Source organism: Paractinoplanes ferrugineus (genome assembly GCF_016862195.1).
Classification (GTDB): domain Bacteria; phylum Actinomycetota; class Actinomycetes; order Mycobacteriales; family Micromonosporaceae; genus Actinoplanes; species Actinoplanes ferrugineus.
In genome coordinates this window covers 1-55,158 of sequence record NZ_BOMM01000065.1, presented here as the reverse complement: position 1 = coordinate 55,158, position 55,158 = coordinate 1, and the positions used below count along the sequence as shown (strand labels likewise).

Genomic DNA, 55,158 nt, shown 5'->3' with positions numbered 1-55,158 from the left:
CGGCGAACGACGGCCAGCGGCCACGGGCGATCAGGTGGCCGATCGCGAAACTGCCGGCGGCCACCGCCGCTCCCGCGGTGAACAGCGGGAGCGACAGCAGCGTCACGACTATGCCGAGCAGGGCCAGGTCAGCGGCCAGGCGCAGCGAGTCGCGCCAGTCGTGTGGCATCAGCTCATCCCTTCAGGCCACTGGTGTTGATGCCCTCGACGAGCAGCCGCTGGAAGGCGACGAAGAAGAGGAACACCGGGACCAGCGACAGCAGGCTCATGGCGAACATCGGGCCGACCGAACTCTCGCTCGTCGAGTCGATGAACAGGGTCAACGCCACCGGAGCGGTGTAGTCCTTGAGGTCGGACAGGTACACCAGTTGCCGGAAGAAGTCGTTCCAGGTCCAGATGAACGAGAAGATCGCCGTGGTGACCAGCGCCGGGCGGCTCAGTGGGAGCACGACGTGCCTGAACACGCCGTACGGGGAGGCGCCGTCGATCACGGCGGCCTCGTCCAGTTCCCGGGGGATGCCGCGCATGAACTGGACCATGAGGAACACGAAGAACGCCTCGGTGGCCAGAAAATGCGGCACGAGCAGCGGCAGGTACGGGAATTCGCCGCCGACCCAGCCGAGGGTCCGGAACAGGATGTACTGCGGGATGATCAGCACGTGCCCGGGAAGCAGCAGGGTGCCGATCATGATGGCGAACCAGACGCCCCGCCCCCGGAACCGCAGCCGGCCCAGGGCGTAGGCGGCCAGCAGGCAGGACAGCGTGTTGCCGATGACGGTCAGGATGGCGACCATCGCGCTGTTGACGAAGAACCGGCCGAACAGTACGTCGAACTTGTGCCAGCCCTCGGTGAAGTTGCCCGGCGTGAACTCCGTCGGGATCAGCCCGATGTTGCTGGTGATCTCGGTCGGCGACTTGAAGGATGTGCCGATCATCCAGAACAGCGGGTAGAGCACGACCGCCACGATCACGACGAGCGCCAGGAGACGCAGCTTCGAGCGCATCACTTCTCCTCGGAATCGGAGTAGTGGACCCAGAACCGGCCGGTGCTGAACAGCACGACCGTGATCGCGCCGACCACCAGCAGGAAGACCCAGGCCATCGCGGACGCGTAACCCATGTTCAGTTCGACGAAGCCGGCGTTGTAGAGGCGCAGCGTGTACATCAGGGTGGAGTCGACCGGGCCGCCGGTGCCGTTGCTGAGGACGAACGCCGAGGTGAAGCCCTGGAAGCCGTGGATGGTCTCCAGGACCAAATTGAAGAAGATGACCGGGGACAGCATCGGCAGCGTGATGTGGGCGAACTTGCGCCAAGCGCTGGCGCCGTCCACGGACGCGGCCTCGTACAGCTCGATCGGCACCTGTTTCAAACCGGCCAGGAAGATCACCATCGGCGCCCCGAACTGCCAGATGGCCAGCAGCATGAGGGTGGGCAGCGCCCAGGTCGGGTCGTTGACCCAGGCCTGGCCCTTGATGCCGAACAGGGACAGGAACGAGTTGACCGCGCCGTCGGCGTTGAACATGCTGCGCCACACGATGGCCACCGCGACGCTGCCGCCGAGCAGCGACGGCAGGTAGAACAGGCCGCGGAAGGCGGAGATGCCCCGCATGGCCTTGTTGAGCAGCATCGCCACACCCAGCGCGGCGGCGAGCTTGAGCGGCACCGCGACCAGCGCGAAGGTCACCGTGACCCGGACCGCGTGCCAGTACTGCGGGTCGGCGGTGAACATCCGCCGGTAGTTCTCCAGGCCGACCCAGTTGGACTCGGTGACCGGGATGAGCGGGCTGTAGTCGGTGAAGCTGAGGTACAGCGAGATCAGCATCGGGATCGCGGTGATTCCCAGCAGGCCGAGCAGCCACGGGGAGAGGAAGACGTACCCGGCCAGGTCCTCTCGGCCCCGCCGGCGGGCCACCCGGCCCCGCCGATGGGCGGCGGGAACCGGGGGCACGGGCGCGGTCGGACGGACCGGCATCTGAGCCATTGTCACGAGATGGTCCCTAACTCTGCCCGATGGCCGCCTTGGCGGCGGTGACGAACGCGGTGGCGCCCGCCTCGGGGGTCGAGCGGCCGAAGGTCACCTCTTCCGCGATCCGGACAAGTTCGGTCTTCACCTTGCTGTGACCCTTGGGCGGGACGGCCGGCGAGGTCGGCCCGAACTTGGTGCCGAGCTCGTTCTGCACCTCGATGGTCTGCTTCATGCTCGCGTCGGTGACGCCCGCGGCGACCTGCTTGCGCACGTCCAGGTTGGGCGGCAGGCCCCGGTCGGTGCCCAGGATCTTGCCGGCCTCGGGGTCGTTGGCGAGGAAGTTGACCACGTCGATCGCGGCGTCCTTCTTCTTGGTGCCCCTGAAGATGGAGAAGTACATCGAGGCGCGCGCCCACTGGGCACTCGGGTCACCGGGGTAGGCGACGACGCCGAGCTCGCTCTTGGTGTTCTTCTTCAGTTCGGGCATCTGGTTGACCCAGACCCACGACGTGTCCGCCTTGCCGGTCACCACCAGCTGCTTGCTGACGCTGGAGTCGTTGCCCTCGTGGATGACGTCCGGTGTCGGGGTGGCCCCGGCCGCGCGGGCGTCCTTCCACATCTGGAACCACTTGGTGATGTCGGCCTCGTCGAACGCGATCTTGTTGTCCTTGTAGAGGTCCTTGCCGTTCTGCCGGAGGTAGACCCAGAGGGCCTGATAGACGGCGCTCGCGTCCTGGGTGCCGGGAACCTTCGCGGTCTTCGACACGGCGGTCGCCCACTTGATGAAGTCTTCCCAGCTCATGCCGGTGGTCGGGGCGGGCAGCCGGAACTTGTCGAGCAGCGTCTTGTCGAAGACCAGGCCCTGGGTGTTCTCGCCCATGGCGACGCCGGCCAGCTTCCCGTCGACCTTGCCGTACTCGACGAGGCTCTTCGGGAACTTGGTGGTGTCGATCTTGCCGCCGTCCGCCGCCGACTGGAGGTCCAGGGTGACGCCGCGCTGCGCGTACTCGGCTATGTAGTTGTCGTCGATCTGGAAGATGTCGGGGGCGTTGCCGCCGGCGGTGAGGGTGGCCAGCTTGTCGAAGTAGCCCTGGTTGGCCTGCCAGGTCTTCTTGAACGTCACGTTCGGGTGCTTCTGGGTGTAGAGGTTGAGCGCCTGCTCGGTCAGTTCGGCGCGTTTGTCGGCACCCCACCAGAAGATGGAGAGCTCGACCTTGTCGCTGCTGCCACCGCCCTTGTCGTCGTCGCCGCCACAGGCACCGGCCCCGAGGATCAGGGGCAGCGCTACGGCGGCGGCGAGCAGGCGGCGGCGGGTTGTGCGGGGCGCCGGAGTAGGTTGATCGGGCGTGGCGCTCCTCGGGAAGGGAACCATGTCGTGCGACTCCTTTTTAGGAGGCGACACCTCCGGGGACGGTCACGCCGCCCGGGTCCGCAGGGCTGTGCGGACCCGGGCCCGGCCCCGTCGAGTCGCGAATGACCAACTCGGTCTGCAGGTGTAGGTGTGCGGTGGAACGACGGTCGTCGCCATGCGCGAGGAGCATGTCGACGGCCGCCCGACCCGCGGCGGCGGTGGGTGTCGCTACCGTGGTCAGCTTCGGACGGGTGAGCCGGCTGAGCATGATGTCGTCGATGCCGATGACGCTGACGTCCTCGGGGACGCGGGCCCCCGCGGAGAGCAGCCCCTCGATGAGGCCGATCGCCATCAGGTCGTTGTAGGCGAGCACGGCGGTGGCCCCGGCCCGCAGCACCTCCTCGGCGACGGTCAGGCCGCCGGTCTCGGTGGGCGGGTTGGGCCCGATGACGGTGAGCTCGGCATGGCCGGCTCGGGCCGTCGCGGTCGCGGAACGCCGGATCTCCCGGCTGGTCCATGAGCCACGCGGCCCGCTGAGAAGTGCGATCTCGCGGTGCCCCCGGGCGGTGAGGTGCTCGATGGCGAGCCGCGCGCCCTGGGCGACATCCATGACCACTGCCGGGATGCCGGTGATCTGCCGGTTGACCACGACGAGCGGCACCTCGCGGCTGAGCTGCTCGATGAGCGTGTTGCTCATCCGCGGACTGCACAGCAGGACGCCGTCGACCTGTTTGGCCAGGGCCCGCACCACCTCTTCCTCGACCGCCGGGTCCTCGTTGGTGTCGGCGACGAAGATGTGGTGGTCGTGCTTGCGGGCCTGGCTCTCGGCGGCCTTGATGAGCGGGGGGAAGAACGGGTTGGCGATGTCCGCCACGATCAGCCCGATGTTGTACGTGCGGCCGGTGATCAGCGCCCGGGCCGCCCGGTTGGGCCGGTAACCCAACTGCTCGGCGCAGGCCAGCACGCGACTGCGGGTGTTCGGGTTGACCAGGTGCGGCGCCGAGAACGTGCGCGACACCGTGGAGATGTGCACGCCGGACGCCCGAGCGACGTCGCGAATGGTGACGGACACGCTCCGGCCTCCCCGGTGGACGATCGAGCTGGACCGAGCCCATGTGGCAGCGGTCACTTGCAGCCACAATTAATGCAAGCGGTTGCACAACTGTCAATGTCGTTGTGTTGCATAAAGATTGCGAACGGGCGCTTGAAACGCTCTCTTAATCGGGCAAATACGGACGATAATTGCCAGAGCCGTTGACGCCATTGCATCGATCCGCCTAACTTCGCTGCAAACCTTTGTTGCCCGCCGGCCACTGGCCGGCGCCGGTCCGGGAGGGCTCCATGCCACGAGAACGCCGCCGCATCGCGCTCGTCGGTGCCGGCGCCCGCGCTGAGATGTTCGTCCGCGCGATCACCGAGGACCACGCGGACACCACCACGCTGGTGGCGCTGGCCGACGTCAACCAGGCCCGGATGGACGCGCACAACCGCTGGCTCGGAGCGGCCGCGGTGCCCACCTACGAGGCGAGCCGGCTGGCCGACCTGATCAAGGCCGAACGCGTCGACGAGGTGATCGTCACCAGCATGGACAGCACCCACGCCGAGCACCTGATCACCGCCCTCGACGCCGGTTGCGACGTGATCACCGAGAAACCGATGACGGTCGACGCCGAGAGCGCCCGGCGCATCCTCGAGGCCCAGCGCAGGTCCGGCCGGAAGGTGCAGGTCTCGTTCAACTACCGGTACAACCCGGTGCACGAGATGGTGCGCACGCTGCTGGCCGGCGGCGAGATCGGCGAGGTCGGCTCGGTGCACTTCGAGTGGCTGCTCGACATCCGGCACGGCGCCGACTACTTCCGGCGCTGGCACCGTGACAAAGCCAACTCCGGGGGGCTGCTCGTGCACAAGTCCGGTCACCACTTCGACCTGGTCAACTGGTGGCTGGGGGCGGAACCGGCGGAGGTGTACGCGTCCGGCCGGCTCTTCTTCTACGGTGATAACGGGCGGCGTTTCGGGTATGCGCGGGACTACGACCGGGCCCACGGCAGTGCGCAGGCCAGGGACGACCCGTTCGCGCTCGACCTGGCGGCCAACCCCCGGCTCAAGGAGCTCTATCTCGATGCCGAGGGCGAGGACGGCTACCTGCGCGACCGCAACGTCTTCGCACCCGGCGTGACGATCGAGGACGACCTGTCGGTGCTCGTCCGTTACGACACGGGGGCGCGAATGACCTACCACCTCACCGCGTACGCGCCGTGGGAGGGCTACCGGCTCATGGTCAACGGCAGCCGGGGACGGCTGGAGCTCGAGGTGGTCGAGTCCGACCACGTCAGCCCGGCCGCGGCCGGCGAGCTCAAGGGCGCGTCCGTGCACGGCGTCACCGAGGCCGTCGAGCAGGGCGGCGTCACCCTGACGATCCGGCCGTTCTGGGCCCCGCCGTACAAGGTCGAACTCCAGCCGCACAGCCGGGCCGGGCACGGCGGGGCCGACCGCCGCATGACCGCCGTCCTGCTCGGCGGGCACACCGACCCGATGAACCGTTCCGCGACCGCCCGCGACGGCGCCCTGGCGCTGCTCACCGGCCTGGCCGCCAACCGCTCCCTGCAGACCGCCGAGCCGGTACGGGTCTCCGACCTGCTCGACCTGAACTGATTACCGAGGTGACCGTGTCCGAACCGACGTTCGCCATCGACCGGCGTCAGGCCGGCATCGCCCGCGAGCTCTTCGAAGCCGTGCGCGACATGCCGCTGCTCTCGCCGCATGGCCATGTCGATCCCCGCCTGCTCGCCGACGACGACCCGTTCCCCGATCCGGCCCGGCTGCTGATCGTGCCCGACCACTACGTCACCCGGATGCTGCTCAGCCAGGGCATCCCGCCGTCCCGGCTCGGGGTGCCGCGGCGCGACGGCGGCGAGGTGGAGAGCGACCCCCGGGCGATCTGGCGGCTGCTCGCGGAGAACTGGCACCTGTTCCGCGGCACCCCGTCGCGGCTGTGGCTGGAGCAGACGTTCCGCACCGTGTTCGGGGTCGAGACGCCGCTCCGCCGGGAGACCGCCGACGAGGTGTACGACGCCATCGCGGCCCGACTGGCCGAGCCCGGCTTCCGGCCGCGGGCGCTGTTCGAGCGGTTCGGCATCGAGGTGCTGGCCACCACCGAATCGCCCACCGACGACCTCGCCCAGCACGCGAAGCTGGCCGCGGACGGCTGGGGCGGCCCGGACGGCCGGGTGATCTCCACGTTCCGGCCGGACAACGTGGTCGACATGGACCGCGAGGACTGGCGCGACGAGATCGGCAAGCTCGGCGCGATCTCCGGGTCAGATGTCGAGACCTATGCCGGATATATCGAGGCGCTCCGGAAAAGGCGGGAAGCGTTCATCGCCGCCGGCACCACCTGCACCGACCATGGTCACCCGACGGCCCGGACACTCAAGCTGACGCCGGCCGAGGCCGCCGCCGTCTACCAGCGCGGGCTCCAGGGCAACGCCACCAGGGAGGACGCCGAGACGTTCCGCGCGCACATGCTGGTCGAGTTCGCCCGGATGTCCCTCGACGACGGCCTGGTCCTGCAGATCCACCCGGGCGCGAACCGCGACCACAACCGCAAGCTCTATGCCTCGCACGGCAAGGACGTAGGGGGCGATATTCCCCAGGCGACCGATTATGTCCATGCGCTGCGGCCGCTTCTCGACGAGTTCGGCATGGAGTCGCGGCTGCACATCGTGGTCTACACGCTCGACGAGTACACCTTCAGCCGCGAGTTGGCCCCGCTCGCGGGCGGTTATCCCGCGATGTTCCTGGGCGCGCCGTGGTGGTTCCTCGACACGCCGGACGCGATGCGCCGGTTCCGGGAGGCGGTCACCGACGCGGCCGGCTTCTACAACACCGCCGGGTTCGTCGACGACACCCGCGCGTTCTGCTCGATCCCGGTGCGGCACAGCGTCGCCCGCCGCTCCGACGCCGCCTACCTCGCGTCGCTCGTCGCGCAGGACCGACTGCCGATGGACGAGGCCGCCGAGACCATGGCCGACCTCGCCTATCACCTGCCGAAGCGCATCTTCAAGCTCGACGGGAACACCAAATGACCAAGATCAACAGCCTCCGGGTCCATGACGTACGCTTCCCGACCGCGGCCACCGGCGACGGATCCGACTCGATAAACAAGGGCGACTACTCCGCCACCTACGTCGAGCTGACCACCGACGGCCCGCACACCGGCACCGGGTTCACCTTCACCAACGGCCGCGGCAACGAGATCACCTGCGCGGCCGTCCGGGCCCTCGCCCACCACGTCGAGGGCCGGAGCCTGGCCGACTGTTTCAGCGTCGACTTCGTGCGCGATCTCACCGCCGACGTGCAGCTGCGCTGGCTCGGCCCGGAGAAGGGCGCCCTGCACATGGCCACCGGCGCGATCGTCAACGCCGTCTGGGACCTGCGGGCCAAGGTCGAGGGCAAGCCGATGTGGCGGCTGCTGGCCGAGATGCCGACCGCCGAGCTGATCGCCTGCGTCGACTTCCGGCACATCGACGACGCCCTCACCCCGGACGAGGCCGCCGCCATCCTCGACAAGGGTCGCGACGGCCTCGCCGACCGGCTCGCGGCGATCAGCGAGGACGGCTTCCCGTCGTACACCACGAGCGTGGGGTGGCTCGGGTACCCCGACGAGAAGGTGCGGGCGCTGACCCGCGAGGCGTACGCGCAGGGCTGGCGGGCCATGAAGATGAAGGTCGGCGGCCCGATCGAGGACGACGTCCGGCGGGCCGGGATCATCCGCGCGGAGATCGGGCCGGACGCGCTGCTGATGATGGACGCCAACCAGATCTGGGGGGTCGGCGAGGCCATCGACAACATGGCCCGGCTGGCCGATTTCGATCCCTACTGGATCGAGGAGCCCACCCACCCCGACGACATCCTCGGGCACGCCCGCATCCAGCAGGCGGTCGCGCCGGTGCGGGTCGCCACCGGCGAGGTCGCCGCCAACCGGGTCATCTTCAAGCAGCTGCTGCAGGCCGACGCCATCCGGGTGATGCAGGTCGACGCGTGCCGGGTGGCCGGGGTGCCCGAGGTGCTCGCCGAGCTGCTGCTGGCGGCCAGGTTCGGGGTGCCGGTCTGCCCGCACTCCGGCGGGGTCGGCCTGTGCGAGCTGGTCCAGCACGTGGCCATCTTCGACTACCTGCGGGTCGGCACGTCCCTCGACGGCCGCATGGTCGAATACGTCGATCACCTGCACGAGCACTTCACCGACCCGGTACGGACCAACAACGGCCGCTACCTCGTGCCGCAAGCGCCCGGCTACAGCTCGGACCTGCGGGCCGAGTCGATCGCCGAGTACTCCTTCCCGCAGGGGCCGGTGTGGCGATGAGCGACCGCCTGGGGCTGGCCACCCTCGGCCGCGTCCCCGCGGCCGCCCGCCCGCGCATCACCCCCGGCGCGGCCGGGGCCGGCATCGTCCACCTCGGCGTGGGTGCCTTCTTCCGGGCCCACCAGGCCGTCTTCACCGAGGACGCGATGGCCGCGGCCGGCGGCGACTGGGGCATCGTGGGCGTCGGCCCCCGCTCGGCCACCGTCGTCGACCAGCTCCGGGCCCAGGACGGCCTGTTCAGCGTCACCACCCTCGGGGCGGGCGAGCGGTCCACCCGGGTGGTCGCCGCTCTCGCCGGACTGCGCCACGCCGCCGCCGACCCGGCCGCCGTGGTGGCGCTGATCGCGGAACCGAACATCAAGATCGTCACCCTCTGCGTGACCGAGAAGGGTTACCACCTCGACCCGGCCACCGGCCGGCTGCTGCTCGACGACGAGCTGCGCGGTGACCTCGAGACCGATCGCGATCCGCGCACCGTCCCCGGCCTGCTGATCCGTGGCCTGGCCGCTCGCCGCCGCGCTGACGGCGGGCCGATCGCCCTGGTGAGCTGCGACAACCTGCCGGCCAACGGCCACCGGCTGGGCGGGCTGATCGGCTCGCTGGCGACCGCGACCGGGCACACCGACTGGGTACGCGACAACGTGACGTTCCCCGGCACCATGGTCGACCGGATCGTCCCGGCCAGCACCGCCGAGACCCTGGCCGTCGCCGCCGAGCAGCTCGGCGTGCGTGACGAGGCGGGCGTGCACGGTGAGCCGTACATGCAGTGGGTCATCGAGGACAACTTCCCGGCCGGGCGCCCGGCCTGGGACCGGGCCGGGGCGGTGATGACCGACGACCCGCGGCCGTGGGAGCGGCTCAAGCTGCGCGCTCTCAACGGGGTGCACTCGGCCGTCGCCTACCTCGGGGCGGTCGCCGGCCAGGAGACGATCTTCGAGGCGCTCGCCGTGCCCGGCATGCGCGACGCGATGGTGCGGTTCCTCGCCGAGGACATCGCGCCCAGCTTCGACCCGCCCGCCGGCATCACCACTGTCGAGTACGGCGAGCAGGTGCTGCGCCGCTTCGCCAACCCGGCCATCGGGCACCGCACCGTGCAGGTCGCGATGGACGGATCGCAGAAACTGCCGCAGCGGGTCCTGCACACCATCCTCGACCGGCGCCGGGCCGGCGGCACCCCGCGCTGGGGCGCCCTGGTGGTGGCCGCGTGGATGCGGTTCGCCCGGGGCACCACCGACGACGGCCGGCCGCTGCCCCTCGACGACCCGCTGGCCGACCGCATCCGGCAGCGGCTCGCCGCCGCCGAACCCACCCCGGCCGGCACGGTCGACGCGCTGCTCGGTCTCGACACGATCTTCTCGCCGGAACTGGCCGCCGACGAGACGATCCGTCAGCTGCTCGTCGAATGGCTGACCGACCTGGACAAACACGGCGTGGAAGCGACCCTGGCAGGTGTTCGGTGACGGACGTGGCGCTCATCGGGGCGAACGGCCACGGGCGGTGGCACCGGCGGCACATCGGCGAGCTGGCGGCGGCGGGTCGCGTACGCCTCGGGGCGCTCTCCGACATCCGGCCGCTCGAGCCGGACCCGCCCGTACCCGCCGGGGTCCGGACCTTCACCGACCACCGCGACCTGCTCGCCGAGACCGCCCCCGACGTGGTCGTGATCTGCACCCCGCCGCACACCCACCTGCCGATCGCCCTCGACGCGATCGCCGCCGGCTGTGATCTGCTGCTCGAGAAACCGCCGGTGGCGTCGGTGGCCGCGCACCGCACCCTGACCGCCGCGCTCAGCTCGGCCGGCCGCTCCTGCCAGGTCGGGTTCCAGGCCCTCGGCTCGGTGGCGTGGCAGCGGTTCCGCGACGCCCTGCCCGGCCTCGGCACCATCGACGGGATCACCGCGACCGCGTCCTGGCAGCGCGACGACCTCTACTACGCGCGTGCGCCGTGGGCCGGCAAACGCGTCGTCGGCGGCCGGGCGGTCGTCGACGGCGCCCTGGTCAACCCGCTGGCCCACGCGGTCATGCAGGCCCTGGCCGGCGCCCGCGCGCTCGGTGCCGGACAGCCCCGCCAGCTCGTCGCCGAACGCTACCGGGTGCGCCCGATCGAGGTGGAGGACACCGCGTTCGCCCGGATCACCTTCGACAGCGGCCTCCAGGTGATGATCGCCGTCACCCTGGCCGGCGAGGAGTTCGTCGCCGGCGAGATCGGCGCGCGGGGGTCGACCGGCTCGGCGCTGCTCGAATACCCGACCGACCGGCTCGCGCTGCCCGGCCACGAGCTCATCGAGGTGCCGGGGCGCACCGACCTGCTGACCAACCTGCTCGATCACCGCGAGCACGGCACGCCCCTGCTGGTTCCGCTCGAGGACACCGCCGACTTCACCGTCGTCCTCGAGGCCCTGACCGCGCCCGACGCACCCGGACCGCACCTGCTCGACGACGGCGTGGTCGTCATCGAAGGACCGAAAAGGACCATCCCCGGCATCAACGCCCTGCTCCGCAAGGCCGTCGAGACGCTCGCCCTGCCGTCCGAGTCGGGCGTGCCGTGGGCGGTCCGCCCCTTCACCCAGCGACTGCCGGTGACCTAGCCGTTCTGCTCCGAGCGGCAAGAGTGGCCCGCCCGGCGCGAGGTCGCCGGGCGGACGCCGCGAGGTAGTCCCCGGCCGGATCGGCGCCGCACGGCCCGGCGCGGGCGCCGGACCGGTAAGCCCTCGACAGCGGCGCGCCGAGTCCCGCGCCGTCCGCCCCGGCCGGTTGATCATCAGGTGCGCGGAAAGTGGTCAGGACCGGGGCCGATCCGCGCGCAGGGCCTCGGTTATCTCGGGACGGGTCAGGGCGCCGTCGGCGATCAGGACCCGGATCGTCCGGGTCAGGGGCTCGGCCGGCTTGATCGCGAGCGGGTCGGTGAAGGCCAGCGCGGCGCACACGCCGACGTACTCGGTGGTGCGGACGAACCAGCGGTCGGCGTCGGCCAGGCCGCGGAACACCAGGGTGTAGCGGTTGTCGGCGACCAGGGCCAGCCACGGGTCGGCGGAGCCGTGCGGGTGGCCGGTGGACTCGGCGAACGCCACCGCGGGGGTGGACGGGGCGCGCCAGAAGAAGCCGCCGTAACCGGCGTCGCCGGGGCGGCCGTGGGTGGCCGGGCTGCCCAGGGTGACTTCGGCCGAGGCCGGGGTGCTCAACGCGTACGCGAAGGAAAGCTCCCAGCCACGCGGCGCGGCAGTGGCCGTCATCTCGCGTCGCTCGCGCAGCAGCGGGGTGCCGTCCTGGGCCAGCCAGCTCAGGGTCTCGCGGAAGCCGCCGGGGATCGGCTCGGACGTCCGGTGCTGGATGCGGCCGTGGTCGTCGAGCCAGACATAACCCTGGTCGCGGACGTAGGTGCGGCCGCCCCACAGGTTGTGACCGTCGACATCGGACATCGTCAGGGACGCGCCCAGGTGCCACGGGTGGTCGTGGCAGAGGGCGTCGGTGACCGTTATGCCGGAGAGTGTGCGCACCGGATGCAGGTAGGGGCGCGGGGCCAGCCGGATGTCGAGGTCGGGCTCCTCCACGTACGTCGCCACGGGCACCCCCGCCACGTCGAGGGTGGTCATCGCACCGCCGCCCGGTAACCGGCGTACGCCTCGGCGAGAACCTCGGCGCCGGGGCGTGCCCAGACCTCCTCGTGGAAGACCTCCACCTCGATCCAGCCCTGGTAGCCGGCGTTGCGGACGGCGGTCGCGAACCGGCGCATGTCGATCGAGCCGGTACCGGGCAGGCCGCGGCCGAGCAGCACGCCCGCGGGCAGCGGAGTGATCCAGTCGGCCAGTTGGAAGGAGGCGATGCGGCCCTGCCGGCCGGCCTCCTCGATGCCCCGCCAGACCTGGTCGTCCCACCACAGGTGGTAGGTGTCGATCACCACGCCGACCGCGTCGGCCGGATGCGGAGCGGCGATCGCGAGAGCCTGGCCGAGCGTGGCGACCACGCACCGGTCGGCGGCGAACATCGGGTGCAGAGCTTCGATCGCGAGGCGTACGCCCGCCGCCCGCGCGTCCGGGACCAGGGCACCGATCGCGTCGGCGACATGCCGGCGGGCGCCGTCGAGGTCGCGTGACCGGCCCGGCAGACCACCGCTCACCAGCACCAGGGTGTCGGTGCCGAGCGTCGCCGCCTCGTCGATGGCGCGCCGGTTGTCGTCGTACCAGTCCTGTTCGTGGAAGAAGCCGCCGCGGCACAGCGACGAGACCGCGAGGCCGGCGTCGCGCACCAGCGCCGCCGCCTTGTCGAGGCCGTAGGCGGCGACCTCCTCGCGCCACAGCCCGACCGCCGGCACACCGGCCCGGACGCACCCGGCCACCAGCTCCTCGAGGGGCCAGTGCTTGGTGGTGGCCTGGTTGAGCGAGAACCGGTTCATCGGTCCAGTCCCACCGTGGTCAGCCAGGCGGCGGCCCGCGCGGCGGCCAGGTCGGCGTCGGGGAGGATGCCGGCGTCGTCGGCCAGGCGCATCAGGGTCAGCAGGTGCCGCGGGGAACGACCGGCCTGGGCGCCGCCGACCATGGTGAGGTGGTCCTGATGGCCGGCCAGCCAGTTGAGGAAGACGATGCCGGTCTTGTAGTGGTAGGTCGGCGCGGCGAACAGGTGCCTTGCCAGCGGCAGCGTCCCGGCCATGATCCGGTCGTACTCCGCGATGTCGTTCGCGTCCAACGCACGCAGCGCGGCCGCGGCGGGTGGGGCGATCACCGCGAGGACGCCCAGCAGGGCGTGCGAGAAGCCCGACGAGTCGCCCTTGATCAGGGCCGGGTAGTTGAAGTCGTCACCCGTGTACATCCGGACGCCGGCGGGCAGAGCCGCGCGCATGGCGATCTCACGGGACGCGTCCAGAAGGGACATCTTGATGCCGTCGACCTTGGCCGGCTGCGCGGCGATGATGTCGAGCACCACGTCGTCGCCGCCCCAGTAACCGGCGAGCAGCGGATCGAACGCCTCCCCCAGCCAGTGCAGCAACACCGGCCCGTCGGCCTGCGCCAGCAGCTCGCCGTAGACCTCCCGGTAGTCGTCGGCGTCCCGGGCCGCCGCGGCGAGATGCCGCGAACACATGAGCACCGGCTGGGCGCCGGCTTCCTGCACATCGGCCAGCTGCTCGGCGTACGCCTTCCGGATCTCGTCGATCGTCGCGGGCCCGGCCGGGAGCTGGTCGGTGGCGACGCCGGCGACGATCGGGCCGCTCGCCTCGGCGGCGCTGCGACGGATCAGTTCGCGGGTCGCCGCGTAGTCCAGGCCCGCCCCGCGCTGGGCGGTGTCCATCGCCTCGGCCACCCCGAAGCCGTGCGACCACAGGTGATGGCGGAACCGCAGGGTCGCGTCCCAGTCGAGGGCCGCCGGTGCGCCGGGGATGTTCTCGGCGTGCTGATCGGCGGTGACGGGGGCGGCGGCGTACGCGATCCGGCTCTGGAACCCGCCCTTCGGTTCGGCGAAGGAGGCGCCGTGTCCACTGAAGTTCATCGGTCGAGTTCCGGGATCTCGAGGCGGCGGCCCTCCCGCGACGACCGCAGGCCGAGCTCCGCCACCTGCACGCCGCGGGCGCCCGCCCAGAGGTCGCCCGCGTAGGGCTCGTCCTCGGCGACGTAGCGCAGGAACTGCTCCCACTGGGCGCGGAATCCGTTGGGGAAGGTGTCGTTGTCCGGCACCTCCTGCCACTGCTCGCGGAAGCGCTGGGTGGTCGGGACGTCCGGGTCCCAGACCGGCTTGGGCGTGGCCGCGCGCGGCTGGATCCGGCAGTGGTGCAGGCCGGCGACCGCGCTGCCCTGGGTGCCGTCCACCTGGAACTCGACGAGCTCCTCGCGGTTGACCCGCACCGCCCACGACGAGTTGATCTGGGCGATGATGCCGCCGTCGAGCTCGAAGATCCCGTACGCGGCGTCGTCGGCGGTGGCGTCGTAGGCCGCACCCTCCTCGTCCCACCGCTTCTCGATGTGGGTCGCCGCCCGGGCCGTCACCGTGCGCACCGGGCCGAAGAGCTGCTCGAGGACGTAGTGCCAGTGCGGGAACATGTCGAGGACGATGCCTCCGCCGTCGGCCGCCCGGTAGTTCCAGCTCGGCCGTTGCGCCGCCTGCCAGTCGCCCTCGAAGACCCAGTAGCCGAACTCGCCGCGGACGCTGAGCACCTGCCCGAAGAAGCCGGACCGGACCAGCCGGGCCAGCTTGCGCAGACCGGGCAGATAGAGCTTGTCCTGCACCACACCGTGCTTCACGCCGGCCGCGTCGGCGAGGCGGGCCAGGTCGATCGCCTGTTCCAGGGTCTCCGCGACCGGCTTCTCGGTATAGATGTGCTTACCCGCGTCGATCGCCATCTGCAGCGCCTTGACCCGCGCCGAGGTGACCTGGGCGTCGAAGTAGACCTGCACGTCGGGCCGGGCGAGGGCGGCGGGCAGGTCGGTGGTCCAGTCGGTGAGGCCGTGCCGCTCGGCGATGTCGCGCAGCTTGGCCTCGCTGCGGCCGACCAGCACCGGCTCGGGCCAGAGCACCGACCCGTCACTCAGCGGCAGGCCGCCGTCCTGGCGGATGGCGAGAACCGAGCGGAGCAGGTGCTGACGCAGCCCCATCCGTCCGGTGACGCCGTTGAGCACGATTCCGATATTTGTCCGGCCCATCGTTGGCGGTCCTCCCACAAACCCCTAGGTAAGCGCTTTCCTAGACCGTAATGGGCGTGCCACCACCCAGGCAAGACCGGCGCCGGTATCCTCCCCGGTCATGGCCACCTTGGCGGATGTCGCACGTCATGCGGGAGTCTCGACCGCGACCGCATCGAGAATCATCAACGGCAGCCCGAAACCGGTGGCGGACGCGTTGCGTACCCGCGTCCTGGCCGCGGTGGCCGAACTCAAGTATGTGCCGAACGCCCACGCCCAGATGCTGGCCAGGTCCCACCGCTCGGCCGTCGGCGTGATCGTCCACGATGTGTCCGACCCGTACTTCGCCGAGATCACCCGAGGCCTCCAGCGGGTGGCCACCGCCGACGGCCGCCTCGTGATCATCTGCAACAGCTTCCGCGAACCCGACCGCGAACTCGAGTACATCGACCTCCTGCACGCCCACCAGGTGGCCGCCATCGTGATCGCCGGTTCCGGCTACCTCGACCCCGCCACCGCCGCCCGGCTCGACGACCGCCTCCGGGCCTTCGAGGCCACCGGCGGCCGGATCGCCGTGATCGGCCGCCACGAGCACACCGGCGACGCCGTGCTCCCCGACAACGAGCAGGGCGGTTACCTGGCCGGTTCGCACCTGCTCGAACTGGGCCACACCGAGATCGCCGTGCTCACCGGCCCCACCCCGTTGACGACCACCTTCGACCGCCTCAAGGGCCTGCAACGCGCAGCCCGTAAATTCGGCGCCCGCATCCCCGCCGCCCGCATCCACGCCGCCGACTTCACCCGCGACGGCGGCGAAGCGGTGGCCGCCCAGCTCCTGGCCGAACACCCGTCCGTGACAGCGATCGCCGCCCTGAACGACTCGATGGCCGTCGGCACCCTGGCCGCCCTGCGCGCCACCCCCGACCGCCGGGTCGCCGTGATCGGCTTCGACGACATGCCGATCGCCCGCGACGTGACACCCGCCCTGACCTCGGTCCGACTCCCCCTGACCGAACTCGGCGAACGGGCGATGACCCTCGCCTTGGGCACGGCCGGCGACGCTCCGCGCGTGGAACGGGTCAAGGTCGAGCTGATCGTCCGGCAAAGCACCTGGCCACGCTGACCCGGCACCGACACCCGACGTTCCGCCGGCACCCACTACGCCCCGGAGGCGAGGCCCGGCGAGGCCCTTTTCCTTGGGAATGGGGCCTCGCAGTGCTCCGGAGACCCCCTTTTCCAGGAAATGCGCCGGTCGGGTCCGGCACTGTCGGGCAAGAACGGCTTCGTGCGTCAGCACACCAACCGCACGATTCCCGGTACGCCGCCCCACCCGCCGATCAAGCCCCCGACCGGCAGACCGACCGCGCGCCGCCTTCGGACCGACCCCGCCCGGCCGGTGGGCCGACTCGTCCGGCCGACAAACCGACCCCGCCCGGCCGGCGGACGGGAAGGGATTTCCGGGCCGGCGGCATTGACGCATGGCGATGGATACCCCTAACGTGCGCAGGAAAGGGCTTTCCTTAGGAGTTTCGATGCGCCGTCGAAGGTTTCTCGAACTAGCCGGCGGCGGGGCTGCCGGTGCCGTGTTCACTGCCACCGTCGTCTCGCCCGCCCAGGCCGCTCCCGCTCGGGCGACTCCCGCGCCGTTCGCGACCGTCGCGGCCGACGGCAGCGGGGATTTCGCCTCGATCCAGGCCGCGGTCGACGCGGTTCCGGACGGGAACACCGAGCCCCGCACGATCGCCGTCAAACCTGGCACCTATCTGGGACAGGTGAAGATACCGTCGTCCAAGCCGTTCATCACGATCAGCGGACTCGGGCACTCCGCCGACGCCGTGGTGATCGCCGACGACCGGGCCAACGGGACGCCGAAGCCCGACGGCAGCGGCACCTGGGGCACGTCCGGGAGCGCGTCGGTGACCGTCGACGGGGCCGGCTTCCGGGCCCGCAACCTCACCTTCGCCAACCTGTTCGACGAGGCGGGCCACCCGGAGATCACCTCCCGGCAGGCGGTCGCCGTTCTCACCCGCGCCGACAAGCTCGTCTTCGACCGGGTGCGGTTCCTCGCCAACCAGGACACGCTCTATGTCAACAGCAGCGCCGCCGGGGTGGTCGCCCGCTCGTACTTCCGCAGCTGCTACGTCGAGGGCGACGTCGATTTCATCTTCGGGCGCGGCACCGCCGTCTTCGACGGCTGCCGGATCCACTCGCTCGATCGAGGAACGAGCCCCAACGGGTACGTGACCGCGCCGAGCACCGACCTCACCAATCCGTACGGGCTGCTGTTCAGCCGGTGCATGCTCACCTCGGACGCACCGGCCGGGACCGTCTACCTCGGACGGCCGTGGCATCCCAGCAACGACCCGAACGCGGTCGGCCAGACGATCGTGCGGGACTCCTGGATCGGGTCGCACGTCGGAGCCGCCGCGTGGTCGGACTTCGGGACGTGGCCGTGGGTGGACGCCCGCTTCGGCGAGCACCACAACCGGGGCCCGGGTGCCGTCGTCTCCGCCGACCGGCCGCAACTGACCGCCGAGGAGGCTCGCGCCTACACTGTCGCCGCATTCCTGCGTGGGTCGGACGGCTGGCGACCGCAGTCCCGCCGGTAATAGGCAACAAAGCTTGAGGTCTTTCGAGGAGTAATAGTCGTACAAGTTTTACATCTTTCAGCCGAACGGGTGGTGGCCGCCGGCGCGCACTGATTCCACACTGGCCGGGTGATGACTCAGACACCGGTCCGGCCGTCCCCGCGGCGGCCGGGCTTCCGGCCGCCGGCGGACTCCCCCGCGACGGCGGTGCTCGCGACCACGAGGGTCGAGGCGAAGGTCGCGGTGGACAGCGAGTGCGAGTCTGATTACAGCCCGTGCGTTCCGATCGCCGGTGATGTCGCCTGCGCGGACGGAAGCGGCAACGGACCGGTGGACGTGGCGGTACCGGTGACGGAGGTGGCTGTCGTGAACGTGTGGAACGACGAACCGGAGAACCCGTCGATGACGGACGTCCGCCTGTTCCTCGACGACTACCCGGAGACGTTCGAGCACGGCAAGCTGCCCTCGCTGGTCTGGAACGACGAGCAGGGCTGGCGCAACGACCGCCCGTCGCGGTTCGTCAGCGCGCTGCGCAACGCCCTGCGCCGCGTTTGAGCCGTTGCGCCGTTCGGGCATGCTGATCTCACCTATCGGTGGGAGGCGAAGTGCACGCACAGGACTACATATCGGCGATCATCTTCGGTGCGCTGATCGGCGTGGTGGCCCGGATCCTGCTGCCGGGCCGTCAGCAGATCGGCATCATCCTGACGGTGCTGATCGGCATGGGTGCGGCGGTGGCCGGCACCTGGGCGGCGGACCGCTGGGACTGGCACAGCACGCACACCTTCGAGGTCACCGGCCGCAGTTTCGACTGGCTGGTGGTGGGCGTGCAGGTGGGCATCGCGGTGGTCGGGGTCGCCCTGGCCGCGTTGCTGGTCAAGGCGTTCTCCACCGACCGCGTCCGCGATTAGCCGCGGATCCATTCGAGGGCCGCGACGGCGGTGGCCGGCAGGACCGAGATGTGGCCTTCGCCCTCGGCCGGGCGCAGGGCCGAGCCGGGGATGCGCGCAGCCAGCCACGAGCCGTGGGCGGCCGGGACGACCAGGTCGGCGGTGCCGTGCACGAGCAGGGCGCGGGCGGTGATGGTGGCCGGGTCGAAGCCCCACGGGTTCACATAGCTGAGGTCGTCGTCGATCAGCGGACCGGGGCCCGCCGCCATGGCCGGTCCCACCACGCTGCCGAACCAGCCCCACTCCCCGTCGAGGGCCGCCCAGTCGGCCGGCTGGAAGTCGGGGGCGGTGTCGCCGGCCGCCTTCTCGTGAGCCTCCTTCGCCTCGCGACCGGCGGCGGCCGCTCGCAGGGTGGCCTCGCCGGCCGGGCCCATGCCGCCGAACCAGTCGAGCCCGGCCGCGTCGAACGGGGCCGGTGACGAGACCACCGCGGCCGCCGTGACCCGGTCGGGCAGCAGGCTTGCGCAGGCCAGCGCGCACGGGCCGCCGCCCGAGTGGCTCATCACCGCGAACCGGCCCACGCCGAGCGCGTCGGCCACGGCAGCCGCGTCGGCGGCGGCGGACGCCACGTCCCGGCCCTGGTGTGGGGTCGAGCCACCGTAGCCGGGGCGGTCGTAGCCGATGAACCGGATGCCGAGGTGGTCGGCCGCGGCGAACAGGGGCGCGGGCGGCGAACCGATGTTCGGGGTGCCGTGATGCCACATGACGACCAGGTCGCCGGCGCCGCGGGAGTAGGTGTGCAGCGTCCGGCCGTCAGCCGCCCGGACGTCGGTCTCGGTCACCATCCCCGCAGCCTACGGCGGGCGGGGCCGGCACCGGGGGGACGGCCGGGCGCGTTCCGACAATGATCCGCCCGGCAGCCGATGGGCGGCCGGGCGGACCCCCGATGGGTCATCTGGTCGGCGACGGGCTGGTCAGCGGGAAGCCGGGAACGGGCTTGGTCTTGCCGCCGGTGGGGGCGACGGCGAACCACTTGCCGTTCACGCCCTGCCCGTTGATGTCGCCGGTCTTCTTGTCGCCGGCGAAGTAGTAGACCGGCCAGCCGTTGATCGTCACCTGGCAATGGCCGTCGGCGCGTTCGACGTACCCGATGATTTTCGGGTCGAGGCCGGCGGGGAAGATCTTGCCCGGGGATTTGATGAGCAGCGGGGGCCAGGCGGTCGCGCATTCGCCGTTACAGGTCGACTTCGGCGGTTTCGCATCGTCGTTGTCGAAACGGTAGAGCGTGCGGCCGGCACCGTCGCTCACATAGGTGCCGATCTGCTCGTTCTCGGTCGCGTTCAGCTCGACGATATTGCTGCCCTTGGTCTTGTCGGCATCGGGCTCGATGTCCTTGTCGGACGGGCCGCTGAAGATCTTCACCCATTTCTGGGTCTTCGCGACCGTGGGTTTCACGATTTCGTTCTCGGCTTTCTGCGCCCCCACCCCGGCGAGCCCACCAGGCCCGGACGCGGACGGCGGGGCGTCGACGGTGCGGGTCTCGGCCACCGGGAGCCGCGCGGCGATACTGTCGCTCGGCGTTTCCGACTGGCTGCCGCAGGCCGTCAGGAAGGTCAGTCCGCCGAGTGCCACCACTACCATTGTCGTCCTGAGTGTCGTCATGACTGCCTCCCCTTCGCTGGTGTCATCCACACGACGGCAAGGCCGGAGCGGTTCACCCCGCGTGCCACTTTCCCAAGATCTTTGATCCAGCCGGGCGACCTGCACGTATCACTGGTAGCCGCAGCACAGTACGTTCGTCGATATCGGACCGGATTCGGCGCCGCCAAGTGCCGCGGAAAAAGAGAGACGCGATGCCGTCGAACAGGAGCAGACCCCGCCGGGAGGTGGCTGATGAGGCACTGGTCAGATCGTTGTTCCAGGAGCACGGACGAGCCATGCTCGCCTACGCGACGCAACTGACCCGCGACCGGGCCGCCGCCGAGGACGTCGTCCAGGAGGCGCTGGTGCGGGCGTGGCGACATCCCGACAGCCTGGACAGCGGCAAGGGATCGGTGCGCGGCTGGCTGCTCACGGTCGTCCGCAACATCGTGCTGGATCAGATCCGGGCGCGAAATCGCCGGCCGCCGGAGGTACGCGAGTCACCCCCGGACGCGGCGACCGTCGACGATCACGCCGATCGGGTGATCAATTCGATGGTGGTGGTCGACGCGCTCAGCACGCTCTCCGACGAGCACCGGGCCGTACTCGAGCAGGTCTACCTGCGCGGCAGCTCGGTCAGCGAGGCAGCCGAGGCGCTCGGCATCCCGCCGGGAACGGTCAAATCCCGGTCCTACTACGCATTGCGGGCCCTACGCGAGGCCGGCGGCAGAGAACGGTTGGCATCATGAGCACGCCCGAGAGCACGAACCCGACCAACGACCACGTCGACATGGCCGGCTACCTGATGGAGATGCTCACCCCCGGCGAGAAGCGCCGCGCGGACGGTCATCTGACGAGTTGCGCCGACTGCCGCGACGAGATCGAGTCGCTGCGGGAATGGTCGAGCGCGCTGCGCGACATCCCCGACGAGATGTTGCTCGACGGCCCGCCCGAGGACGCCGACCTGCTGCTGCAGCGCACGCTGCGCCAGGTCCGGCAGGAGTCGAACGGCGGCCGCACCCGCCGCTTCGCCGTGCTGGCGACGGCCGCGGCGGCGATCGTCGTGGTCGCGGTGGGCGGCGGGGTCCTTCTCGGCCGGGGTACGGCTCCGTCCGGTACGCCGCAGGCCCAGGCGACCACCACCTCGTCGGTCCCGGCCGGCACCCGGGTCCTGGCGGCGGTCGACCCGCAGACCGGCGCCCGGCTGAACGCGACCGTGACACCCGCGGCCGGCTGGGTGCGGGTGAGCGCCACCGTGGCCGGCGTCCCCGCCGGCGAGCGCTGCCGCCTCGAGGTCGTCGGCAAGGACGGCGAGCCGGTCCTGGCCGGCAGCTGGCTGGTGTCGGCCGCCGGCGAGACCAACGGCACCCCGCTCAGCGGCAGCGCCCTGATCGACCCGGCTCAGGTGGCCGCCGTCCGGGTCGTCAACATGGCCGGAAAGCAGTACGTCGCCGCCGTCGTCTGAGCGTGCAGAATCGACCTACCTGAATGAGAGAGGTCGATCATGAATCGCATCAGTCGTCGTCTGGCCGTGCTCCTCGCGGTGGTGCTCGTCGTCGTCGGGGCCGCCGCGGGGGCGTCCGCGGCCACCGCCCTGCACTTCGGCTTCAAGAAGGTCCGCAGCGGCCTGCCCAGCGGCATCGCACACTTCCAACTGACAAGCACCGACGTGCGGGCCGGCCGCCCCATCCCGGCCCGCTTCTGGGGCTGCGACGACGCCGGACTGTCGCCCCAGCTGTCCTGGCGGGGTGCCCCGGCCGGCACGAAGAGCTTCGCCGTGCAGCTCTTCGACCCGGACGCGCCGACCGGCAGCGGCTTCTGGCACTGGACCGCCTGGGACCTCCCGGCGTCGACGACGTCCCTGCCCACCGCCGCCGTGCTTCCGGCCGGCGCGGTGAACGGCAGGAACGACGGTGGCGGCGTCGGCTACACCGGCCCGTGCCCGCCCGCCGGCGACATCACCCACCACTACGTCTTCACGGTGGTGGCGCTGAGCGTCCCGAGCCTCGAACTGCCCGCCGACACCTCGGCCGCGGTCGTCGGTTTCGTGGTCGGGCACAACGCGCTCGGCTCGGCGACGTTCACGGCGACGGCCCAGCAGTAGAGGCCGCGGCGGCGGACTCGAGCTAGGCGAAGGCGGTCAGGGCGTGGGCCAGGATGTCCTTCGCCGCCAGGACGTCGCACTCGGCCATCTGCAGTGGCCCGCCCGTCTCGGTCAGGCGGGCGGTCTCGGCGGTGCCCGCGTAATAGGGGGCGAACCCCAGCTCGCGGATCAGCCGGGTCGCGGTGCGGCGGGCCACCGGCTCGTCGGTGCAGACGAACTCGGCCAGGAGCGGGTCGTGGCCGCGCCGGCGGGCGAGCACGCTTGCCGGGAGGGTGTTGAAGGCCTTAGCCCAGTGCGCCTCGGGCGCCCACTCCATGAGCGTCTCCAGGCCGCTGCGGCCGTCGGGCGTCGCCTCGCCGGGGTTGGTGGCGTCGATGACCACCTTGCCGGCGAGGGCGCCGTTGGTCAGTTCGATCGCCTCGTGGGCCGACTCCCACGGCGGGGCGAAGAGCACCGCCTCGGCGTAGGTGGCGGCGTCCTCCACCGGCATGGCCAGCACGTGGTCGCCCAGGCGGCCGGCCATGTCGAGCAGCTCTTGCGGGTGCCGCGAGGCGATGGCCACGTCGTGGCCGCTCTGCGCGCACCATTCGGCCAGGGTCGCGCCGAGCTGTCCTGCTCCGATGACGCCGATGTGCATGGCCTCATCGTGCCGATTCGCCCACCCGCCGGGTGGGCGAATCGGGAAATACCGACTAACGGCCCAGGTGCCGGATTCCGGCACCCGCGGCGACGACGGCGGGGACCAGCGCGGTGGGGTCAACCCGAGCACGCAGTACGGGTGTCCAGCCGGCGTCCGCGGCGAGGTCGGGGTCGTAGGCCGCGTTGTAGGCGGCCACCAGGTCGACCGGGACCGGGCGGCGGCCGGAGACCTGTACGAGCGAGCCGAGGACCGTGGCCTTCGTACCCTTCCAATAGTGCAGGATGTCGGCGGCCGGGACGTCCGCGCTGAGCTTGAAGTAGTTGTTCTCGGCGTAGATCGACGACTCGAAGCCGACGCCGAGCGAGTACTGGTAGCCCTCGTCGGTCGCCACGTACAGGTTGTCGTAGACGTCGACCTGACCGAACCGCACTCGCGGCGCCCGCTGGAACACATTGTTGAAGCGGTTGTGGTGCACCGTCACCCGCAGCTTGCCGACGTCGACGCCGGGCGTGTCGGTCGAGCCGATGAGCATCGTCTTGTCGTGGTCGTAGTAGTCGTTGTACGACACCGTGACCAGGTCCGAGCCCTTGATGATGTCGCTCGCCCCGTCGTGCACCTGGTAGGGCCGGCCGAAGTGGAGCGGCTGGTCCTCGTCGTGGTTGTTGCCGTCGCTGAACGTGTTGTGGTCGATCCACACGTTCGTGGCGCCGGACAGCGACACCAGGTCGTAGAGCGAGTTCCAGTTACCTGTCGAGCCGTCGGTCGGGTCCCAGGCCGGGAAGCAGTCGGCGGCGTCGGTGAGCTCGAGGTTGCGCACGATGACGTTGCTGACGTTGGTCAGCACGAGGCTGCCGTGGCTGAGGCGGCCGCCGTTGATGCCGATGATCGTGGTGTTGCTGCCGACGATCGCCTTGATCTGGTCGCCCTGCCGTTTCGCGGAGCGGACCCGCGCGTCCTCGAGGGCGCCGCTCGGCTTGGCCGCTCTGCCCCACACCGCCGGGTCGTAGGCGGCCAGGAAGCCGGGCAGGTCGTAGCCGGGGTCGGCGAGGGCGGAGCAGGACTGCCCCGCCATCATGTCGATCCGCCCGCTCACGTAGACGATCTTGGCGGCGTCACCGGCGACGGCGGCGACCAGCTCGTCGCGGTCGTGGACCACGGAAACGGCGGCGGCGGCCGAACCACCGGTGGTGCCGGGACCGGCGGCGGCCCACCCGTCGTCGGCCGGGAGGGTCTGCCGGCCGAGAGCCAAGGCCCCGGCGGACACCACGGAGGCATCCGCCGGGGCGGCGCCCGCCAGTCCCAGCGCGGCGACAGCGATGAGGACAGCGGCGGTGGAAAGATTCTTCTTGAGCATGGCAAACCTCTCAGGAAAGCGCTTGCCGGGCTACCGTCACACGGAGATCGCTCCTAGTCAATGGATGCGGTGAGGCAGATTTTTTGCAGCGAAGAACTCCGATGCGGGCCGGAGTCGAACGGATGTCGAGCCGCGCCTTTCCACGGGTGCCTCGGATCATTAACCTGAGCTGAATTCATCTTTGGTTGGAGGCCGGCTGTGGGATCGCTTGACGGATTCGCCCCCGAGTTCGAGGTCGGGGTATCCACCGCCTCCTATCAGATCGAGGGCGCCGCCGCCGACGACGGGCGGGGGGCGTCGATCTGGGACACGTTCTCGCACACCCCCGGCCGGACCCTCGGCGGGGACACCGGCGACGTGGCCTGCGATCACTACCACCGCTGGGCGGGCGACCTCGACCTGATCCGGGATCTCGGTGTACACGCGTACCGTTTCTCGATCGCCTGGCCGCGCGTCCAGCCGGCCGGGACCGGCCGGCCCCATTCCCTCGGCCTCGCCTTCTACGACCGGCTGGTCGACGGCCTGCTCGAGCGCGGGATCGCGCCGGTGCCGACGCTCTTCCACTGGGACCTGCCGCAGGCCCTCGAGGATCAGGGTGGGTGGCTGAGCCGGGAGACCTCCTATCGCTTCGCCGAGTACGCGGGGATCGTCGCGGACAAGCTCGGTGACCGCGTCCGGCGGTGGATCACGCTGAACGAGCCGATCGTGCACATGGCCCAGGGCTACGCGTTCGGTTCGCACGCACCCGGGCGCGCCCTCGGTTTCGAGGCCCTGCCGGTCGCGCACCACCAACTGCTCGGGCACGGGCTCGCGGTGGCCGCCCTGCGTTCCCGCGGCGCCGCCCAAGTCATGATCACCAACAACTGCACGCCGGTCTGGGCCGCCTCCTCGGCGGCGGCGGACCGGACCGCGGCCGCGATCTACGACAGCTTCCACAACCGGCTGTTCAACGACCCGGTGCTGACCGGGAAATATCCGGACCAGCTCGGCGCCCTGCTCGAACCGGTGATCCAGGACGGCGACCTGGCCGTCATCGGCGCCCGGCTCGACGCGCTCGGCATCAACTACTACAACCCCACCCGGATCGGCGCGCCCACCCAGTCGGAGCTGCCGTTCGACATGCGGCCGGTCGAGGGTTACCCGACCACGGAGTTCGGCTGGCCGGTCGTGCCGGACGGACTGCACGAGCTGCTCACCGGGCTGCGGGCGACCTACGGCGCCGACCTGCCGCCGATCTACATCACCGAGAACGGCTGCTCGGCGCCGGACGGGACGGCCGACCGGTTCCGGATCGACTATCTCGACAGCCACCTCGGCGCGGTCAGGCGCGCCGTCGCCGACGGGGTCGACGTGCGCGGCTACTACGTCTGGTCGCTGCTGGACAACTTCGAGTGGGCCGAGGGCTACAGCCAGCGGTTCGGTCTGGTGCGGGTGGACTTCGAGACGCAGGAGCGGACGCCCAAGGATTCCTACCGGTGGCTTGCCGCGGCCCTGAAATGACCCGCATCCGCTCGTTCCCCGGGATTTCCCGGGACGGTGTCGGATCGGCCGGATCCTGTTCGTAGCGTAGGTGAGCGCGGACACCGGTCCGGCCGAGCGAAGGAGTCACCATGCCCCAGTACCTCATCTACTTCAACCAGCAGTGGGTGGGTGACCACAGCGCGGAGTGGTTCGCCGAGCGCGGCCCGCTCGCCGAGGCGGCCGTCGAGGAGATCAAGGCCGCCGGCGCCTATGTCTTCGCCGGCGGCCTCGAGCAGGACACCCCGATCTTCAGTGCCGACGCCACGAGCGGCACGGTGCTGTTCACCGACGGTCCCTACGTCGAGACCAAGGAACACCTGGGCGGGATGACCATCGTGAACGTGCCCGACGACGAGACCGCCCGGATGTGGGCCGGCAAGCTCGCCGTGGCGTGCGGCTGGCCCCAGGAGGTCCGCCGGATCGTGTGACCTACCGGCTGTAGGCCTCCAGTTCGTATATCGAGATGCCGTAGGAGGTCGCCCGGGTCTGGCCGGTCAGGCGCAGATACCGGGCGGTCGCCGGGGCGAAGGTCACGGTGTCGAGGCCGCCGTTCCCGGCGGTCACGGCGGCGCGCTGGGTCCAGGTGGTGCCGTCGGCCGAGCTTTCGATCCGGTACGCGGTCGCGTACGCCGCCTCCCAGCGCACGTTCACCCGGGCCACCGTTCTCGAGGCGCCGAGGTCGACCGTGATCGACTGGTTGTCCGCGGACGAGCTGGCCCACCGGGTGGTGTTGTTGCCGTCGACCGCGTTCTTGGCCGGATAACCGCTCTGCGTGCTGGAGGCGGTGGCCGGCCGGGCGGCGGCCAGGTTGCTGACGTCGTCGCCCCGCCTGGCCGGGAACGACACCACCTGCTGGTAGGTCGGCCGGTTCTGCCAGGCGATCAGGCCGTGCTTGATCCCGCCGAGCGGCGACTGCAGGATCGCGTCGGCGCACCACTGGTCGCCGGCCGAGCAGTGGTCGTCACCGGGGTAGGTGGTGGCCCCCGGCTCGGCGAGGGCGGCGGACAGGCTGCTCAGCAGGGCGCCGCGGCACGTGCCGAGCACACCGCCGCCGCAGAACTTCGTCGGCCAGCCCGGCACGCTGTCGCCCAGGGTGGCGCGCAGGTCCTTGTCGAGGTAACCCCACCAGCCGTACTGGAAGGCCGAGCCCTTGTGCGCCTGGGACTCGTTCGCGCTGGTCGGCAACGACGACGCGGGGCCGGTCTGGCCACCCGACGGCGACTCGTTGATCTGCAGGGCGTCGACCACCGACTGGAACAGCCCGCCGCCCATCCCGGACTGGAAGGCCGCGACGACAAGCTTCGGCCACCACGCGTCGAAGATCCGGATCGCGTCGGCGTTCGCGTAAACCTTGCTGCCGGCCGTGGTCTCCTGCCGGTGGGCGCCCGCCGCGAGCCAGGCGCGCAGCTCGGCCAGCGCGGCGGCCTGCGCCGAGTCGGTGCCGGTGGCGGTGTCGATGACCCGGAGCAGGACCGGGAGCACCTCGGTGCCGCGCAGATCGGTGGTGGCCGCCGACTCGACGACCTTGACCAGCGAGGCCCGGTCATATCGGGTGCCGGCCGCGATTCCCGCCTTGATCGGCTTGTCCAGCAGGTCGGCGCGGTGCACCGAGCCGAAGCTGAAGTTGCCGTCGGCCGCACCGTAGTCCTTCGCCTGCTTGTTGTTCCAGCTGACCATGTAGTCCTGGTCGACGGCCTGCGGGTGGGCGGCGGCGGGCTGGTAGGCCGCCACGTTGGTGTCCGGGTTCCAGCCGGTCCACTCGTACGCCGGCTCGGCCTTGACCGGCAGGTTCGGGTCCACCGTGGACGGCCGTAGCGGCTGGCTGCCGGAGGTGAACATGGCCGTCTCGGCCGAGTTGACGTAGAACCAGTTGAACGCGAACGCGATGTTCGACGCCGAGTTCTTGAACGCGGCCGCCGTGCTCATCTGGTCGGGCTCGTTGAACATCTGGAAGCCGATCGCCGAATCCGCCTCGTGCCGGTAGGTCGAGCGCAGGCTGGTGAACGCGGTCGGCACGCCGCCGACCAGGCCGCGCCAGGTGACCAGGCCGTACTTGGTGCGCTGCACGGTGAGGCGGTAGGAACCGGCCGCGGTGGAGTCGGCGGTGGTCGGCTTCCACGAGTTCGTCCGGGTCAGCGGCTCCATCGGCAGGCAGGTGCCGTGATAGAGGTAGCCGGTCGAGGCAAGGCCGGCGGCACTGCCGTCGGTGTTGCACAACTTCGCGGCGAAGGTGTCGGTGATGTCCTGGAGCGACGAGGTGGCGCTCCAGGAGTAGTCGGGGCCGCGGCCGATCAGGGTGTAGAGGTTGAGGCCGCTGAACGCGATGCCCCGGCTGCTGATCCCGGGGCCCTGCAGCTCCTGCACCATGAGCAGCTGGGGCGCGAAGTAGCCGGTCTGCGGGCCGAACACGGCGACCGGGTGGCCGGTGGCCGAGTTGGCGGCCGAGACGACCGCCGCGTTCGACATGCCGCGGTGGGCCGAGCCGACCGTCAGCGTGCTCAGCGAGTCGGCGATCTCGCTCCGGCCGGCGGCCGCCCCGGAAGCCGCCGAGCCGGTCCGGTCGAACACGATCGGCTCCGAGGTCGCGGTGCCGGCGTCCGGCATGGCCACGCCGGCGGCGCCGGGATCACCCGCCGAGTACGGGAACGACTGTCCGTTGTGCAGAGTCAGCACCGTCTCCGGGTCGTTCTGCTGCCGGAACTGCTGCCACACCTGGTCACCGACGGTGTTGCCGTACTTGGCCCGGGACGCGATGCGCACCAGCGCGGACTGCATCTCGGTGCCGCCGCCCCCGCCGAACAGACCGCCGATCACGCCCCCGATGGCGATCAGGTCGGTCATCCCGAAGTCCTCGGGACCGCCCGCGTTGGTGATCGCGTCGAGGTGCCCGGTCAGGACGTACTCGCCGGGACAGTCGCGCGCCGCCATGCAGTCGTCGATGTACTTGTTGATGCCCTCGATGTAGCTGCGTACATCGGTGTAGAGCTGCGCGCCCCGCGTACCCGAGGTCCGCAGGCCGTCGATCTGGGTCTGCAGATCGGTTTCGGTGTACGGGGAGTTGCGCCAGACACTCTGCTCGAGATCCCGGTTGCCGGCCGCGCCGCCCGCGAACGAGGTGAGCGTCCCCTTCGCGACGTGTCGCATCAGGTCCATCAGGAACAGGCGATCCTGCGCGCCCGCATAGCCGGCTCCGTACATCAGACCGGCTCGGGTGGTGCCGGTGACGTGCGGGATGCCGTACTGCTTGTCGCGCACGATCGTCACGTCGGAACGGGGCGACTTGGTGCTCTCGACGTCGGCCGGGGCCACCCCGTACGAGCTGTCGTTGAAGAACGTGTTGATCTGGTCGCCGGTCAGGCCGGTGTAGTCGTACGCGAGGTTGCCGTACTTCTGGAGCTGATCGTCGGCGTGCGGCGGCTGGGTGCCGAAGGCCTGGTTGGCGAGCACCTGAACGAGGTCGGCGTCGCCGTTCTGCCCCGGCGGCAGGATGTCGGAGCATTGGCCGAGGCAGTAGTCGTTGACGGCGTAGGCCGCCCGGGCGGGGGTCGAGGTGCTCGGAGCGATCGCCGCCGCGGTCACGATCGCGGCGACGACCAGGGTGCTCAACAGAGGACGGCGTCGGCGCACGGTGGATTCCCTTCGGGGAACGCAAACGCGAAAGAAGTTCATAGATGTTAAAACTTCGATGGTTTGCGCACCAGGGTTTCGTTACCAACGCGTAGCGTCACCGCTGTGGATGGACCACAATCTTCAGTCCCTCCCGGGCGGCCGCCGTGGCCAGGGCGGCGTCGATCTCGGTGAGCCCGAAGGTCCGGCTGACCAGCGGGGTGAGATCGACCAGGCGGCGGGCGACCAGGTCGATCGCGCGCGGATAGACCTCACCCATCCGGCGCGACATGACCAGGGTCAACCCCTTACGCCGGGCGTGCGAGGCGGTGAACGTGGTGGTGTCGCCGTCCGGGATGCCGACCAGCACGACCCGGGCGCCCGGCTTGGCGGTGCGCAACGCGGCGTCGACCGCCTCGTTCGAACCGGAGACCTCGAAGACGAGATCGGCCTCCCCGTCGGTGATCTCGGCCCCCAGTGCGGCGGCCGCCGCGGCCCGATGCGGGCGCGGGTCGGCGGCGATGATCCGGGTGGCCCCGGCCAGCCGGGCCAGCTGGATCAGCATCAGGCCGATCGGCCCGCAGCCGATCACCGCGACCGTCCGGCCGAGCTTGGCGTGGGCCAGATCGTACGCGTGCAGCGCGACCCCGAGCGGCTCCAGCAGCGCGCCCTCGTCGTCGCCGATCCCGTCCGGGATCGGGTGCAGGCGGTGGCTTGGCCAGGCCATGAACTGCCGCAGCGAGCCGTCGCAGCCCCCGTGGCCGGAGAAGACGATGTTGAGGCAGAGGTTGGGATCGCCGTCGAGGCACGGCGCACAGTGGCCGCACGGGATCGCCGGATCGATCGCCACCCGGGTGCCGTCCCGCGGCCCGCCCCGGATCACCCCGGCCATCTCGTGCCCGAGAACGAGCGGCCGCGACAGCACCGCGTCGCCGATCGCCCCTTCGGTGAACCAGTGCAGGTCGGACCCGCACAGACCGACACTGCGCACCTCGACGAGCGACTCGCCGTCGCCCGGAACCGGCACTTCCTCGTCGGCCAGCCGAACGTCCCCGGCGCCGAACAGACGAGCGACCCGCATCCTGCCCCCCAAATCGTCTGTGAACGATAACACCGCTGGTGAAGGCATCTTTCGTGGACCGCTTCGCGCCGCCCGAGGACGGGGTTCCCGGCCGTGGCGGGGGTGGCCGACCACGGGTCCGATCACTAGCGGTCAACCAATGCGAAGACCCTGTTCACGGACCGCGACCTGCACGTGTCCGATCAGGAGAACCGCCAGGTCTGTGCTCGTCAGCCGAGCTCAAACTGCCTTGTAGGCAAAGTTGCCTTCAAGGCAATCTAGCGGTTACGGTGTCCCCATGCCGGAGGAAGCACCGTCCGGGCTGCGCGAGCGTAAGAAGCTCGACACCCGCAAGGCACTCAGCGATGCCGCTCTCGAGCTGATGTTCGAGCGCGGCCTCGACAACTTCGTCCGGGAGGACGTCGCGGCGCGAGCCGGGGTGTCCCTGCGGACGTTCAGCAACTACTTCGCCAGCAAGTACGACGCCCTGGCCTACCGGGTCAACCACCGGATCCGCCGCAGTGCCGCGCTGCTGCGCACGCGCCCGGCCGACGAACCGATGTGGACCGCGATCGCCGAGGCCCTGATCGAGCCGCTGCGCGAGGACGGCGTTCCGTTCGGGCGGCCGACCGACGAGCAGATCCACGAGATCCGCAAACTCAACGCCACGCCGGAGATGCAGGTCGCCCTGGCCCGCAACACCGTCGACGACCTGGTCGAGGCGATCGCCGAGCGGACCGGCACCGACCCCGAGGCCGATCTGTACCCACGGCTGGTCGCCAACGTCACGATCGGCGCGCTCAACGCGGTCCTGAACCGTTATGTGCGGACCGATCCGGCGCTGGCGATGTCCCGGGTCCTCCGCGAGGTGTTCGACGACCTCTCCAAAGGGCTTCCACCACCCCGCGCGTAGACCGCGCAAAAGGCGACAGGAGGGCGAGACACGATGTCCGAGACGACCACCGCCGCCACCGCCCCGCCGGAGAGCGCGGCGGCCCACCCCCGCCGCGTCAAGCTCGGGATCGCCGGCGCGCTGGCCGGCATGTTCCTCGGCATGATGGACAGCTACATCGTCGCCACCGCGCTGCCGAGCATCGTCGACGACCTCGGCGGCTTCCGGTCGATGACCTGGATCATCACGTCGTACGCCCTGGCGATCGCCGCCGTCACGCAGGTCTGGGGCAAACTCAGCGACCTCTACGACCGCAAGACCGTGTTCCTGGTGTCGGTGGCGGTCTTCCTGGCCGGCTCGATGCTCTGCGGCCTCGCCCAGAACATGGGCGAACTGATCGCGTTCCGCGCCCTGCAGGGTGTCGGCGCGGGCGGCCTGCTGGTCGGCGCGATGGCGATGGTGCAGGCGCTCCTGCCGCCCAAGGAGTCGACCCGGATCTCCAGCTGGACCGGCCTGCTGCTGGGCGTCGCGCTCATCGCCGGACCGCTCGTCGGCGGCGTCCTCACCAGCTCGCTCAGCTGGCGCTGGATCTTCTACGTCAACGTCCCGTTCGGACTGCTGTGCCTGCTCGGCACCGTCATCGGGGTGAACGTCCCGACGCGGCCGAAGTCGACCAGGGTGAGCATCGACTACCTCGGTACGGCGTTGCTCACCGCGGCGGTCGTCAGCCTCACCCTGGTGACCGCGTGGGCCGGCCCGAAGTACGCGTGGAGCTCCCCGCTGATCCTCGGCCTCATCGCGGTGGTGGTCGTGGCGACCTTCGCGTTCGTCCACGTGGAGCGCCGCGCCACCGAACCGCTGGTGCCGTTCCGGATGTTCGGCACCCGCAACTTCTCTCTCGCCCAGGTGCTCGGCTTCGGGTTCAACGTCACGATGGTCGCCAGCGTCAACTTCCTGCCGCAGTACTTCCAGAACGCCCGCGGCGTGGACCCGATCAGGAGCGGCTTCCTGCTCGTCCCCATGATGGCCGGCATGGTCGTGGTGATGAACCGCGGCTCCGCCTACATCCGCCGGACCGGCCGCTACCGGATCCTGCCGATCATCGGCGGCGCCGGGGTGGTCGTCGGCATGCTGCTGGTCCTCCTGCTCGGGCCGGACACCGACCCGATGCTCGCCTCCCTCGTCGGGATCCCGCTCGGTGTCGGCCTCGGCTGCCTCATCCAGAACACCATCCTGATCATCCGGATGAGCGTCGAACCGCGCGACATCGGCGCCGCGATGGGCCTGGGATCGCTGACCCGCACCATGGGCAGCGGCATCGGTGCGGCACTGTTCGGGACGCTCTACCTCGGCGCCCTCACCAGCACCCTGACCGACAAGCTCGGCTCGGCCGAGCTGCTCTCCTCGGGCCGCACCCGGCTCGCGGAGGACAACCTGCACTCGATGGCACCGGCGGTGCAAGCGGCCTGGTCGGCGGCCGTGACCCACGGGCTGCACGTCGTGGCCGTCGGCACCGCGGTGGCCGGCGCCGGCGCACTGCTGGCCGCCTGTTTCATCCGCGAGGTGGAGCTGGTCGACAACCGGCGATCCGGCCCCAGGCGGTGATCCGCCCCCGCCGGGGCGGGCGTTCCCGGGATACTGGCCGACGTGACGTTCAAGGCGCTCATCTTCGACTTCGACGGTCTGCTCATGGACACCGAGACCACGCTGCTCGACAGCTGGCGCTGGGAGTGGGAGCGGCACGGCCTGCGACTCGATCCGGCCGGCTTCTTCGCCGAACACGGTGGCAACGTCGACGACCAGCGGTACGCGAGGCTGGCGGCGGCGGTCGGGATCGCCTACGACCGCGAGACCAGTCACACGCTGCGGATGGCGTACCGAGCCGAGTTGAACGCCGCCCTCGAACCGTCCCCCGGCATCGTCGCCTGGCTGGACCGGGCCGCCGAGCTGGGTCTTCGCCTGGCGGTCGCGAGCAGTTCGCCGGTCACCCACGTGGGCGCGATGCTCGACCAGGCCGGGCTGCTGGACCGCTTCGAGGTGCTGGCCACCGGCGAGGAGGTGACCGGGCACAAACCCGATCCGGGCGTCTACCGGCTGGCCCTGCGCCGGCTGGAACTCCGGCCGGCCGAGGCGGTGGCGTTCGAGGACACCGCGCACGGCGTGGCCGCGGCGCACGCGGCCGGCCTGCGCTGCGTGGCGGTTCCCAACTTCCACGCCGACCACGGGCGCTTCACCGACGCCGACATCCTGCTCCCGAGCGCGGCCGACGCGCCCCTGGACGAGATCCTGGCCCGGTGCGCCGAGATCCGCCCCTGACCGGCGCCCAGATATCGAAATCATCACCTATCCGCCGCGGGCCCGGCTCCGAATACCGGCCGGACGCTGCGGGCGGGAGAATCGCCCCCCACGACCCTGCTCGGCGATGGAGGCCCGAACATGAGCGGCGATGACCTGCGAGCTCTGCTCCGCGGTGACGGTGTGACGCATGCGCCCGGCGTCTACGACCCGGTGACGGCCGCCCTCGCGGTCCGGGCCGGGCATCGGGCCGTGCACCTTTCCGGCGCGGCGATCTCCGCGCTCATGCTCGGCCGTCCGGACCTCGATTACGTGCCTGCCACCCAGGTCGCCGACCGGGCCACCACGCTGGTTCCGGCGCTCGACGGGGTGCCGCTGCTGGCCGATGCGGACACCGGTTACGGCAGCCCCCAGGACGCGGTCTGGACCGGCCACGCCTACGCCCGGGCCGGCATTTCCGGCCTGCACCTCGATGACCGGGCCGGCCCGGGACGCCCCGGTGGCCCGCCGGGCCGTCCGGTCATCGACAGCGGCCGGGCGGCCGCCAAGATCAAGGCGTTGGCCACCGAGGTGCCCGAACTCGCGGTCATCGCCCGCACCGACGTGTACGCGGTGAAAGGCCTCGGCGAGACGATCGTGCGATGCGGGCTGCTCGCCGAGATGGGCGCCGACGCGGTCCGCCCCGAAGGCGTGCACGACCTGGACGAACTCGCCAAGCTCCACGCCGCGCTCCCCGGCGTGCCGATCGTGGTCAACCGCGCGGAAGCCGGCGGCAACCGCCCGGTCCCGACCGACGCCGAGCTCGCCGAGGTGGGCGTGCGCCTGATCCTGCACCCGATCACCGCCCTGCTGGCGGCGTTGCGGGCGGTCGCCCTGACCTACCGCGCGATCGCCGACACCGGCTCCGCCACCGAGGTCGACCGGCTGCCGTTGGCCGTCGTCACCGAGCTGTCCGGCCCGGCGGACGCCTCCGTTCCGCACCCGCGCCGCGCCGCCGGCCCTCATCGCAGCGCCCCCGATCACGGCGCCCCCGACCTCGCCGGGAGCGACCTCGGTGCGCTCGGCCTGGGTGCGCTCGGCCTGGGTGCGCCGGATCTCACCTCGTCCGGTTCCGGCCGGTCCGGTTACCGCCGGCCGGGATCCGGCACGCCCAGGCTCGCCGCCCCCGACCTCGCGGGGCGGCTGGACACGTGACCCGGGAGGCCGCCCACGTGAATCAGTTCCTGGCCGCAGCGGCAGGCGCGACCACTGCCGATCCGCCGAGTCCCGGCCCCGGGTTGTTCGGGGGCCGACCCCGGTATCCGGGTGTCGTGGATTCCCCGCCGACCGCCGAGGGCCGCGAGACGGTGGTCGCGTGATCACGCGGGAGAACCCGGCTCGCTTCGAGGAGATCGTCGGGGCGGTCGCCGAGACCTCGGCGACCGAGATCGACGCGATCGTGTGGGCCACCCATGCCGATTTCCGGCGGTGGTCGGTGCGGCCGGTCGAGGAGCGGCTGGCCCTGCTGACCGCGGGCGCCGAGGCGCTCGAGGACCGTCTCGGCGAGCTGTCGGTGCTGCTCGCCCGGGAGACCGGCAAGGTGCTCGGCGACTGCCGCGCCGAGATCGGCGCCGCCGTTCGCTTCCTGCGGTGGGTGGTTTCGCATGCGGTCGCGGCGTACGCCGACGATGTCCTGGACGCTGATCCCGGTGTGCGGATCAGGCAGCGGAGACCGTTCGGGGTCATCGCCGCGGTGCCGCCCTGGCACGCACCGGTCCTGGTGGCGATGCGCGCGATCGCGCCGGCGCTAGCCGCCGGAAACGGGGTCGTCGTGAAGCCCTCGCCGCTCGCCCCGCTGACCCTGGACCGCATCGTGCGGCTCATCGGCGGGCCGCTGCGCCTCGTGCACGGCGGTGTGCGGGCGGGTGCGGCGCTGGTCGGTCATCGACTGGTGGGCAAGGTGGCGTTCACCGGTGGCGCGGCCGGCGCCCGGGCACTGACCGCGGCTGCCGGCGACCGGCTGAAACCGTTCGTGCTCACGCTCGGCGGCGACGACCCGGCCATCTTTCTCGACGACGCCTCCTTCGCCGACGACGCCATGGACCGGCACGTCCGGGCCACCTTCGCGAACGGCCAGGTTCAGCCCGCGATCCGGCGGCTCTATGTACCGGCGCGCCGGCTGACCGACTTCGTGACGGCCTACCAGGCGGCGGCCGAACGCGTACTCGTCACCGGCGATCCCCTGGCCGACGGCGTCACGATGGGCCCGGTGATCTCCGCGGCCGCCCAGGAGGCCGCCGCGGCCGCGCGTCGCGGCACGTTCGTCGACCTCGGCCTGTTCGACGCGGACGAGAAGGCCGGCTACTTCGTGCGGCCCGCCCTGCTCGTCGAGCCGGCCCCGGGCGAAGCGGGCCCGATCCCGCCGTACGCCCCGGTGGTTCCGGTGTTCGGGTACGAGGACGAGATGTCCGTCCTCGACGTCGGCGATCCGGGGCTCAGCGCCTCGATCTGGAGCGCCGACCAGGAACGGGCGGTGGCCTTCGCCCGCCGGTTCGAAGCCGCGTCCTGTTCCGTCAACTCCCACCACCGCACGGGAGCGACCGGCCTGCACGACTATGTGCGGACCCAGGTCGTCCATGCGCCGGGCGGCGGGTGATCCGGGCCGGAGCACCCGCCGCCGAGGTCAGCCGCGCCAGGCCGCCAGGCGCGCCGCGGCCCGCGCGGCCAGATGTTCGGTGTCGGCCCGGTCGGCCGAGATCGATTCCCAGCCGGTGTTGCTGACGAACGCCACCGAATCGCCCACCCGGATCACCGCCCAGTACAGGTGGTGCAGCGACCCGTCCGCGGCGGGCTCACCGTCGTCGCCGGTGGCCGGGGCGGTGCGCTCGATCAGGACCGACTCGTCGCCCAGGCCGAGCGAGTCACGCAGATAGTTCCTGGCCGGCCCGGCGACGGGACAGCCGCGCACCGAGTCCCGCAGGCTTCTCATGAACACCTCCGCCACGGAGCCCCGGAAGACCAGGATCTCCTCGTAGACGCCGGCTTTCGGGGTGCTTCCCGGCGCCGAGTCCGCCGCGGTGAAGTACAGGACCTGGGTCGCCCGGATGCCGATCTTCGCCCGTTGGTCGTAGGAGTCCGCGCAGAAGTCCGGCAGCGGCTGGGCCCCGGGGCCGAGCCGCCGGGGCGCTTCCTTGATCCGGCCCGGCGTGTCGGTCGGCTGCAGGAACGCCGACGCCGGAATCGCCGCCGGGATGGCGACCGCCGGTCCGGCCGGCGCGTTGGTGACGGGCGGGGTGGTGACGGGCGGGGTGGTGACGCCCGCGACGGACGGCGCCGGCACGACGGTCGTCGACCCCGAATCGGCCGGGGCGGGCTGCGGCGCCGGACCGGACGGCCCGGCCAGCAGCAGGCGGGAGCCGGCGACCACACCGGCCACCACGACCGCGACCGCGAGGGTGCCGGCCACCGCGGTACCGGCGCGGCGGCGGTCGCTCCGGCGGCGCACGGTGGCGGCGGTTTCGAGCCGGCCCCGGCCGGCGTCGTCGGACAGCGCGTCGAACGCGCGCTTCAGCTCATTCGACATCGGAGGCCTCCGGCAGTGTCGATCCGAGGATGGCGGCGAGTTCGGCGCGGGCGCGGTGCAGCCACGACGTCACGGTGCCGACCGGGGAACCGGTCTCCGCGGCGATCGCCTGCACCGGCATGTCGAGCAGGTAGTGCAGCACCACGGCCTGCCGCAGGTTGGCGGGCAGGCGGCGGAGGGCGGCGGTGAGCAGGACGGTGGTCTCGCCGGGCGGTTCGGCGGGCGGCGGCGGGCCGGATCTGAGCAGCGCTGTACGCCATCCGCTGAGCCGCCGCCACCGGTCGGTGGCGAGCCGGTTGACGGTCAGCCGAACCCACGCCTCGGGCGCCGGATGGTCGGCCACCGCACGCCAGTCCCGCCAGGCCCTCGTGTAGGCCTCCTGCACCACGTCCTGCGCGTCGCCGAGATCGCCGACCATCGCATAGCCGTAGCGCAGCATCCGGGCCGACGTGTCCCGGTAGAAGTCGTCGAATGCACCCGCGTCCCGCACTCCTGCCCCCGCTCCCCCTCGCGAACTCTCTGCCCGGGAAACGGCCGGCGCGCCGGCCATGCTGCAAAGTTCCAGAACCAATTCTCCGGCGTACGGCGTACGGCGTACGGGTCGACACTACGCAGAGTTGCCAATCGGAGCTTGCGGATCTAACCTAGGGTGATCTTCGGCCTCGGGATCGTGACACCATGCGTCTGCACCGCCTAGCTCTGCTCGCCGTCGCCTCTCTGCTTCCGGTCGCCGGATTGACCTCTCCCGCGCTGGCTGCGGCAAATCTCCAGCTGACCGGTCTCGCCGACGTGGCGGTCGACCGCGGCAATTACTCCACAGTCCAAGTCACCTTGAGTAATACAACAGACGTGACAATAAGTCATATCAAGCTGACTTTGACGACCGAGCAGGGTCTCGAACCGGTGGCCGGCTACACCAACTGCACCGTCGACCGCACCGACCCCGAAGCCACCACCGCCACCTGCGTCATCGATCAGGAACTGCGACCGGGCGCCGCCGCCACCATCTCGACCACGACGAACCCGCTGCTGGTCAAGGTGCAGGAGGACGCCGGCGGCCCGCACGTGTACGCCGTCGCCGTCACCGCCGTCGGCGTCCCCGACGGCCAGGCCACCACCACCCCCGGCCCGAAGCTCGCCCTGCGGCCGGTCGCCCCGATTCCGCGCGGACCCGGTGGCGCCGCCCGCTTCGGGGTAACGGTCGGGGCCTCGGCGACGACGCTCGACGCCGTCGGGGCGGAGATCAGCGGCGGGATCGGTGACACCACCGACCTGCGGGTCGGGCTGCGCAACGCGGGCCGCACCGCGACCGTCCCCGGCACCTCCCCCACCGCCCTGGTCACCATGCCGGCCGGGGTCGAGGTCACCCGGGTCGCCGACGGCTGCACCGCCGACACCGGCGGCTACCTGTGCACGGTCACGCAGCGGTTGCGGCCGACCCAGCCGGCCCTGTTCGACTTCGGCGTGCGGATCATCGGCAACGCCCGTACCACCGGCACCGTGACGATCTCCACCGGCTCCCCGCGGCCCACCCGGCCGGCGGACGCCGGTGCCCCCACCGCCGGCCCCGCGAACCGCGGCGTGGCCAGCGACAGCGCGGCGATCAGCTGGATGACGCCGGTCGGCGAGACGTCGACGGCACCGATCGCCGGCGCCCTCGCCGGGGCCGCACTTCTCCTTCTCGGCGGCGGGATCTTCCTGGCCCGGCGCCGTGGCGCCGGCCGTCAGGACTTGCGGGCGACCGCGCCGTAGCCGGTGGCCTCGGCCGGGGTGGGGCGCGGGCCCGGTCCCGGGCGCCAGTCGGAGACCGAGACGATGCCCGGATCGAGCAGGTCGAGACCGTCGAAGAAGCGGGTCACCTCGGCCAGCGGACGCGGCGAGAAGGTCGGCTTGATGTTCGCGTTGACCGCGTTCATGGCGGCGATCGTCTCGGCGTCGAGGGGGTCGAAGGTGGCGTGCGACAGCACCAGGTAGCTGCCCGCGGGCAGGGCTTCGACCAGCTGCTTCACGATCTGGTGCGGGTTCTCCTGGTCCTCGACGAAGTGCAGGAGGGCGACCAGCAGCAACGCGACCGGCTGCGAGAAGTCCAGCGTCGCCGTCAGGGTCGGGTCGGCGAGGATCCTCTCCGGGTCGCGCGCGTCGGCGTCGATGTAGGCCGTCGCACCCTGCGCCGAACTGGTCAGCAGGGCGCGGGCGTGCACGAGCACCAGCGGATCGTTGTCCACATAGACGATCCGGGACTCCGGGACGATGCCCTGCGCGACGTCGTGCACGTTGTCGGCGGTCGGCAGGCCGGTGCCGATGTCGAGGAACTGGCGTACGCCCGCCTCGGCCGCCAGGAACCGCACGGCCCGCTGCATGAAGGCCCGGTTCTCCCGGGCCGCGGTGCGGATGTGCGGGAACACCGCGGCGATCGCCTCGGCGGCTTCCCGGTCGGCCTGGAAGTTGTCCTTGCCGCCCAGCCAGTAGTCGTACCGCCGGGCCGGGTGCGGTTTGGTCATGTCGATGCGCGCGGAGATGTCCGAGCTGTCGCTACTCACCACTATCTCCTGTCATCCGTGACGTTCGGTGCATCGTAGCGGCGCCGCGCTCGAGCCGTTCGGTGGTGTACATCGGCAACCGGGCGTGATGACGTGTCGGGGTGCCGCACATCGAGCTACCACCACTGCCCGGGATCGCCGGGTTACTGGCCGCCCATCCCCGTACCGCGGAACCTCTCAACGATCTCGCCGAGGCCCTGCTCCGGGGGCCGTCTCCGCTGACCCCCGCGCAACGCGAGAGCATCGCCGCGTACGTCTCGCGCCGTAATGAATGTGAGTTCTGCGCCCGGACGCACGGTGCCGTGGCCCGGCGGCTCGGCCACGACGAGGCGGCCGAGCCGGACGCCCTGATGACCGCGTTGCTGGCGATCGCCGACCGGGTCCGGGTCGACGGCCGCTCGGTGACCGGCGACGACATCGAGCGGGCCCGCGCGGCCGGCGCCGACGATCAGGCGATTCACGACACGGTGCTGATCGCGGCGGCGTTCAGCATGTTCAACCGCTATGTGGACGGGCTGGACACGGTCACGCCGGCCGATCCGGCCGGCTACGAGCGGCACGCCCACGGACTGGCCGAGCACGGTTACCTGCGTCCCCCGGTCTGAGCCCGTGGCTTCGGGTCAGCCGCCCACGCCGGCCGGGAAGTCGCCGGCCCGGCCCAGCTGCGCCGGCACCTCGGCCAGGCCCAGCTCGGTGCCGATCCATTCGCCCACCTCGGCGGCTTCGGGAACCGCGACGCCGGTCGGCAGGCCGGAACGGTTCAGCAGGTAGGCCAGGTCCTCGGTGGCGATGTTCCCGGTGGCCGCCGGGGCGAAGGGGCAGCCACCGATGCCGCCCAGGCTCGCGTCGAGGGCCGCGAAACCCAGTCGGGCGGCGGTGATCGCGTTCGCGTAGCCGGTGTTGCGGGTGTTGTGGAAGTGGGCGCGCAGCGGGACTCCCGGGGCCGCCTCGCGGGCCGCCGCCGTCAGCTCGGTCACCTGGGCGGGCACGCCCACGCCGATGGTGTCGGCCAGGCAGAGCTCGGTCATCGGCCCGGCGTTCGCGATCACGTCGCGGACCCGATCGGCCTCGACCTCGCCGGTGAAGGGGCAACCGAAGGCGGCCGCCACCGTGAGCGTCACGCCGAGACCGGCCTCGGCGGCCCGGGCCGCGACGGTGCGGAAGGCGTCGAGCGAGGCCATCGTGTCCATGCCCTGGTTGCGGCGGGCGAACTCGTCGGTGGCCACGACCACGTAATTGATCTCGTGCGGGCGCACGGCGGGGTCGAGCGCGAGGATGCGGTCCAGGCCGCGGCCGTTCAGCACCAGCGCGACGTACCGGACCCCGGCCGGCCGGGGCACGCCGCGCAGCACGTCCTCGGCGTCGGCCATCTGCGGCACCCGGTCGGGCCGGGCGAACGCGACGACCTCGAGGCGGCGCAGTCCGGCGGCGATCGCCCTCGAGACATACTCGATCTTGGTGGCGGTGGGCAGCACGCGCTTCTCGTTCTGCAGTCCGTCCCGCGGCCCGACCTCTACGATCTCCATCCGCACGCACGCTCCCTCGTCTGTGATACTTCCCCAGCGTGGCACTCGGCGGAGGGGTGATCAACATGTCCGACCTCGATCGTGACTATGCGGCGGCCGGGTTCGCGCGCCGGCTCGGCTGGGGCTCGCGCCCGGCGGTGCTCCTGGTCGACCCCGCTCTCGCGTACACCTCGCCGGAATCGCCCTTGTTCCTGAAGTCCGGCCAGGCCGCGGCGCAAGCGATGGCGGCGCTGGCGCGGGAAGCCCGGGACCAGGGCGTACCGGTGATCTGGACCCGGGTGCACTATGCCGACGAGTCGTGCGCCGAGGCGCCGCTGTTCGCCGCGAAGGTGCCCGCGCTGAAGGTCTTCGCCGACGGGAACCCGCTCGGTGCTTTCGCGCCGCCGCTGGCGCCGGCGCGCGGTGAGCTGGTCGTGGTGAAGCACTACGCGAGCGCCTTCGCCGGCACGTCGCTGGCCGCCTGGCTGGCCTCGCACTCGATCGACACCCTGGTCATCGCCGGCTATTCGACAAGTGGATGCGTGCGGGCCTCGACACTCGACGCGCTGCAGAACGGCTTCCGGCCGATCGTGGTGCGCGACGCCTGCGCCGACCGCGACGGCGGCCCCCATGAGAACAATCTGTTCGACCTGGACGCGAAGTACGCCGACGTGATCACCCTCGACGAAGCCCGGACCGCCCTGCACCGCTGACCGCCGCCGGGCCGTGACCCGCACGCACTGCCTCAGTCGATCCGCACCGCTTCCGGCCGGCCGGCCGGCGCCACCCGCGCCCTCTCGGCGCGCACCGGCCGCGCCGGCCACCAGAAGCGTTCGCCCAGCAGCAGCGCCAGGGCCGGGACCACCACGGTGCGCACCAGCAGGGTGTCCACCAGGACGCCGATGCCGACCACCACGCCGATCTGGGTCAGCACGATCACCGGCAGGACGCCCAGCACGGCGAAGACCGCGGCCAGCAGGATGCCCGCCGAGGTGATCACGCCGCCGGTCGCGGCCAGGCCGCGCAGCATGCCGGGGCGGGTGCCGCCCCGTTCGACGGCCTCGTCGCGGGCCCGGGTGACCAGGAAGATGTTGTAGTCGACACCCAGCGCGACCAGGAACAGGAAACTCAGCAGCGGCACGCTGGAGTCGAGCGCCGTCATGTCGAAGCCGAACCGCAGCAGCATGACCGCCGCGCCGAGGCTTGCCGCATAGCTGATCACCACGGTGACCAGCAGCAACAGCGGGGCCAGAAGCGAGCGCAGCAGAGCGAGCAGGACGATCAGCACCACCAGCAGGACCAACGGCACGACGACCCGGTCATCGCGCAGGTTGGCGTCGCGTTTGTCGAGGTCGGCGGCGGGGGCGCCGCCGATCAGGGCGTCCGGCGCGGCGGCGCGGAGCCGCTTGACGGTACGGTCGGCGCCGGTCGTGCCCGAGTCGTCGGTCAGCTGCACCGCGAACTGGGCGAGCGTGCCGTCGGTGGAGGTCTCCGGCGGCAGCACCGCGGCGACCCCCTCGGTCCCCCGCAGAGCGGCACCGGTCCGCTCCGCCGCCGCGGCGTCGACGACCACCTCGACCGGCTGGGCGGCGCCCGCCGGGAAGTGCCGGGCCAGGGCTTCCTGGGCGACTATCGACTCCACCTTGGTGCGGAACTGCTCGCTCTGCGACAGGCCGACGTCCATCTTGAGCAGGCCGGCCGAGAAGAGCACCAGCACGCCGAGCGCGACCGCGAGAACGGCGCCGGGGCGCTTGCCGACGCCGTGCGCGACCTTCGACCACCACCCGGTCTCGGTCGGGTCGGCGCTGCCCACCTCGGGAACCTTGGGCCAGAACACGCCCCGGGGCAGCGCCACCACCGCGGCGGGCAGCACGAACAGGCCGAACAGCAGGGCGACGAGCACTCCGGCGGCGGCCGCGACGCCGAGCGTACGGTTCGCGGTCAGGACGGCCGCGAGCAGCGTGATCAGCGCGAGCACGACGGTGCCGGCGCTCGCCGTGATCGCCGGCGCCGCCGCCCGCCAGGCCCGGGTCATCGCCTCGCGCCGGGACTCGGTGCGACGCAACTCCTCGCGGTAGCGGGAGATCAGCAGCAGGGCGTAGTCGGTGCCGGCGCCGAAGACCAGCACCGAGACGATGCCGGCGACCGAGGCGTCGGTGCGCTCCCCCACCAGCCGCGCGATCCAGGGCAGCAGCTTGGCGACGACCTGGTCGGCGAGGCCGATCACGGTGAGCGGGACGATCCAGAGGATCGGGCTGCGGTAGGTGATCAGCAGCAGGACGGCGACGACCGCGGCGGTGGCGAGCAGCAGCGTGACGTCGGCACCCTCGAACGCGGCCGAGATGTCGCGGCCGATCGCGGCGCCGCCGGTGACCTGCGCGCTCAGCCCGGCCGGCAGCGGCGTGCCGCGCAGCGTCTCGCGGATCTTGTCGACGGCGCTGTGCTGCGCGTCCGCGTCGAGGCTGTCGGGCAGCCGCACGACGACCAGGGCAGCCCGGTTGTCCGGTGACGTCACCGGCTTGGCGACGGTCTCGCCGAGGCCGCCGATCTTGCCGGACACGTCGGTGACGGCAGCCTGGTCGGCGCCGGTGAACGCGGCGTCCGGCCGCTCGAACACGATGACGGCGCTGGCCGACCGGCCGCTGTCGAAGCGGGCGGCCAGCTCGGTCACCCGGGTGGACTGCGCACCGGCCGGCAGACCGTCGGCCGGACCCGCCTCGGGCTGTGCCGGCGAGAACGCGAAGGCCAGGCCCGAGAGGACGACAGCGGCAAAAAGGACGGTGAGGACCCCGAGGCGGGTGGTGAGCCAGGCGATGGGACGCTTAGGCATAGGAAAGATCCTCAATATTTTGATGGTCTAAAGTTTCGGTCATGGAAAAGATATGATGACTGGCGTGCCGCCGCAACCCGAACCGAGACGTGACGCCGTGATGAGTGAGCTCATCGACGCGCTGCGCACCTACAACGTCGAGAGCGACGTGTTCATCGACGGGTTCGCGCGCGCCCACAGCCTGGGCCGCAGCGACCTCAACGCGATCATGTGGATCAGCGTGGGCTCCGGCTCGGGCGAGCCGATCACGGTGGGCGAGCTGGCTCAGCGGCTCCGCCTGAGCCCGGCCGCCGCCACCGCCCTGGTCGACCGCCTGGAAAACGTGGGACACGTGCGGCGCTACCGCGACCCCAGCGACCGGCGGCGGGTGACGGTGCAGATGAGCGAGACGGCGATGCGGGTGGCGCAGGCGTTCTTCGTGCCGCTCGGCGGCCGGATGCACGAGGCGGCCGAGCAGTTCACCCCCGAGGAACTGGCCCGAACCGCGCAGATCGTGCGCACGCTGACCGCGGCGGTCACCGCGGCGGCGCAGCGCGAGGCGCCGCGCGGCTGATCCTCATCGTCGCCCGTCTGCGGGCCCGGCCCGGATCAGACCGCCCGCCAGCGGGCCCGCTCGTCCCCCTGGGCGATGGTGCAGCGCATCGCGTCGCCCTTGCCGGTGAAGCCGGTGGCCCCCGGCGGCGAGCAGAAGGCCCCGGCGGCGACACCCTTCTGCACCGCCCCGGGCTTGACCGTGCTGGCCGTCGGGACCGGCTTCACCCTGGGCCTACCGGTCGGCGTCCAGGTGACGTTCGGCTTCGGGCTGCCCTTCGTCGGCTTCGGCTTCGCGGCCGCGATCTTGACGCTCGGACTCGGCACCGCGCTCGGACTCGGCACCGCGCTCGGACTCGGCGCGGCATGCGGACTCTGCGCGGCGCTTGCCGTGCTCCGGTCACCGGCTGAGGAGCACCCACCCAGCAGGGCCACGACGACGAACCCGAGCACGTGAGCTGAGCGAAGGCCGGCCATCCGGTCACTCTGCCGGCTTCCCCGCGCCCCGACGATCAACCGTTGAGCCACTCTTACCCCGGCCCGGCCGGTTTCCGTTGGTTGCCGAGATGCTGCTGCAGGGCGGCCAGCGGGCCGTCCCAGTCGCGGGCCATCGCCGCCAGGAACTGCTGGGCCACCTTCATCGGAGCCGAGTCGACGCGGTAGCGCACCCGCCGCCGCTCCCCCGGCTCGGCCACCACCAGGCCCGCCTCGGACAGCAACGCGAGGTGCTTGGCGATGCCCTGCCGGGTGATCGGCAGGCGGCCGGCCAGGTCGGTGGCGGTCGCCGGGCCGCCCGCCGCCAGCGCGGACAGGATCTGGCGGCGGTTCGGGTCGGCGAGAGCGGCGAAGACCTCTTCGGCCACCGCCTCCGGGTCAGGACTTGCCATCGAGGTAGTCGACGAGCTCGCCCAGCTCGCTGGTCCAACCCGTCGTGTTGCCGCCGAACGAGACCTTGTGCTGCTCGTCGGGCAGCTGTGCGAATCCGCTCTCCACCACGGTGAGCGTAGTGCCGCCGCCGGACGGCGCCAGGGTGAACTCCACATAGGTGCGGCGCGGGTCCTCGGCGGGCAGGCCGTAGATGTGCCAGGTGTAGCCGAACACGCGCGGCTCGTCGAGCCGCTCGATGGTCAGCGTGGCGGAGTCGCCGCTGGTCCAGCTCAGCTTGGCGGTGCCACCGACCCGCAGGTCGACCTCGGCACTGTTGCCGAACCAGGTGCCGAGACCCTCGGCCGTGGTCAGCGCCTGCCACACCCGCTCCGGCGACTGGGACAGCTGGAGGGTGCGCTCGATCCGGTCGGGAAAGCCCATGATGTCTCCTCAGATAGCAACCATTTGGTTGCACTGAAGCTATAGCAACCATTCGGTTGCGTCAAGGACTCGTCATCGCGCCGGACGTACCATGATTTCCCAGCACCAAGCGGCCAAGAACTGGGGAAGCACAGGACATGCGGGACATCGTGGAAGGCCTGGCCGGATGGCGCGCGGACGGCGTGCGGTTCGCGATGGCCACGGTGGTGCGCACGTGGCAGTCGGCACCGCGCCGGCCCGGCGCCGCGATGGCCGTCAGCGAACACGGCGAAGTCCTCGGCAGCGTCTCCGGCGGCTGCGTCGAGGGCGCCGTCTACGCCGCCGCGGAACAAACCATCAAGACCGGACAATCCCAGCAACTTGCGTACGGGGTGAGCGACAGCGACGCCCTCGAAGTCGGCCTGACCTGCGGCGGCACCATCGAACTACTCGTCCAGCCGGACGCGGCCCTGACCGACCTCGACGACATACTCTCCGCCATCCGCGCCGGCCACCCGGTCGCCGTCGCCTCGCTCGCGGACAGCCAGCTGGCGATCTGGCCCGACCGCACCGCCGGCACCCTCGGCGACCCCGGCCTCGACCACGCGGCCGTCCAGCAGGCCACCGGCATGCTCGCCGCCGGCACCACCGCCCTGGTCCACCTCGGCCGCCACGGCGAGCAGCGCCAGGACGACGTCGAAGTGTTCGTCCAGACCTTCCTCCCGCCACCCCGCATGATCGTCTTCGGAGCCATCGACTTCGCCGGCGCCGTCGCCCGCATCGGCCGCTTCCTGGGCTACCACGTCACGGTCTGCGACGCCCGCCCCGTCTTCGTCACCCGCAAGCGCTTCCCGTCCGCCGACGATCTGATAGTCCAGTGGCCGCACCGATATCTTGAGTCCACCACCGTCGACGAGCGCTCGGTCCTGTGCGTCCTCACCCACGACCCGAAGTTCGACGTCCCCCTCCTCGAGGTCGCGCTACGCACCCCCGCGCGCTACATCGGCGTGATGGGCTCACGCCGTACCCACGAAGACCGCCTGCACCGCCTCCGCCAAGCCGGCGTCACCGAACCCCAACTGGCCCGCCTGTCCGCCCCGATCGGCCTGGACCTGGGCGCCCGCACCCCGGAAGAAACCGCCGTGGCGATAGCCGCCGAAATCATCGCCACCGCCTGGGGCGGATCCGGCCAGCCGTTGACCACCCTGAACGCCCCCATCCACCGCCACCCACCCGATTAGCCCGCACTCCCCCGGCCCCCAGCCCCACCCCCTCCCGCACCCCTGCGCGACCGGGGCGGGACCAGCGGCCACGGGCCGGGAACCGGGGGCCGCGGGCCGGGGGCCGGGTGCCGGCTGGACCGGGATTGAAGTTGAGAGGGCCGGGACCGCGGGGCCTCCGAAGCACCTCGAGGGCCCATCTCCAAGGAAAAGCGGTGTGGTCGTTGGCCGACCCAATCCGCGTCCCGTCAGGTGGAATGTGAGTCCACTAAGTGGAACAGTGGGCTGCCTACCAACCACTCCGAGTCGAAGAGCTGAAGCCAGCGAGCTAAGCACAGCAGCTGAAACCAGGTGGTGGGCTCGCAAGTCGGGCAAATGCCCCGTGCCGATCAGGTGCCCGCGGGAACCGGACGGAAGACATCGTCAGCCAGGGGGGATTTGTCCGGTCCGGACCGCCACCTGACCGAAATATGGCGCTATATCGGTTTCAGCCCGTTGGCGTCTGGCAGGCGCCAACGGACTCATCCGCCACCCCAGACAATCCGAACTGCCCTATGTCAACCCTGCCGAAGCGCCCCCTCCGACAAGCCCGACCCGGATTCAACAGGCCCGGCACCGGCACTGGCACTGGCACTGGCACCGGAGCTGGCACCATCACTGCCACTCGAGCTGGCACTGGCGTCGGCGAAGGCGTCACCGCCGCGACCACGATCCCGGCGGGGCCGGCCGGCGAGGGAGGCCAATCGGTCCAGGCCGACCACGACGGCGCCCAGGACGGCGAAGATCACGGCCAAGCGTACGAACTGCCCCACTACCCAGCCGTAGCCGTGGGCGGTGGGGTCGAGGAAGAAGTAGGGGTACTGGACCGGGGCCTCCGGGACCAGCACGGCGCGGAACTCGATGACCAGGCCGTAGCCGAGGGGGAACAGGATCCACAGCGCGATGTCGGCCCAGCGGACCTGGCGGTGCGGGCCGAAGAACACCCAGTCGAGCAGGACCATCAGCGGGACCACGTAGTGGACCAGGAACAGGGAGCGGTTCACGGTCGCCGCGGTGGGGTCGGGGTCGGCCAGGCCGGGCAGCGGGTTCGCTCCGTGGCTGAGCATGAAGTGCGAGATCAGGCAGGTGATCAGGATCCACAGGGTGACGGCGCCGCGCAGCCGGGGTGCCGGTGCCGCGGTGGTGCCGCGCTTGAGCATCCAGTAGAGGGCGCCGACGAAGAAGCCGAGCGTGATCAGGTTGCTCTGGCTCGTGTAGTAGACGATCCGTGTCTCGTTCATCAGCAGGCCGGACAGGCCGCAGGCCACGATGACCGCCCGCCACCAGAACTGGGGCGTCGCATAGACCCGCATGTTGATCCCTTCGCCGGACTTACCCACGGGTAACGAGTATGCCCGGCGGAACCGTCCGGCAGAAGATCATGGGACTCGGGCGACCAGGCCGTTGCAGCCGACGTCCTCCGCCGACGGTCGTGGGTGCGGTTCGGCGGCGGCGTGCCAGTGCGCGACGGCGGACGGGGATTGATATTCCCAGGTGGCGTGGCCGGCGACGACGTAACTGCCGGGGCGAGGGCGCCGACCAGGGCGCGCACCACACCGGCCGGGTCGGCGTCGTCGCGCCCGAAGTTCAGCACCGCCGCCAGCATCAGCCCGACCGGCTCGTCGAGGTCGAGCAGGCTCAGCGCCGGATGGTCGAGGATCGATCGCGGGGTTCGCAGGTCTCGACGTAGGCGGCCGGGCCCCCGGCCAGCAGCGCGAAGGCCGCTCGCTGACCAGTGGATCGTTGTCGACGGACACGATCCGGGCGGACGGTGCGACTGCCCGGACCACCTCGATGCCGCCCGGCGCCGGCAGGCCGGTGCCGATGTCGAGGAACTGGCGCACGCCGCGCGCCGCGACGAAGCCGGCCGCCCGCCCGACGAACCGCCGGTTCTCGACGGCCATCAGCCGGATGGTCGGCATCGCCGCCTCGATCGCGTCGCCGGAGATCCGGTCCGCTTCGAAGAACAGTGGTCCGCCGAGCCAGTAGTGGTATCGCCGCGCGGGTTGCGCCCGCGTCACGTCTACGCGCCCGTCCATCTTGGACAGCCTAAAGCCCGCCCTGGTATGCCAGCACCCCCCGATTGATCGCCTTGATCGCCTTGCGGGCCGCATCCCGCACCTCGCTCGTGGAGGCCGGCGCCTCCTTGATCTGTCCGAGCAGGTCGAGCACCTGCCGGGCCCACCGCACGAAGTCACCGGCCGGCATGTCGGCGTCGTAGTTGTGGCCGCTGGCCAGTACCCGGGCGAGCGGCTCGCCACGCGCCCACCTGTACATCGGCCAGACGAATCCGGGGTCGGGCTCGCGGGTCAGGGTGAGCCCGTGCGCCGACTCGTCGGACGCGATCTCACCCCACAGCTTGGTGCAGGCGTCGACGGCGGCGGTGATCGGTCCCTTGGGCACCGAGGCGCGGTCGTCACCCTCCCGGCGCGACTCGTAGAGCACCATGGACACGGCCGCGGCCAGTTCCTCCGGGTCGAGCCCGTCCCACACGCCCTGGCGGATGCACTCGGCGACCAGCAGATCGGCCTCCGACCAGATGCGCCCGAGCATCCGCCCGGCGTCGGTCACCTCACCGTCGGCGGAGAGATAGCCCCGGCCGGTCAGCACCGAGCAGACCTGGTCGAACGTGCGCGCGAGCGAACCCGTACGCCCGGCGACCTTGTCCCGCAGAGCGTCGGTGTCGCGCTCCAGCCGGTGCCGCCGCTCCGCCCATCGGGCGTGTTCCTCGCGGTCCGGGCAGGCGTGGCACGGATGCTGCCGCATCTGCACCTTGAGCAGCGCGATCTCGGCATCCGGCCCGCTCGGGGCACCGCCCCCGCGGCGCCCTCGGCGGCCGCCGCCGTGGCGGTCGAGACCGGTGGCGGAGATCTGGGCGGCCAGGTCGCGGCGGGCGGCCGGGGAGCGGTGCTGGAAATGCTTGGGTACGCGGATGCGCTCCAGCACCTCGACCTGTCCCGGGAAGTCGGCCGGACTGACCCGCCCGGCCCAGCGGTCCTGGGTGAGCACGAGGGGACGGGGCTCGCCGAAGCCGCCGGCCGCTCCCTCGAGGACGACCGCGAGCCCCGCGCGCCGACCCTGCGGCACCCGGATCACGTCACCGACCTTGAGCCGCTCGAGGGAGGACACCGCCTCGGCCCGCCGCTGGCTGGCACCCTGGCGGGCGATCGCCTTCTCCCGGTCGGCGATCGCGACCCGGATCGCGAAGTATTCGTCGAAGTCGCCGTGGTGGCAGGCGGCGTCCGACCCGTACGCCTGCATGGTGTCGACGTTGCGCTGCACCTGGCGGGCCAGCCCGACCACCGACCGGTCGGCCTGGAACTGCGCGAACGACGACTCGAGCAGGGCCCGCGACTTCTCGGCGCCGACCGTGCTGACCAGGTTGACCGCCATGTTGTAGGACGGGCGGAACGAGGACCGCAACGGATAGGTGCGAGTGGAGGCGAGCCCCGCCACGTGCCGCGGGTCGACCTCGGGACTCCACAGCACCACCGCGTGGCCCTCGACGTCGATGCCACGGCGCCCGGCCCGGCCGGTCAACTGGGTGTATTCGCCCGGGGTCAGGTCGACGTGCGCCTCACCGTTGAATTTGACCAGTCGCTCGAGGACGACACACCGGGCCGGCATGTTGATGCCCAGCGCCAGTGTCTCGGTCGCGAAAACCGCCTTGACCAGGCCGTTGACGAAGCACTCCTCGACCGCTTCCTTGAATGCGGGCAGCATGCCGGCGTGGTGCGCGGCGAGGCCCCGCTCGAGCCCGTCGAGCCACTCCCAGTAGCCCAGGACGCTGAGGTCCTCCCGCGGGATCGACGCGACCTTGGCCTCCGCGATGCGCCGGATCTCGGCCCGTTCCTCGACGTCGGTGAGTCGCAGCCCGGCCGACAGGCACTGCTGCACGGCCGCGTCACAGCCGGCCCGGCTGAAGATGAACAGGATCGCCGGCAGCAACCCGGCCCGCTCGAGCCGGTCGACCACCTCGGCCCGCGGCGGCGGCTGCCAGCGGCGCGAACGACCGCCCTGGCCCGGCCCGTGGGCCCGGCCGGTCATCTCGAGGCGGCGCTCCATCTCGCGCGAGTAACGCAGCAACTCGGGATGGACGTCGTGCTTGCGGGCCGCGTCGGCGTCGTGGAACAGGTCGAACATGCGCTTGCCGACCAGCATGTGCTGCCAGAGCGGAACCGGCCGATGCTCGCTGACCACCACTTCGGTCTCGCCGCGCACCGTGACCAGCCAGTCGGCGAACTCCTCGTAATTGCTCACCGTCGCGGACAGCGAGACCAGGTTCACCGACGCCGGCAGGTGGATGATCACCTCTTCCCAGACCGCGCCCCGGAAGCGGTCGGCGAGGTAGTGCACCTCGTCCATCACCACATAGGCCAGCCCGTTGAGCGTGGCCGACCCCGAGTAGAGCATGTTACGCAGCACCTCGGTGGTCATCACCACCACCGGGGCGTCGCCGTTTATCGCGTTGTCACCGGTCAGCAGGCCGACCTGGGCGGGGCCGTAGCGCTCGACGAGGTCGTGGTATTTCTGGTTGGACAACGCCTTGATCGGCGTGGTGTAGAAGCACTTGCGCTCCCCCGCCCGCAGCGCGAGGTGCACCGCGAACTCGCCCACCACCGTCTTGCCGGCTCCGGTCGGCGCGCACACCAGCACGCCGCTGCCCCGCTCGAGCGACTCACACGCGGAGCGCTGGAAATCGTCCAGATCGAAGCCGACATCCAGCATGAAGTCTTCCAACGCCGGAAACTCGGCCAGCCGGGCCGCCCGCCGTTTTGATTCCGCATACTTCTCGGCGGGACTAGTCATGACCACAAGGTTAGTTCGTGGGTGTGACAACCTGCGGTCCCGGCGGGCTCGGTATGGTGCTCCCGTGCCGGAAGCAGTGGAATCGACCGATCATCCTCCCCATCGGCCGCCCCGCCGGGTGGAAGCTGTGCTGTTCGATTTCCACGGCACGCTCGCCCAGGTGGAAGACCCGGTCCGGTGGGTCGTGGAGGCCGCCGCGGCGTGCGGCCGCGAGCTCGAGCGGGCCAAGGCCACCATTCTCGCCGACCGCCTGGTGACGGCGGGGCGGGCCGGCGGGCCGGTTCCGCACCGCGTCCCACCCCATCTCGCGGAGCATTGGGCCGACCGCGACCTGTACGCCCACAGTCACCGCGCCGCCTACACCGGCCTGGCCGCGACCGTGACGACCGACGTGGACGGCCTTCCCGACGCCCTCTACGAGCGCCTGCTGACCACCGCCGGCTGGCTGCCCTACGCCGACGCCGAGCCCACTCTGCGCACCCTGCACGACGCCGGCATCAAGGTCGCGGTGGTCAGCAACATCGGCTTCGACATCCGCCCGCTCTTCGCGACGTGGGGCCTGGAAGCCCTGGTGGACGCCTACGCCCTGAGCTACGAGGTGGGCCGCACCAAGCCCGACCCGGCGATCTTCGTGCGCGCCTGCGGCATGCTCGGCGCCGACCCGGAGCGGACGCTGATGGTGGGCGATTCCCCGGCCGACGCGGGGGCGGTGCGGGCGGGCCTGGCCGCCCTGGTGCTGCCGGCCGCCGAGCCGGGGCGGCCCAACGGGCTCACCGCGGCGCTCGCGCTGGCCGGATGCCCGGCCTGAGAGCAAGCCTTGCGGATACGGGTGAAGCACGCGCCAGAAGCTCCCGAGCCGCCCGGCCGGAACGCCCGAAGCGCCCGCCCGAAGCCCCCGAGCCGCCCGGCCGGAGCGCGAAGCTCGTGCCCCGGGCGAGAGCGCCCTACGCGTACCCGTCGAGGTTGGTGCCCTTGCGGACGCCCGCCTTGCGCTTCTCCGCGAGCGTGCGCTCGGCCCCTCGCAGGGCGTCCCCGGACGGCCGCACCGCCGCGACGCGCGCGGGTCCGTCCCCGGACGCTGCGGTCGGCTCGGACGGCGGCACCGCGGCGTCGGCCATCGCCTTGAACGTCGTGCGGGCGGTGGTGACGGCGGTGCCGGTGAACTGGCGGAGCGAGTGGCCACCGTCGCAACCGAACCGCTACCTCGGTAGCTCTAACGCAGCAGGCGCAGTGCCGCCGGCACGCAGGTGATCTCCAGCGGTAGCGGCCCGATCCGTTCGCCGTCCGCGTAGGCTACGGTCCCGTCCGAGTGCAGCCGCACCTGGCTGGCGCGGTATGTCCGGACCCGAGGGTCGGTCACGTGGGTGCCGCGACGCAGGCGCGGCTTGAGGCGGGTCATGGCGCGGCGGGTCAGCGGCAGCGCCATCAGCACGTCGAGCAGCCCGTCGGCGGGGTCCGCGGCCGACACGATCCGCAGCCCGCCGCCGTAGCAGGGACAGTTGCCGACAGCGACCAGTGTGCCCTCGCAGCCATGGTCCGCCCCGTCGATCTCGACGGCGTAGAGGCGCGGCCGCACCCGCACCATCTCCAGGAAAATGGCCAGGTCGTAGCACCGGGGCCCGCGCGGCCACCGCATCCGGTTGGCCCGCTCGTTCACGATCGCGTCGAACCCGGCCGCCAGCACCGCCCAGAACCAGCGCGTCTCGCCGTCGGTGCCGACCGCCCGCGGGCCAGGTCGATCGGGACCGGCCCGGCGCCGGCTAGCGCGGCGGCCATCCCCGAGGCTGCCGCCAGGGGGTCGAGCGGCACCCCCACCCCGGCCGCGAAGTCGTTGCCGGTGCCTATCGGCACCACCCCGAACGCCACCGGCCGCTCGGCGGCTGCCTGCAACGCGAGGTGAACCGTCCCCCCGCCAGCCGCCACCAGGGCCGCGCAGCCCTCGGCGACCGCGCCGTAGCAGGCCTTCTCCGCCTCCTCGGCGCCGGCCGCCGCCAGCAGCCCCACGGGACGCCCGGCCGGCTCCAGCCGTTGCAGCACCCCGGAAAGCAGACCGCGGTGCCGGCCTCACCCCGCCCGGGGGGTTGGCCAGCACCGCGATGTCACCCTTGCTCACGAGGGCGGACACTACACAGCCCAGCCAGGAAACCGAAGCCTATCGGGTACGCCGTCAAATCACCTTGCAGCCGCCAGATCCCAAATTTGCCGGACGCGCAGGTACGCCGGGCGGACCCTATTCTGAACGGCATGGGAAAGACGACCGGGCCCTTCACCATGCCTCGGGAATCACATAACCATTTTAACGGCCCCGTAGTGGCGGAATCAGTCCAGCGATATGTGCATCACTTCGCCTACGCGAGAATTCTTCGCTGAAGCGCGCGATCATGCCGCACGATGGACATGTCGGCGCCATGGCTTTGATCAGGCGAACCTGGATGGCCGACTCCACGGCCGTCATCGTCGTGCCGCAGTGTGTCATCTCCACCACCGATCCGGCATTCCCGGCGGCCACGGACGAGATCTCGTTCACGCCTTCGTGTCAGGGTCTGCCGGAGTTATTTCTCACCGTCTCTGGAGGCCGGTCAAATCAGTGAAGCTTTCCGAGTAACAGCCGTTGACTTTGGGTGACGGTTGTTCAGGTGGTCCGGCCGTGTTCGATGTGCAGAATTACGAGCGCGGCGGCGGTGATCCGGCTGATAATCCAGGGGCAGAGGCTGGCGTTGCGTAGGGTTTTGAAGGTGGTTCTGAGCAGGGAGTTCCCGCGTTCGCAGATGGCACGGACCGCGTTGTGGGCCCAGTTGAACTGCTGCTCGACAAGCATGCAGGCCCGGTTTTTCGGATTCTTGAACGCGACGGTGATGGTGGTTTGTTCGCCTTCGTATCCAGAGCGGCCAGCCGTCCGGGACGGTGGTGACCTAAACGCTCCCGCCGTGGTTGTCGTGCTTTCCCGACCACTGAGCC

Annotated in this window: 55 protein-coding genes and 2 pseudogenes (1 of these 57 only partly in view); 27 read left to right on the top strand and 30 right to left on the bottom strand. The window is 71.2% G+C overall.

Going from position 1 to position 55,158, the window contains the following annotated elements; all coding sequences use genetic code 11:
* The 5 genes in view from Afe05nite_RS35755 to Afe05nite_RS35735 are tightly spaced (at most 25 nt apart) and all read right to left on the bottom strand, a layout consistent with a single transcriptional unit that may run on beyond the window.
* Positions 1-169, bottom strand: partial view of a hypothetical protein gene (locus tag Afe05nite_RS35755; protein ID WP_203821727.1) — the 5' end (the start) only. It extends 590 nt beyond the left edge of the window; 169 of the gene's 759 nt are visible here — the first part of the coding sequence; it begins with the start codon at positions 167-169; the stop codon falls past the left edge of the window.
* A 4-nt stretch (positions 170-173) separates the two neighbouring features.
* On the bottom strand, positions 174-1,004 hold the full coding sequence (locus Afe05nite_RS35750) for a carbohydrate ABC transporter permease (RefSeq protein WP_203821726.1): 831 nt from the start codon (positions 1,002-1,004) through the stop codon (positions 174-176).
* The gene (locus Afe05nite_RS35745; RefSeq protein WP_203821725.1) at positions 1,004-1,972 is read right to left on the bottom strand and encodes a carbohydrate ABC transporter permease; all 969 of its coding nucleotides are present in this window, start codon (positions 1,970-1,972) and stop codon (positions 1,004-1,006) included. The genes Afe05nite_RS35750 and Afe05nite_RS35745 overlap by 1 nt, the downstream gene beginning before the upstream one ends.
* Before the next feature lie 25 nt (positions 1,973-1,997).
* Positions 1,998-3,338: an ABC transporter substrate-binding protein gene (locus tag Afe05nite_RS35740; RefSeq protein ID WP_203821724.1), complete on the bottom strand. Its 1,341-nt coding sequence runs from the start codon at positions 3,336-3,338 to the stop codon at positions 1,998-2,000.
* 16 nt (positions 3,339-3,354) lie between these two features.
* Positions 3,355-4,389: a LacI family DNA-binding transcriptional regulator gene (locus Afe05nite_RS35735; RefSeq protein WP_203821723.1), complete on the bottom strand. Its 1,035-nt coding sequence runs from the start codon at positions 4,387-4,389 to the stop codon at positions 3,355-3,357.
* Positions 4,390-4,658: 269 nt separating this feature from the next.
* On the opposite strand from Afe05nite_RS35735, the gene Afe05nite_RS35730 reads away from it, so the two are divergent.
* The 5 genes from Afe05nite_RS35730 to Afe05nite_RS35710 are packed head-to-tail and all read left to right on the top strand — an operon-like array spanning position 4,659 to position 11,266.
* Positions 4,659-5,969, top strand: a complete 1,311-nt coding sequence (locus Afe05nite_RS35730) for a Gfo/Idh/MocA family protein (RefSeq protein WP_203821722.1) — start codon at positions 4,659-4,661, stop codon at positions 5,967-5,969.
* Positions 5,970-5,977: 8 nt separating this feature from the next.
* Entirely contained in the window at positions 5,978-7,402 is a 1,425-nt protein-coding gene (gene uxaC / locus Afe05nite_RS35725; RefSeq protein ID WP_203821721.1) for a glucuronate isomerase, read from the top strand.
* Positions 7,399-8,679 (top strand): enolase C-terminal domain-like protein, encoded by a 1,281-nt coding sequence (locus Afe05nite_RS35720; RefSeq protein ID WP_203821720.1) that lies wholly within the window; start codon positions 7,399-7,401, stop codon positions 8,677-8,679. Before uxaC ends, Afe05nite_RS35720 begins: the two co-directional genes overlap by 4 nt.
* On the top strand, positions 8,676-10,139 hold the full coding sequence (locus tag Afe05nite_RS35715; RefSeq protein WP_203821719.1) for a mannitol dehydrogenase family protein: 1,464 nt from the start codon (positions 8,676-8,678) through the stop codon (positions 10,137-10,139). The genes Afe05nite_RS35720 and Afe05nite_RS35715 overlap by 4 nt, the downstream gene beginning before the upstream one ends.
* Positions 10,136-11,266 (top strand): Gfo/Idh/MocA family protein, encoded by a 1,131-nt coding sequence (locus Afe05nite_RS35710; protein ID WP_239118447.1) that lies wholly within the window; start codon positions 10,136-10,138, stop codon positions 11,264-11,266. The genes Afe05nite_RS35715 and Afe05nite_RS35710 overlap by 4 nt, the downstream gene beginning before the upstream one ends.
* Before the next feature lie 192 nt (positions 11,267-11,458).
* Here the strand turns inward: Afe05nite_RS35710 and Afe05nite_RS35705 are convergent, their stop codons facing one another.
* The 4 genes from Afe05nite_RS35705 to Afe05nite_RS35690 are packed head-to-tail and all read right to left on the bottom strand — an operon-like array spanning position 11,459 to position 15,307.
* The gene (locus Afe05nite_RS35705) at positions 11,459-12,271 is read right to left on the bottom strand and encodes a DUF6807 domain-containing protein (protein WP_203821717.1); all 813 of its coding nucleotides are present in this window, start codon (positions 12,269-12,271) and stop codon (positions 11,459-11,461) included.
* Positions 12,268-13,071 (bottom strand): sugar phosphate isomerase/epimerase family protein, encoded by an 804-nt coding sequence (locus Afe05nite_RS35700; protein WP_203821716.1) that lies wholly within the window; start codon positions 13,069-13,071, stop codon positions 12,268-12,270. The genes Afe05nite_RS35705 and Afe05nite_RS35700 overlap by 4 nt, the downstream gene beginning before the upstream one ends.
* Positions 13,068-14,159 carry a DUF993 family protein gene (locus tag Afe05nite_RS35695; RefSeq protein ID WP_203821715.1) on the bottom strand — a complete coding sequence of 364 codons (1,092 nt, stop codon included), beginning with the start codon at positions 14,157-14,159 and terminating at the stop codon, positions 13,068-13,070. Before Afe05nite_RS35695 ends, Afe05nite_RS35700 begins: the two co-directional genes overlap by 4 nt.
* Complete coding sequence (locus Afe05nite_RS35690; RefSeq protein WP_203821714.1) at positions 14,156-15,307, bottom strand: Gfo/Idh/MocA family protein; 1,152 nt, start codon at positions 15,305-15,307, stop codon at positions 14,156-14,158. Before Afe05nite_RS35690 ends, Afe05nite_RS35695 begins: the two co-directional genes overlap by 4 nt.
* A gap of 100 nt (positions 15,308-15,407) precedes the next feature.
* Here Afe05nite_RS35690 and Afe05nite_RS35685 point away from each other — a divergent pair, with 100 nt between their 5' ends.
* The 4 genes from Afe05nite_RS35685 (at position 15,408) to Afe05nite_RS35670 (ending at position 18,785) form a co-directional block, all read left to right on the top strand.
* Positions 15,408-16,409, top strand: coding sequence for a LacI family DNA-binding transcriptional regulator (locus Afe05nite_RS35685; RefSeq protein WP_203821713.1), 1,002 nt, complete (start codon positions 15,408-15,410; stop codon positions 16,407-16,409).
* Positions 16,410-16,818: 409 nt separating this feature from the next.
* Entirely contained in the window at positions 16,819-17,895 is a 1,077-nt protein-coding gene (locus tag Afe05nite_RS35680; protein WP_203821712.1) for a pectinesterase family protein, read from the top strand.
* Positions 17,896-18,006: 111 nt separating this feature from the next.
* On the top strand, positions 18,007-18,429 hold the full coding sequence (locus Afe05nite_RS35675) for a hypothetical protein (RefSeq protein WP_203821711.1): 423 nt from the start codon (positions 18,007-18,009) through the stop codon (positions 18,427-18,429).
* A gap of 50 nt (positions 18,430-18,479) precedes the next feature.
* On the top strand, positions 18,480-18,785 hold the full coding sequence (locus tag Afe05nite_RS35670; RefSeq protein ID WP_203821710.1) for a GlsB/YeaQ/YmgE family stress response membrane protein: 306 nt from the start codon (positions 18,480-18,482) through the stop codon (positions 18,783-18,785).
* On the opposite strand, the gene Afe05nite_RS35665 is transcribed toward Afe05nite_RS35670, so the two are convergent.
* Both Afe05nite_RS35665 and Afe05nite_RS35660 read right to left on the bottom strand, forming a co-directional pair.
* On the bottom strand, positions 18,782-19,609 hold the full coding sequence (locus tag Afe05nite_RS35665; protein WP_239118446.1) for an alpha/beta fold hydrolase: 828 nt from the start codon (positions 19,607-19,609) through the stop codon (positions 18,782-18,784). The genes Afe05nite_RS35670 and Afe05nite_RS35665 overlap by 4 nt on opposite strands.
* A 106-nt stretch (positions 19,610-19,715) precedes the next feature.
* The gene (locus tag Afe05nite_RS35660) at positions 19,716-20,456 is read right to left on the bottom strand and encodes a hypothetical protein (protein WP_239118445.1); all 741 of its coding nucleotides are present in this window, start codon (positions 20,454-20,456) and stop codon (positions 19,716-19,718) included.
* Positions 20,457-20,617: 161 nt separating this feature from the next.
* Between Afe05nite_RS35660 and Afe05nite_RS35655 the strand changes: the two genes are divergently transcribed.
* The 3 genes from Afe05nite_RS35655 to Afe05nite_RS35645 are packed head-to-tail and all read left to right on the top strand — an operon-like array spanning position 20,618 to position 22,509.
* Complete coding sequence (locus Afe05nite_RS35655) at positions 20,618-21,154, top strand: sigma-70 family RNA polymerase sigma factor (protein ID WP_203821709.1); 537 nt, start codon at positions 20,618-20,620, stop codon at positions 21,152-21,154.
* On the top strand, positions 21,151-21,870 hold the full coding sequence (locus Afe05nite_RS35650) for an anti-sigma factor (RefSeq protein WP_203821708.1): 720 nt from the start codon (positions 21,151-21,153) through the stop codon (positions 21,868-21,870). The genes Afe05nite_RS35655 and Afe05nite_RS35650 overlap by 4 nt, the downstream gene beginning before the upstream one ends.
* A 39-nt stretch (positions 21,871-21,909) precedes the next feature.
* Entirely contained in the window at positions 21,910-22,509 is a 600-nt protein-coding gene (locus Afe05nite_RS35645; protein WP_203821707.1) for a YbhB/YbcL family Raf kinase inhibitor-like protein, read from the top strand.
* A gap of 22 nt (positions 22,510-22,531) precedes the next feature.
* On the opposite strand, the gene Afe05nite_RS35640 is transcribed toward Afe05nite_RS35645, so the two are convergent.
* Together Afe05nite_RS35640 and Afe05nite_RS35635 are read right to left on the bottom strand one after the other, a co-directional pair.
* Complete coding sequence (locus Afe05nite_RS35640) at positions 22,532-23,146, bottom strand: NADPH-dependent F420 reductase (protein ID WP_203821706.1); 615 nt, start codon at positions 23,144-23,146, stop codon at positions 22,532-22,534.
* Positions 23,147-23,201: 55 nt separating this feature from the next.
* Positions 23,202-24,503: a pectate lyase family protein gene (locus Afe05nite_RS35635; protein ID WP_203821705.1), complete on the bottom strand. Its 1,302-nt coding sequence runs from the start codon at positions 24,501-24,503 to the stop codon at positions 23,202-23,204.
* A gap of 198 nt (positions 24,504-24,701) precedes the next feature.
* Between Afe05nite_RS35635 and Afe05nite_RS35630 the strand changes: the two genes are divergently transcribed.
* Complete coding sequence (locus Afe05nite_RS35630) at positions 24,702-26,003, top strand: GH1 family beta-glucosidase (protein ID WP_203821704.1); 1,302 nt, start codon at positions 24,702-24,704, stop codon at positions 26,001-26,003.
* A gap of 110 nt (positions 26,004-26,113) precedes the next feature.
* On the top strand, positions 26,114-26,452 hold the full coding sequence (locus Afe05nite_RS35625) for a YciI family protein (RefSeq protein WP_203821703.1): 339 nt from the start codon (positions 26,114-26,116) through the stop codon (positions 26,450-26,452).
* A 1-nt stretch (position 26,453) separates the two neighbouring features.
* Here the strand turns inward: Afe05nite_RS35625 and Afe05nite_RS35620 are convergent, their stop codons facing one another.
* On the bottom strand, positions 26,454-29,693 hold the full coding sequence (locus Afe05nite_RS35620) for a penicillin acylase family protein (RefSeq protein WP_203821702.1): 3,240 nt from the start codon (positions 29,691-29,693) through the stop codon (positions 26,454-26,456).
* A 55-nt stretch (positions 29,694-29,748) separates the two neighbouring features.
* Positions 29,749-30,711, bottom strand: a complete 963-nt coding sequence (locus Afe05nite_RS35615) for a zinc-dependent alcohol dehydrogenase (protein ID WP_203821701.1) — start codon at positions 30,709-30,711, stop codon at positions 29,749-29,751.
* A 277-nt stretch (positions 30,712-30,988) separates the two neighbouring features.
* Between Afe05nite_RS35615 and Afe05nite_RS35610 the strand changes: the two genes are divergently transcribed.
* The 5 genes from Afe05nite_RS35610 (at position 30,989) to Afe05nite_RS35590 (ending at position 36,512) form a co-directional block, all read left to right on the top strand.
* A complete protein-coding gene (locus Afe05nite_RS35610) occupies positions 30,989-31,603 on the top strand; it encodes a TetR/AcrR family transcriptional regulator (protein WP_203821700.1) in 615 nt (204 codons plus the stop codon).
* Between the two features lie 33 nt (positions 31,604-31,636).
* Complete coding sequence (locus Afe05nite_RS35605) at positions 31,637-33,187, top strand: MFS transporter (protein ID WP_203821699.1); 1,551 nt, start codon at positions 31,637-31,639, stop codon at positions 33,185-33,187.
* A gap of 42 nt (positions 33,188-33,229) precedes the next feature.
* Complete coding sequence (locus Afe05nite_RS35600; RefSeq protein ID WP_203821698.1) at positions 33,230-33,898, top strand: HAD family hydrolase; 669 nt, start codon at positions 33,230-33,232, stop codon at positions 33,896-33,898.
* A 120-nt stretch (positions 33,899-34,018) separates the two neighbouring features.
* Complete coding sequence (locus tag Afe05nite_RS35595; RefSeq protein WP_203821697.1) at positions 34,019-35,071, top strand: isocitrate lyase/PEP mutase family protein; 1,053 nt, start codon at positions 34,019-34,021, stop codon at positions 35,069-35,071.
* Positions 35,072-35,231: 160 nt separating this feature from the next.
* The gene (locus tag Afe05nite_RS35590; protein ID WP_203821696.1) at positions 35,232-36,512 is read left to right on the top strand and encodes an aldehyde dehydrogenase family protein; all 1,281 of its coding nucleotides are present in this window, start codon (positions 35,232-35,234) and stop codon (positions 36,510-36,512) included.
* 27 nt (positions 36,513-36,539) lie between these two features.
* Here Afe05nite_RS35590 and Afe05nite_RS35585 read toward each other — a convergent pair whose 3' ends face one another.
* Both Afe05nite_RS35585 and Afe05nite_RS35580 read right to left on the bottom strand, forming a co-directional pair.
* The gene (locus Afe05nite_RS35585) at positions 36,540-37,439 is read right to left on the bottom strand and encodes a hypothetical protein (RefSeq protein WP_203821695.1); all 900 of its coding nucleotides are present in this window, start codon (positions 37,437-37,439) and stop codon (positions 36,540-36,542) included.
* The gene (locus Afe05nite_RS35580; RefSeq protein ID WP_203821694.1) at positions 37,429-37,929 is read right to left on the bottom strand and encodes a SigE family RNA polymerase sigma factor; all 501 of its coding nucleotides are present in this window, start codon (positions 37,927-37,929) and stop codon (positions 37,429-37,431) included. Before Afe05nite_RS35580 ends, Afe05nite_RS35585 begins: the two co-directional genes overlap by 11 nt.
* Positions 37,930-38,315: 386 nt before the next feature.
* On the opposite strand from Afe05nite_RS35580, the gene Afe05nite_RS35575 reads away from it, so the two are divergent.
* Positions 38,316-39,191, top strand: a complete 876-nt coding sequence (locus Afe05nite_RS35575; protein ID WP_203821693.1) for a hypothetical protein — start codon at positions 38,316-38,318, stop codon at positions 39,189-39,191.
* Here the strand turns inward: Afe05nite_RS35575 and Afe05nite_RS35570 are convergent.
* Positions 39,164-39,940 carry an SAM-dependent methyltransferase gene (locus Afe05nite_RS35570; protein ID WP_203821775.1) on the bottom strand — a complete coding sequence of 259 codons (777 nt, stop codon included), beginning with the start codon at positions 39,938-39,940 and terminating at the stop codon, positions 39,164-39,166. The two genes, Afe05nite_RS35575 and Afe05nite_RS35570, sit on opposite strands and share 28 nt — an antisense overlap.
* 140 nt (positions 39,941-40,080) lie before the next feature.
* On the opposite strand from Afe05nite_RS35570, the gene Afe05nite_RS35565 reads away from it, so the two are divergent.
* Positions 40,081-40,584, top strand: coding sequence for a carboxymuconolactone decarboxylase family protein (locus Afe05nite_RS35565; protein WP_203821692.1), 504 nt, complete (start codon positions 40,081-40,083; stop codon positions 40,582-40,584).
* 15 nt (positions 40,585-40,599) lie between these two features.
* Here the strand turns inward: Afe05nite_RS35565 and Afe05nite_RS35560 are convergent, their stop codons facing one another.
* Positions 40,600-41,505, bottom strand: coding sequence for a hydroxymethylglutaryl-CoA lyase (locus Afe05nite_RS35560; RefSeq protein WP_203821691.1), 906 nt, complete (start codon positions 41,503-41,505; stop codon positions 40,600-40,602).
* A gap of 38 nt (positions 41,506-41,543) precedes the next feature.
* Here Afe05nite_RS35560 and Afe05nite_RS35555 point away from each other — a divergent pair, with 38 nt between their 5' ends.
* On the top strand, positions 41,544-42,197 hold the full coding sequence (locus Afe05nite_RS35555; protein WP_239118443.1) for an isochorismatase family protein: 654 nt from the start codon (positions 41,544-41,546) through the stop codon (positions 42,195-42,197).
* Positions 42,198-42,229: 32 nt separating this feature from the next.
* On the opposite strand, the gene Afe05nite_RS35550 is transcribed toward Afe05nite_RS35555, so the two are convergent.
* Complete coding sequence (locus tag Afe05nite_RS35550; protein ID WP_203821690.1) at positions 42,230-44,314, bottom strand: MMPL family transporter; 2,085 nt, start codon at positions 44,312-44,314, stop codon at positions 42,230-42,232.
* Positions 44,315-44,414: 100 nt separating this feature from the next.
* Between Afe05nite_RS35550 and Afe05nite_RS35545 the strand changes: the two genes are divergently transcribed.
* On the top strand, positions 44,415-44,867 hold the full coding sequence (locus Afe05nite_RS35545; protein WP_239118442.1) for a MarR family winged helix-turn-helix transcriptional regulator: 453 nt from the start codon (positions 44,415-44,417) through the stop codon (positions 44,865-44,867).
* Between the two features lie 35 nt (positions 44,868-44,902).
* Here Afe05nite_RS35545 and Afe05nite_RS44730 read toward each other — a convergent pair whose 3' ends face one another.
* Positions 44,903-45,031 carry a hypothetical protein gene (locus Afe05nite_RS44730; protein WP_275407535.1) on the bottom strand — a complete coding sequence of 43 codons (129 nt, stop codon included), beginning with the start codon at positions 45,029-45,031 and terminating at the stop codon, positions 44,903-44,905.
* 10 nt (positions 45,032-45,041) lie between these two features.
* Here Afe05nite_RS44730 and Afe05nite_RS35540 point away from each other — a divergent pair, with 10 nt between their 5' ends.
* Positions 45,042-45,302: a hypothetical protein gene (locus Afe05nite_RS35540; protein WP_203821689.1), complete on the top strand. Its 261-nt coding sequence runs from the start codon at positions 45,042-45,044 to the stop codon at positions 45,300-45,302.
* A gap of 73 nt (positions 45,303-45,375) precedes the next feature.
* Here the strand turns inward: Afe05nite_RS35540 and Afe05nite_RS35535 are convergent, their stop codons facing one another.
* Together Afe05nite_RS35535 and Afe05nite_RS35530 are read right to left on the bottom strand one after the other, a co-directional pair.
* Complete coding sequence (locus tag Afe05nite_RS35535; RefSeq protein WP_203821688.1) at positions 45,376-45,732, bottom strand: ArsR/SmtB family transcription factor; 357 nt, start codon at positions 45,730-45,732, stop codon at positions 45,376-45,378.
* Positions 45,719-46,153, bottom strand: a complete 435-nt coding sequence (locus tag Afe05nite_RS35530) for an SRPBCC domain-containing protein (protein ID WP_203821687.1) — start codon at positions 46,151-46,153, stop codon at positions 45,719-45,721. The genes Afe05nite_RS35535 and Afe05nite_RS35530 overlap by 14 nt, the downstream gene beginning before the upstream one ends.
* 137 nt (positions 46,154-46,290) lie before the next feature.
* Between Afe05nite_RS35530 and Afe05nite_RS35525 the strand changes: the two genes are divergently transcribed.
* Positions 46,291-47,373: an XdhC family protein gene (locus Afe05nite_RS35525; protein ID WP_203821686.1), complete on the top strand. Its 1,083-nt coding sequence runs from the start codon at positions 46,291-46,293 to the stop codon at positions 47,371-47,373.
* Between the two features lie 536 nt (positions 47,374-47,909).
* On the opposite strand, the gene Afe05nite_RS35520 is transcribed toward Afe05nite_RS35525, so the two are convergent.
* The 4 genes and pseudogenes from Afe05nite_RS35520 to Afe05nite_RS35510 form a co-directional block, all read right to left on the bottom strand.
* Positions 47,910-48,731: a Pr6Pr family membrane protein gene (locus Afe05nite_RS35520; RefSeq protein WP_239118441.1), complete on the bottom strand. Its 822-nt coding sequence runs from the start codon at positions 48,729-48,731 to the stop codon at positions 47,910-47,912.
* Positions 48,632-49,027: an SAM-dependent methyltransferase gene (locus Afe05nite_RS44725; protein WP_275407537.1), complete on the bottom strand. Its 396-nt coding sequence runs from the start codon at positions 49,025-49,027 to the stop codon at positions 48,632-48,634. The genes Afe05nite_RS35520 and Afe05nite_RS44725 overlap by 100 nt, the downstream gene beginning before the upstream one ends.
* A gap of 103 nt (positions 49,028-49,130) precedes the next feature.
* Positions 49,131-49,430: pseudogene (locus Afe05nite_RS44720) on the bottom strand (SAM-dependent methyltransferase); the annotation flags it as partial.
* Between the two features lie 10 nt (positions 49,431-49,440).
* A complete protein-coding gene (locus tag Afe05nite_RS35510; RefSeq protein ID WP_203821685.1) occupies positions 49,441-52,200 on the bottom strand; it encodes a DEAD/DEAH box helicase in 2,760 nt (919 codons plus the stop codon).
* 76 nt (positions 52,201-52,276) lie between these two features.
* Between Afe05nite_RS35510 and Afe05nite_RS35505 the strand changes: the two genes are divergently transcribed.
* On the top strand, positions 52,277-53,008 hold the full coding sequence (locus tag Afe05nite_RS35505) for an HAD family hydrolase (protein WP_239118452.1): 732 nt from the start codon (positions 52,277-52,279) through the stop codon (positions 53,006-53,008).
* 136 nt (positions 53,009-53,144) lie between these two features.
* Here Afe05nite_RS35505 and Afe05nite_RS35500 read toward each other — a convergent pair whose 3' ends face one another.
* Positions 53,145-53,318 (bottom strand): hypothetical protein, encoded by a 174-nt coding sequence (locus Afe05nite_RS35500; RefSeq protein ID WP_203821683.1) that lies wholly within the window; start codon positions 53,316-53,318, stop codon positions 53,145-53,147.
* A gap of 95 nt (positions 53,319-53,413) precedes the next feature.
* A pseudogene (locus Afe05nite_RS35495) lies at positions 53,414-54,337 on the bottom strand (diacylglycerol kinase family protein).
* Positions 54,338-54,581: 244 nt separating this feature from the next.
* Here Afe05nite_RS35495 and Afe05nite_RS35490 point away from each other — a divergent pair.
* Positions 54,582-54,791, top strand: coding sequence for a hypothetical protein (locus tag Afe05nite_RS35490; protein ID WP_203821682.1), 210 nt, complete (start codon positions 54,582-54,584; stop codon positions 54,789-54,791).
* A 41-nt stretch (positions 54,792-54,832) separates the two neighbouring features.
* Here Afe05nite_RS35490 and Afe05nite_RS35485 read toward each other — a convergent pair.
* On the bottom strand, positions 54,833-55,158 hold a 326-nt coding region (locus Afe05nite_RS35485; RefSeq protein ID WP_239118440.1), incomplete at its 5' end, for a transposase family protein.

Coding starts and splice junctions, on each gene's coding strand:
- Afe05nite_RS35650 (WP_203821708.1), top strand. CDS start 21,151: ATGAGCACGCCCGAGAGCACGAACCCGACCAACGACCACGTCGACATG.
- Afe05nite_RS35695 (WP_203821715.1), bottom strand. CDS start 14,159: ATGAACTTCAGTGGACACGGCGCCTCCTTCGCCGAACCGAAGGGCGGG.
- Afe05nite_RS35680 (WP_203821712.1), top strand. CDS start 16,819: ATGCGCCGTCGAAGGTTTCTCGAACTAGCCGGCGGCGGGGCTGCCGGT.
- Afe05nite_RS35635 (WP_203821705.1), bottom strand. CDS start 24,503: ATGCTCAAGAAGAATCTTTCCACCGCCGCTGTCCTCATCGCTGTCGCC.
- Afe05nite_RS35750 (WP_203821726.1), bottom strand. CDS start 1,004: ATGCGCTCGAAGCTGCGTCTCCTGGCGCTCGTCGTGATCGTGGCGGTC.
- Afe05nite_RS35685 (WP_203821713.1), top strand. CDS start 15,408: ATGGCCACCTTGGCGGATGTCGCACGTCATGCGGGAGTCTCGACCGCG.
- Afe05nite_RS35490 (WP_203821682.1), top strand. CDS start 54,582: ATGCCGCACGATGGACATGTCGGCGCCATGGCTTTGATCAGGCGAACC.
- Afe05nite_RS35645 (WP_203821707.1), top strand. CDS start 21,910: ATGAATCGCATCAGTCGTCGTCTGGCCGTGCTCCTCGCGGTGGTGCTC.
- Afe05nite_RS35665 (WP_239118446.1), bottom strand. CDS start 19,609: ATGGTGACCGAGACCGACGTCCGGGCGGCTGACGGCCGGACGCTGCAC.
- Afe05nite_RS35570 (WP_203821775.1), bottom strand. CDS start 39,940: ATGACCAAACCGCACCCGGCCCGGCGGTACGACTACTGGCTGGGCGGC.
- Afe05nite_RS35730 (WP_203821722.1), top strand. CDS start 4,659: ATGCCACGAGAACGCCGCCGCATCGCGCTCGTCGGTGCCGGCGCCCGC.
- Afe05nite_RS35655 (WP_203821709.1), top strand. CDS start 20,618: ATGCCGTCGAACAGGAGCAGACCCCGCCGGGAGGTGGCTGATGAGGCA.
- Afe05nite_RS35545 (WP_239118442.1), top strand. CDS start 44,415: ATGAGTGAGCTCATCGACGCGCTGCGCACCTACAACGTCGAGAGCGAC.
- Afe05nite_RS35615 (WP_203821701.1), bottom strand. CDS start 30,711: ATGCGGGTCGCTCGTCTGTTCGGCGCCGGGGACGTTCGGCTGGCCGAC.
- Afe05nite_RS35550 (WP_203821690.1), bottom strand. CDS start 44,314: ATGCCTAAGCGTCCCATCGCCTGGCTCACCACCCGCCTCGGGGTCCTC.
- Afe05nite_RS35535 (WP_203821688.1), bottom strand. CDS start 45,732: ATGGCAAGTCCTGACCCGGAGGCGGTGGCCGAAGAGGTCTTCGCCGCT.
- Afe05nite_RS35745 (WP_203821725.1), bottom strand. CDS start 1,972: ATGCCGGTCCGTCCGACCGCGCCCGTGCCCCCGGTTCCCGCCGCCCAT.
- Afe05nite_RS35500 (WP_203821683.1), bottom strand. CDS start 53,318: ATGGCCGACGCCGCGGTGCCGCCGTCCGAGCCGACCGCAGCGTCCGGG.
- Afe05nite_RS35585 (WP_203821695.1), bottom strand. CDS start 37,439: ATGTCGAATGAGCTGAAGCGCGCGTTCGACGCGCTGTCCGACGACGCC.
- Afe05nite_RS35525 (WP_203821686.1), top strand. CDS start 46,291: ATGCGGGACATCGTGGAAGGCCTGGCCGGATGGCGCGCGGACGGCGTG.
- Afe05nite_RS35675 (WP_203821711.1), top strand. CDS start 18,007: ATGACTCAGACACCGGTCCGGCCGTCCCCGCGGCGGCCGGGCTTCCGG.
- Afe05nite_RS35610 (WP_203821700.1), top strand. CDS start 30,989: ATGCCGGAGGAAGCACCGTCCGGGCTGCGCGAGCGTAAGAAGCTCGAC.
- Afe05nite_RS35715 (WP_203821719.1), top strand. CDS start 8,676: ATGAGCGACCGCCTGGGGCTGGCCACCCTCGGCCGCGTCCCCGCGGCC.
- Afe05nite_RS35605 (WP_203821699.1), top strand. CDS start 31,637: ATGTCCGAGACGACCACCGCCGCCACCGCCCCGCCGGAGAGCGCGGCG.
- Afe05nite_RS35620 (WP_203821702.1), bottom strand. CDS start 29,693: ATGAACTTCTTTCGCGTTTGCGTTCCCCGAAGGGAATCCACCGTGCGC.
- Afe05nite_RS35705 (WP_203821717.1), bottom strand. CDS start 12,271: ATGACCACCCTCGACGTGGCGGGGGTGCCCGTGGCGACGTACGTGGAG.
- Afe05nite_RS35560 (WP_203821691.1), bottom strand. CDS start 41,505: ATGGAGATCGTAGAGGTCGGGCCGCGGGACGGACTGCAGAACGAGAAG.
- Afe05nite_RS35640 (WP_203821706.1), bottom strand. CDS start 23,146: ATGCACATCGGCGTCATCGGAGCAGGACAGCTCGGCGCGACCCTGGCC.
- Afe05nite_RS35595 (WP_203821697.1), top strand. CDS start 34,019: ATGAGCGGCGATGACCTGCGAGCTCTGCTCCGCGGTGACGGTGTGACG.
- Afe05nite_RS35530 (WP_203821687.1), bottom strand. CDS start 46,153: ATGGGCTTTCCCGACCGGATCGAGCGCACCCTCCAGCTGTCCCAGTCG.
- Afe05nite_RS35740 (WP_203821724.1), bottom strand. CDS start 3,338: ATGGTTCCCTTCCCGAGGAGCGCCACGCCCGATCAACCTACTCCGGCG.
- Afe05nite_RS35720 (WP_203821720.1), top strand. CDS start 7,399: ATGACCAAGATCAACAGCCTCCGGGTCCATGACGTACGCTTCCCGACC.
- Afe05nite_RS35690 (WP_203821714.1), bottom strand. CDS start 15,307: ATGGGCCGGACAAATATCGGAATCGTGCTCAACGGCGTCACCGGACGG.
- Afe05nite_RS35625 (WP_203821703.1), top strand. CDS start 26,114: ATGCCCCAGTACCTCATCTACTTCAACCAGCAGTGGGTGGGTGACCAC.
- Afe05nite_RS35700 (WP_203821716.1), bottom strand. CDS start 13,071: ATGAACCGGTTCTCGCTCAACCAGGCCACCACCAAGCACTGGCCCCTC.
- Afe05nite_RS35510 (WP_203821685.1), bottom strand. CDS start 52,200: ATGACTAGTCCCGCCGAGAAGTATGCGGAATCAAAACGGCGGGCGGCC.